56 protein-coding genes and 4 pseudogenes (1 of these 60 cut by a window edge) are annotated in these 55291 nt (G+C 58.9%); 33 read left to right on the top strand and 27 right to left on the bottom strand.

What is annotated here, in order from left to right:
- Positions 1 to 53: 53 nt before the first annotated feature.
- Together queD and KUF73_RS23845 are read right to left on the bottom strand one after the other, a co-directional pair.
- Positions 54 to 410, bottom strand: coding sequence for a 6-carboxytetrahydropterin synthase QueD (gene queD / locus KUF73_RS23840; RefSeq protein WP_046042818.1), 357 nt, complete (start codon positions 408 to 410; stop codon positions 54 to 56).
- Between the two features lie 76 nt (positions 411 to 486).
- The gene (locus KUF73_RS23845) at positions 487 to 1566 is read right to left on the bottom strand and encodes a patatin-like phospholipase family protein (RefSeq protein ID WP_218440526.1); all 1080 of its coding nucleotides are present in this window, start codon (positions 1564 to 1566) and stop codon (positions 487 to 489) included.
- 272 nt (positions 1567 to 1838) lie between these two features.
- Between KUF73_RS23845 and KUF73_RS23850 the strand changes: the two genes are divergently transcribed.
- From KUF73_RS23850 to KUF73_RS23865, 4 genes are read left to right on the top strand one after another with little or no spacing between them, the layout of a single operon-like run.
- Entirely contained in the window at positions 1839 to 2147 is a 309-nt protein-coding gene (locus tag KUF73_RS23850) for a PepSY domain-containing protein (RefSeq protein WP_218440459.1), read from the top strand.
- Complete coding sequence (locus KUF73_RS23855; RefSeq protein ID WP_218440460.1) at positions 2147 to 2467, top strand: PepSY domain-containing protein; 321 nt, start codon at positions 2147 to 2149, stop codon at positions 2465 to 2467. Before KUF73_RS23850 ends, KUF73_RS23855 begins: the two co-directional genes overlap by 1 nt.
- A gap of 3 nt (positions 2468 to 2470) precedes the next feature.
- Positions 2471 to 3139, top strand: coding sequence for a response regulator transcription factor (locus KUF73_RS23860; protein ID WP_218440461.1), 669 nt, complete (start codon positions 2471 to 2473; stop codon positions 3137 to 3139).
- Positions 3136 to 4452: an ATP-binding protein gene (locus KUF73_RS23865; protein ID WP_218440462.1), complete on the top strand. Its 1317-nt coding sequence runs from the start codon at positions 3136 to 3138 to the stop codon at positions 4450 to 4452. Before KUF73_RS23860 ends, KUF73_RS23865 begins: the two co-directional genes overlap by 4 nt.
- Before the next feature lie 92 nt (positions 4453 to 4544).
- Here the strand turns inward: KUF73_RS23865 and KUF73_RS23870 are convergent, their stop codons facing one another.
- From KUF73_RS23870 to KUF73_RS31850, 3 genes and pseudogenes are all read right to left on the bottom strand, one after another.
- Positions 4545 to 6221, bottom strand: coding sequence for an MFS transporter (locus KUF73_RS23870; protein ID WP_218440463.1), 1677 nt, complete (start codon positions 6219 to 6221; stop codon positions 4545 to 4547).
- A gap of 291 nt (positions 6222 to 6512) precedes the next feature.
- On the bottom strand, positions 6513 to 7268 hold the full coding sequence (locus KUF73_RS31845; RefSeq protein ID WP_371135548.1) for a methyl-accepting chemotaxis protein: 756 nt from the start codon (positions 7266 to 7268) through the stop codon (positions 6513 to 6515).
- Positions 7269 to 7370: 102 nt separating this feature from the next.
- Positions 7371 to 8660 (bottom strand): annotated as a pseudogene (locus KUF73_RS31850) (HAMP domain-containing protein); the annotation flags it as partial.
- Between the two features lie 412 nt (positions 8661 to 9072).
- Between KUF73_RS31850 and KUF73_RS23880 the strand changes: the two are divergent.
- The 3 genes and pseudogenes from KUF73_RS23880 to KUF73_RS31860 all read left to right on the top strand — a co-directional run bounded on the left by KUF73_RS23880 (position 9073) and on the right by KUF73_RS31860 (position 12232).
- Complete coding sequence (locus KUF73_RS23880; protein WP_218440465.1) at positions 9073 to 10389, top strand: Na+/H+ antiporter family protein; 1317 nt, start codon at positions 9073 to 9075, stop codon at positions 10387 to 10389.
- A gap of 166 nt (positions 10390 to 10555) precedes the next feature.
- Positions 10556 to 11326: pseudogene (locus KUF73_RS31855) on the top strand (cache domain-containing protein); the annotation flags it as partial.
- Positions 11327 to 11527: 201 nt separating this feature from the next.
- A complete protein-coding gene (locus KUF73_RS31860) occupies positions 11528 to 12232 on the top strand; it encodes a methyl-accepting chemotaxis protein (RefSeq protein ID WP_371135549.1) in 705 nt (234 codons plus the stop codon).
- Positions 12233 to 12337: 105 nt separating this feature from the next.
- On the opposite strand, the gene KUF73_RS23890 is transcribed toward KUF73_RS31860, so the two are convergent.
- Positions 12338 to 13273, bottom strand: a complete 936-nt coding sequence (locus KUF73_RS23890; protein ID WP_218440467.1) for a LysR family transcriptional regulator — start codon at positions 13271 to 13273, stop codon at positions 12338 to 12340.
- Positions 13274 to 13500: 227 nt separating this feature from the next.
- On the opposite strand from KUF73_RS23890, the gene KUF73_RS23895 reads away from it, so the two are divergent.
- From KUF73_RS23895 to KUF73_RS23905, 3 genes are all read left to right on the top strand, one after another.
- Positions 13501 to 13995 (top strand): DMT family transporter, encoded by a 495-nt coding sequence (locus KUF73_RS23895; protein WP_218440468.1) that lies wholly within the window; start codon positions 13501 to 13503, stop codon positions 13993 to 13995.
- Entirely contained in the window at positions 13995 to 14474 is a 480-nt protein-coding gene (locus KUF73_RS23900) for a DMT family transporter (RefSeq protein ID WP_218440469.1), read from the top strand. The genes KUF73_RS23895 and KUF73_RS23900 overlap by 1 nt, the downstream gene beginning before the upstream one ends.
- 229 nt (positions 14475 to 14703) lie before the next feature.
- The gene (locus KUF73_RS23905; RefSeq protein ID WP_218440470.1) at positions 14704 to 14871 is read left to right on the top strand and encodes a metallothionein; all 168 of its coding nucleotides are present in this window, start codon (positions 14704 to 14706) and stop codon (positions 14869 to 14871) included.
- Between the two features lie 23 nt (positions 14872 to 14894).
- Here KUF73_RS23905 and KUF73_RS23910 read toward each other — a convergent pair whose 3' ends face one another.
- Both KUF73_RS23910 and KUF73_RS23915 read right to left on the bottom strand, forming a co-directional pair.
- Complete coding sequence (locus KUF73_RS23910; protein WP_218440471.1) at positions 14895 to 15173, bottom strand: hypothetical protein; 279 nt, start codon at positions 15171 to 15173, stop codon at positions 14895 to 14897.
- A 34-nt stretch (positions 15174 to 15207) separates the two neighbouring features.
- Positions 15208 to 15435, bottom strand: coding sequence for a DUF6555 family protein (locus KUF73_RS23915; protein WP_059405408.1), 228 nt, complete (start codon positions 15433 to 15435; stop codon positions 15208 to 15210).
- A 146-nt stretch (positions 15436 to 15581) separates the two neighbouring features.
- On the opposite strand from KUF73_RS23915, the gene KUF73_RS23920 reads away from it, so the two are divergent.
- The 5 genes from KUF73_RS23920 to mnmH all read left to right on the top strand — a co-directional run bounded on the left by KUF73_RS23920 (position 15582) and on the right by mnmH (position 19997).
- Positions 15582 to 16364, top strand: coding sequence for a helix-turn-helix domain-containing protein (locus KUF73_RS23920; protein ID WP_218440472.1), 783 nt, complete (start codon positions 15582 to 15584; stop codon positions 16362 to 16364).
- 169 nt (positions 16365 to 16533) lie between these two features.
- Complete coding sequence (locus KUF73_RS23925; RefSeq protein WP_081997842.1) at positions 16534 to 16707, top strand: DUF1427 family protein; 174 nt, start codon at positions 16534 to 16536, stop codon at positions 16705 to 16707.
- Positions 16708 to 16738: 31 nt separating this feature from the next.
- Entirely contained in the window at positions 16739 to 17695 is a 957-nt protein-coding gene (locus KUF73_RS23930; RefSeq protein ID WP_218440473.1) for a zinc-binding alcohol dehydrogenase family protein, read from the top strand.
- A gap of 164 nt (positions 17696 to 17859) precedes the next feature.
- Positions 17860 to 18894: a selenide, water dikinase SelD gene (selD, locus tag KUF73_RS23935; RefSeq protein ID WP_218440474.1), complete on the top strand. Its 1035-nt coding sequence runs from the start codon at positions 17860 to 17862 to the stop codon at positions 18892 to 18894.
- Positions 18894 to 19997 (top strand): tRNA 2-selenouridine(34) synthase MnmH, encoded by a 1104-nt coding sequence (gene mnmH, locus KUF73_RS23940; protein WP_218440475.1) that lies wholly within the window; start codon positions 18894 to 18896, stop codon positions 19995 to 19997. Before selD ends, mnmH begins: the two co-directional genes overlap by 1 nt.
- A 120-nt stretch (positions 19998 to 20117) precedes the next feature.
- On the opposite strand, the gene KUF73_RS23945 is transcribed toward mnmH, so the two are convergent.
- The gene (locus KUF73_RS23945) at positions 20118 to 20792 is read right to left on the bottom strand and encodes a histidine phosphatase family protein (RefSeq protein WP_218440476.1); all 675 of its coding nucleotides are present in this window, start codon (positions 20790 to 20792) and stop codon (positions 20118 to 20120) included.
- A 355-nt stretch (positions 20793 to 21147) separates the two neighbouring features.
- Between KUF73_RS23945 and KUF73_RS23950 the strand changes: the two genes are divergently transcribed.
- Both KUF73_RS23950 and hemB read left to right on the top strand, forming a co-directional pair.
- On the top strand, positions 21148 to 21858 hold the full coding sequence (locus KUF73_RS23950) for a glutathione binding-like protein (protein WP_218440477.1): 711 nt from the start codon (positions 21148 to 21150) through the stop codon (positions 21856 to 21858).
- Between the two features lie 186 nt (positions 21859 to 22044).
- Entirely contained in the window at positions 22045 to 23019 is a 975-nt protein-coding gene (hemB, locus tag KUF73_RS23955) for a porphobilinogen synthase (RefSeq protein ID WP_218440478.1), read from the top strand.
- A 111-nt stretch (positions 23020 to 23130) separates the two neighbouring features.
- Here the strand turns inward: hemB and KUF73_RS23960 are convergent, their stop codons facing one another.
- A complete protein-coding gene (locus KUF73_RS23960; protein WP_218440479.1) occupies positions 23131 to 24660 on the bottom strand; it encodes an FAD-dependent oxidoreductase in 1530 nt (509 codons plus the stop codon).
- Positions 24661 to 24950: 290 nt separating this feature from the next.
- On the opposite strand from KUF73_RS23960, the gene KUF73_RS23965 reads away from it, so the two are divergent.
- The gene (locus tag KUF73_RS23965) at positions 24951 to 26042 is read left to right on the top strand and encodes a DUF1615 domain-containing protein (RefSeq protein ID WP_218440480.1); all 1092 of its coding nucleotides are present in this window, start codon (positions 24951 to 24953) and stop codon (positions 26040 to 26042) included.
- A 170-nt stretch (positions 26043 to 26212) separates the two neighbouring features.
- Here KUF73_RS23965 and KUF73_RS23970 read toward each other — a convergent pair whose 3' ends face one another.
- The 7 genes from KUF73_RS23970 to KUF73_RS23995 form a co-directional block, all read right to left on the bottom strand.
- Positions 26213 to 26653, bottom strand: coding sequence for a hypothetical protein (locus KUF73_RS23970; RefSeq protein ID WP_218440481.1), 441 nt, complete (start codon positions 26651 to 26653; stop codon positions 26213 to 26215).
- Positions 26654 to 26826: 173 nt separating this feature from the next.
- Positions 26827 to 27519 carry an RES family NAD+ phosphorylase gene (locus tag KUF73_RS23975; protein WP_218440482.1) on the bottom strand — a complete coding sequence of 231 codons (693 nt, stop codon included), beginning with the start codon at positions 27517 to 27519 and terminating at the stop codon, positions 26827 to 26829.
- On the bottom strand, positions 27513 to 27917 hold the full coding sequence (locus KUF73_RS23980) for an antitoxin Xre-like helix-turn-helix domain-containing protein (RefSeq protein WP_218440483.1): 405 nt from the start codon (positions 27915 to 27917) through the stop codon (positions 27513 to 27515). Before KUF73_RS23980 ends, KUF73_RS23975 begins: the two co-directional genes overlap by 7 nt.
- A gap of 148 nt (positions 27918 to 28065) precedes the next feature.
- Positions 28066 to 29805 (bottom strand): dipeptidase, encoded by a 1740-nt coding sequence (locus KUF73_RS23985; protein ID WP_218440484.1) that lies wholly within the window; start codon positions 29803 to 29805, stop codon positions 28066 to 28068.
- 159 nt (positions 29806 to 29964) lie between these two features.
- Positions 29965 to 30264, bottom strand: coding sequence for a DUF4189 domain-containing protein (locus KUF73_RS31475; protein ID WP_256345680.1), 300 nt, complete (start codon positions 30262 to 30264; stop codon positions 29965 to 29967).
- Positions 30265 to 30328: 64 nt separating this feature from the next.
- A complete protein-coding gene (locus tag KUF73_RS23990; RefSeq protein WP_218440485.1) occupies positions 30329 to 31003 on the bottom strand; it encodes a trans-aconitate 2-methyltransferase in 675 nt (224 codons plus the stop codon).
- 148 nt (positions 31004 to 31151) lie between these two features.
- A complete protein-coding gene (locus KUF73_RS23995) occupies positions 31152 to 32063 on the bottom strand; it encodes a LysR family transcriptional regulator (RefSeq protein ID WP_218440486.1) in 912 nt (303 codons plus the stop codon).
- A gap of 110 nt (positions 32064 to 32173) precedes the next feature.
- Between KUF73_RS23995 and KUF73_RS24000 the strand changes: the two genes are divergently transcribed.
- From KUF73_RS24000 to KUF73_RS24010, 3 genes are all read left to right on the top strand, one after another.
- Positions 32174 to 33298 (top strand): alkene reductase, encoded by a 1125-nt coding sequence (locus tag KUF73_RS24000; RefSeq protein WP_218440487.1) that lies wholly within the window; start codon positions 32174 to 32176, stop codon positions 33296 to 33298.
- On the top strand, positions 33286 to 33831 hold the full coding sequence (locus KUF73_RS24005; protein WP_218440488.1) for an ester cyclase: 546 nt from the start codon (positions 33286 to 33288) through the stop codon (positions 33829 to 33831). Before KUF73_RS24000 ends, KUF73_RS24005 begins: the two co-directional genes overlap by 13 nt.
- A gap of 200 nt (positions 33832 to 34031) precedes the next feature.
- A complete protein-coding gene (locus KUF73_RS24010) occupies positions 34032 to 34592 on the top strand; it encodes a cysteine hydrolase family protein (RefSeq protein ID WP_218440489.1) in 561 nt (186 codons plus the stop codon).
- A 2-nt stretch (positions 34593 to 34594) separates the two neighbouring features.
- Here the strand turns inward: KUF73_RS24010 and KUF73_RS24015 are convergent, their stop codons facing one another.
- The 3 genes from KUF73_RS24015 to KUF73_RS24025 form a co-directional block, all read right to left on the bottom strand.
- On the bottom strand, positions 34595 to 34903 hold the full coding sequence (locus KUF73_RS24015) for a low affinity iron permease family protein (protein WP_371135546.1): 309 nt from the start codon (positions 34901 to 34903) through the stop codon (positions 34595 to 34597).
- A 68-nt stretch (positions 34904 to 34971) separates the two neighbouring features.
- Entirely contained in the window at positions 34972 to 35364 is a 393-nt protein-coding gene (locus KUF73_RS24020; protein ID WP_218440490.1) for a GFA family protein, read from the bottom strand.
- A gap of 595 nt (positions 35365 to 35959) precedes the next feature.
- Positions 35960 to 36517, bottom strand: coding sequence for an ATP-dependent Clp protease proteolytic subunit (locus KUF73_RS24025; protein ID WP_218440491.1), 558 nt, complete (start codon positions 36515 to 36517; stop codon positions 35960 to 35962).
- A gap of 267 nt (positions 36518 to 36784) precedes the next feature.
- Here KUF73_RS24025 and KUF73_RS31865 point away from each other — a divergent pair.
- Together KUF73_RS31865 and KUF73_RS31870 are read left to right on the top strand one after the other, a co-directional pair.
- Positions 36785 to 36946: pseudogene (locus tag KUF73_RS31865) on the top strand (general stress protein); the annotation flags it as partial.
- 66 nt (positions 36947 to 37012) lie between these two features.
- Positions 37013 to 37213, top strand: a pseudogene (locus KUF73_RS31870) (general stress protein); the annotation flags it as partial.
- Between the two features lie 315 nt (positions 37214 to 37528).
- Here the strand turns inward: KUF73_RS31870 and KUF73_RS24035 are convergent.
- Together KUF73_RS24035 and KUF73_RS24040 are read right to left on the bottom strand one after the other, a co-directional pair.
- Positions 37529 to 37690, bottom strand: a complete 162-nt coding sequence (locus KUF73_RS24035) for a DUF2986 domain-containing protein (protein ID WP_218440493.1) — start codon at positions 37688 to 37690, stop codon at positions 37529 to 37531.
- Between the two features lie 148 nt (positions 37691 to 37838).
- On the bottom strand, positions 37839 to 38573 hold the full coding sequence (locus KUF73_RS24040; protein WP_218440494.1) for a FadR/GntR family transcriptional regulator: 735 nt from the start codon (positions 38571 to 38573) through the stop codon (positions 37839 to 37841).
- A gap of 261 nt (positions 38574 to 38834) precedes the next feature.
- Here KUF73_RS24040 and KUF73_RS24045 point away from each other — a divergent pair, with 261 nt between their 5' ends.
- Positions 38835 to 39941 (top strand): mandelate racemase/muconate lactonizing enzyme family protein, encoded by a 1107-nt coding sequence (locus KUF73_RS24045; RefSeq protein WP_256345681.1) that lies wholly within the window; start codon positions 38835 to 38837, stop codon positions 39939 to 39941.
- A 116-nt stretch (positions 39942 to 40057) separates the two neighbouring features.
- On the top strand, positions 40058 to 40999 hold the full coding sequence (locus KUF73_RS24050) for an AEC family transporter (protein WP_218440495.1): 942 nt from the start codon (positions 40058 to 40060) through the stop codon (positions 40997 to 40999).
- Positions 41000 to 41007: 8 nt separating this feature from the next.
- Here the strand turns inward: KUF73_RS24050 and KUF73_RS24055 are convergent, their stop codons facing one another.
- The 3 genes from KUF73_RS24055 to KUF73_RS24065 all read right to left on the bottom strand — a co-directional run bounded on the left by KUF73_RS24055 (position 41008) and on the right by KUF73_RS24065 (position 42875).
- Complete coding sequence (locus KUF73_RS24055) at positions 41008 to 41460, bottom strand: hypothetical protein (RefSeq protein ID WP_218440496.1); 453 nt, start codon at positions 41458 to 41460, stop codon at positions 41008 to 41010.
- Between the two features lie 114 nt (positions 41461 to 41574).
- Positions 41575 to 42075: a GNAT family N-acetyltransferase gene (locus tag KUF73_RS24060; RefSeq protein ID WP_218440497.1), complete on the bottom strand. Its 501-nt coding sequence runs from the start codon at positions 42073 to 42075 to the stop codon at positions 41575 to 41577.
- 239 nt (positions 42076 to 42314) lie between these two features.
- Positions 42315 to 42875: a YSC84-related protein gene (locus tag KUF73_RS24065; RefSeq protein ID WP_218440498.1), complete on the bottom strand. Its 561-nt coding sequence runs from the start codon at positions 42873 to 42875 to the stop codon at positions 42315 to 42317.
- 325 nt (positions 42876 to 43200) lie between these two features.
- Here KUF73_RS24065 and KUF73_RS24070 point away from each other — a divergent pair, with 325 nt between their 5' ends.
- Together KUF73_RS24070 and KUF73_RS24075 are read left to right on the top strand one after the other, a co-directional pair.
- Positions 43201 to 43896, top strand: coding sequence for a tRNA (adenine(22)-N(1))-methyltransferase TrmK (locus KUF73_RS24070; RefSeq protein WP_305516115.1), 696 nt, complete (start codon positions 43201 to 43203; stop codon positions 43894 to 43896).
- 191 nt (positions 43897 to 44087) lie between these two features.
- On the top strand, positions 44088 to 46985 hold the full coding sequence (locus tag KUF73_RS24075) for an EAL domain-containing protein (RefSeq protein WP_218440500.1): 2898 nt from the start codon (positions 44088 to 44090) through the stop codon (positions 46983 to 46985).
- Positions 46986 to 47280: 295 nt separating this feature from the next.
- Here the strand turns inward: KUF73_RS24075 and KUF73_RS24080 are convergent, their stop codons facing one another.
- Complete coding sequence (locus KUF73_RS24080) at positions 47281 to 47682, bottom strand: hypothetical protein (RefSeq protein WP_218436659.1); 402 nt, start codon at positions 47680 to 47682, stop codon at positions 47281 to 47283.
- 288 nt (positions 47683 to 47970) lie between these two features.
- On the opposite strand from KUF73_RS24080, the gene KUF73_RS24085 reads away from it, so the two are divergent.
- From KUF73_RS24085 to KUF73_RS24105, 5 genes are all read left to right on the top strand, one after another.
- Positions 47971 to 48465 carry a cupin domain-containing protein gene (locus KUF73_RS24085; RefSeq protein ID WP_218440501.1) on the top strand — a complete coding sequence of 165 codons (495 nt, stop codon included), beginning with the start codon at positions 47971 to 47973 and terminating at the stop codon, positions 48463 to 48465.
- A 382-nt stretch (positions 48466 to 48847) separates the two neighbouring features.
- Positions 48848 to 50209 (top strand): MATE family efflux transporter, encoded by a 1362-nt coding sequence (locus KUF73_RS24090; RefSeq protein ID WP_218440502.1) that lies wholly within the window; start codon positions 48848 to 48850, stop codon positions 50207 to 50209.
- Between the two features lie 111 nt (positions 50210 to 50320).
- On the top strand, positions 50321 to 50992 hold the full coding sequence (locus tag KUF73_RS24095; RefSeq protein ID WP_218440503.1) for a phosphoribosyltransferase: 672 nt from the start codon (positions 50321 to 50323) through the stop codon (positions 50990 to 50992).
- Positions 50993 to 51238: 246 nt separating this feature from the next.
- Positions 51239 to 51808, top strand: coding sequence for a YceI family protein (locus tag KUF73_RS24100; protein ID WP_218440504.1), 570 nt, complete (start codon positions 51239 to 51241; stop codon positions 51806 to 51808).
- A 36-nt stretch (positions 51809 to 51844) separates the two neighbouring features.
- Positions 51845 to 52897: a DUF2235 domain-containing protein gene (locus KUF73_RS24105; RefSeq protein WP_218440505.1), complete on the top strand. Its 1053-nt coding sequence runs from the start codon at positions 51845 to 51847 to the stop codon at positions 52895 to 52897.
- A 74-nt stretch (positions 52898 to 52971) separates the two neighbouring features.
- Here the strand turns inward: KUF73_RS24105 and KUF73_RS24110 are convergent, their stop codons facing one another.
- Positions 52972 to 54069 carry a Gfo/Idh/MocA family protein gene (locus KUF73_RS24110; RefSeq protein WP_218440506.1) on the bottom strand — a complete coding sequence of 366 codons (1098 nt, stop codon included), beginning with the start codon at positions 54067 to 54069 and terminating at the stop codon, positions 52972 to 52974.
- A 220-nt stretch (positions 54070 to 54289) separates the two neighbouring features.
- On the opposite strand from KUF73_RS24110, the gene KUF73_RS24115 reads away from it, so the two are divergent.
- Positions 54290 to 55291: the 5' portion of an MFS transporter gene (locus KUF73_RS24115; protein ID WP_218440507.1), read on the top strand. The gene runs 219 nt beyond the window's last position; 1002 of the gene's 1221 nt are visible here — the first part of the coding sequence; its start codon is at positions 54290 to 54292; the stop codon falls past the right edge of the window.

The raw sequence follows: 55291 nt of genomic DNA on the forward strand, positions 1-55291 counted from the left end.
GATCAAAAGATCGCAGCCTGCGGCAGCTCCTACATGAGATTTGTGTTGTCGGTTTACTCCCCGCGATAGATGCAACCGCTGGTGCATGTCTCATGAATCCGAATCGCACTAAGCTCCGGCAACAGTGGCTTCAATTCCTGCCAGATAAACTTCGCCAACACTTCACTGGTCGGATTTTCCAACCCGGGAATGTCGTTCAAATAGTTATGGTCCAGACGCTCATACAGTGGCTTGAAGATCGCCTTGATCTCCGAGAAGTCACGAATCCAGCCGGTATGTGGATCAAGGTCGCCGCTCAGGTGAATCGCCACTTTGAACGAGTGACCGTGCAGGCGGCCGCATTTGTGGCCGTCCGGGACGTGGGGCAGGCGGTGGGCGGATTCGAAGGTGAACTCTTTGAAAATTTCCACAGTATTTGTCAGCTCTGTTCAGGTGGCGATCGCCGCGGCGATTTGGGCAGGCGGCGAGTTTAACAGTTTGTCCTGACTAAAGGGTCAGCAAGCGCTCGCCGAGGCGACCGTTGGCGGCCAGTTCGAGGAACTCATCGCCGAGGCGACGGCTTTCATCCATCGCTGCGCGCCAGTATTTCTGCCGGCTCGGTGCATCGCCCATGAAGCGCTTGAAGTCGTTTCTGTCCGGCAGTTTGCCGTAGGGCAGACGCGCCAGATATTCCTTGGACGGCGCCAGCAGCAACACGTTCTGCAAACGCGTCGGGCAGGCACGGCGCCACGGCAGGGTTTTGTCGAACCAGCCGGGAATCACCCGGTCGGTGAAGTGCGGGTAGAGCACGATGTCGTTACCGCTGTAGGGCAGGTCGAGGTGATAGTCCAGCAAACCGCCGTCGCGAAATGTACCCGCACCTGCACCGGGCAAGTCGCGCACGCCTTCCATCACCATCGGGATCGATCCCGAGGCGAGCAAGGCCTGACGCAGATTGCCGGCGTCGAGCGCGACGAAGCGCGACGGAAAGTCGTTCAATTCATTGAGCGGTGGCGCCAGGCGCGGGTCGTGGATGATCAGCCGTTCGAAGTGCCGCGACAGCCGTGCGCGCCCACGCAGGTTGTCGGCGATCACCGACGACAGGCCCAGCCCCAAGCGGCCGCGATGATCGTCCGCGAGCAGGCCGTGGCTTTTGACCACCATGATGTTCAGGCGGTAATGGGCGTTGTCGAGGAGGGCGGCATCGCGGCCGTCGAGCAAGTCATCAAGCATGCGCCGCGAGCTCTGGCTGATCTGCGCCATGGTCACGCCTTTGGCGAAGTTCTGCTCGGTGTAGAGATGGCCGAGGCGGCGGATGCCTTCGGTGGCATCCGGCAGACAGGCGCTGGCAAAGCGCCAGGAGCCCACCGAGGCACCGATCAGCGAGCGCTCACGAGGCGCGGCCGGCAGCCATTCACCGAACAATGCCAGGTCCAGACCCTGAATCCCCAACGCCTTCGGGCCACCGGCGGCACCCGGCAGTGTGCCGACGTCGGCGGCGCTCAGGCCGTTTTCACGGATGCGCGCAAAGGCACGCGGGCCGGCCTTGAGGGTCAGCGAGGGGAACTTGATGTGGATGGCGGTCATACCGGTCTCGAATGTTGGCAAGCGGAAAATTATAAACAGGGTCACCAACGCCGGGTACACCTGCGATGGCATGGCCGCCTGCGCTCTATGTAGGAGCTGCCGAAGGCTGCGATTTTTTGATCCTGCTTTTAAAAACCAAGATCAAAAGATCGCAGCCTTCGGCAGTTCCTACAGGTTTTCGGCGTCAGCAATGATGGCCATTCAGCTTCAATTAAGTTCAGATCGCTAAGGTGCCATTCGTAGGCAACACATAAAAGAATACGGAGACACCCATGAAACCCCTGACTGCCCTGTTCAGCGCATCCATCATCGGCCTGAGCGCCGGCCTCGCGCATGCCCGCGATCTGGGGCCGGATGAAGCCTTGAGGCTGCGTGACGCTGGTACCATTGTGTCCTTCGAGAAGCTCAACGCCAGCGCACTGGCCAGGCACCCGGGTTCTAAAATCAGCGAAACCGAGCTGGAAGAAGAGTACGGCAAGTACATCTACCAGATTGAACTGCGCGACCCGCAGGGCATCGATTGGGACCTGGAATTAGACGCTGTTAGTGGGCAGATTCTCAAGGATCATCAGGATTCGTAATGACACTGCTTTCATTTTCTAATCGGCGCGCCGGCAGCCTGGCGCTACTGTTTCTGGCTTTCTGCTCGGTGGTCATGGCCCGCGATCTCGATCAGGACGAAGCGCTGCGCTTGCGCCAGCAAGGCGTGATCCTGCCGCTCGAACAATTATTGAAGCAAGCGCTGGACCGCTATCCCGGGGCGAAGCTGCTCGAAGCCGAGCTTGAAGAGAAACACGACGTCTATATTTATGAAGTCGAGTTGCTCACCGTTGAAGGCGTGGTCCGAGAGCTCGACCTCGACGCCGCCACTGGCCGTTTACTGAAAGACAAGGAAGATTGATCCATGCGTTTGCTCCTGGTGGAAGACCACGTGCCCCTGGCCGACGAATTGATGGCTGGCCTCAATCGCCAAGGGTATGCCGTGGACTGGCTGGCCGATGGGCGCGATGCGGTGTATCAGGGCAGCACCGAGCCTTACGACCTGATCATCCTCGACCTCGGCCTGCCGGGGTTGCCGGGCCTTGAAGTGTTGGCGCAGTGGCGCGCCGCCGGACTGGACACGCCGGTGCTGGTTCTCACCGCCCGCGACTCCTGGGCTGAACGCATCGAAGGTCTCAAGACCGGTGCCGATGATTACCTGACCAAGCCTTTTCATCCGGAAGAGCTGCACCTGCGGGTCCAGGCATTGCTGCGTCGTTCCCACGGTCAGGCCAACCAACCGACCCTGAAAGCCGCCGGCCTGCATCTGGATGAAGGTCGTCAATGCGTGACCCGCGATGGCGCGGACATTCAGCTGACCGCCGCCGAATTCCGCTTGCTGCGCTATTTCATGCTGCACCCGGAACAGATCCTCTCCAAAAGCCACCTCGCCGAACATCTCTACGACGGCGAGACCGAGCGCGATTCCAATGTGTTGGAAGTGCACGTCAATCACCTGCGCCGCAAACTTGGGCGCAGCGTGATTGAAACCCGTCGCGGCCAAGGGTATCTGTTCGGCGGACAAAACCAGTGAGGTCGATCCAGCGCCGCTTGAGTCTGGGGCTGATCAGCGTGATGGTGATTGTCGGCCTGGTGCTGGCGCAAACCAGTTTGTGGCTGTTCGAAAAGGGTTTGCAGCGCTACCTCGAAGCCGGGTTGCGCAACGACAGCGAGAGCCTGTTGGTGGCATTGGTGCGGGGCCCGCAGGGTTTGCAGCTGGATGAGCGACACCTGTCACCGGCCTATCAACGGCCTTTTTCCGGGCACTATTTCCGCATCGATTTTGCCGACAGCCATTGGCGATCACGTTCGTTGTGGGACCAGGAATTGCCACGCCTCGAAGAGCCCGGCTTGCACAGTAATCTGCAATTGGGGCCGGAAGGGCAGCAATTACTGGTGCTGCGTTCGGACTATCGCCGCTTGGGCCAGTCGATTTCCATCAGCGTGGCGCAGGATTACACACCGGTGCGCGAGAGCTTCCTGCGCATGCAACAGATCGGCCTGGGACTTGGGCTTGCCGGTTTGCTCCTGATTTTGCTGTTGCAACGGATCACCGTGCGTCGTGCGTTGCGGCCACTGGAGAGCGCCCGCGAGCAGATCGCACAGTTGCAGCAGGGCCAACGCTCGCAACTCGATGATCAGGTGCCGGTGGAACTGGAGCCATTGGTGGCGCAGATCAACCATTTGCTGGCCCACACCGAAGACAGCCTCAAGCGTTCGCGCAATGCCCTGGGCAATCTCGGTCACGCCTTGAAAACGCCGCTGGCGGTGTTGTTGAGCCTGGCTTCGAGCGAGCAACTCGACGCACACCCGCAACTGCGCAAGACCCTCAAGGAACAACTGGAACAGGTCCAGCAACGGCTCAACCGTGAACTCAACCGCGCCCGGTTGGCCGGCGATGCACTGCCGGGCGCATTGTTTGACTGCGATGCCGAACTGCCGGGGTTGCTGGCGACCTTGAACATGATCCACGGCGAACATTTGGTGTTGAGCTATCGCGCTGCGGCCGGTCTGCAATTGCCGTGGGATCGCGAGGATTTGCTTGAACTGCTCGGCAACCTGCTGGACAACGCCTGTAAATGGGCGGATGCCGAAGTCCGGCTGAGTGTGGTCGAGACCGCCGAAGGGTTTGAACTGAGTGTGGAGGATGATGGGCCGGGCATTCCCGAAGACCGTCGCGATCAGGTGTTCAGCCGCGGCGCGCGACTGGATGAACAGACTGACGGGCATGGTTTGGGCTTGGGGATTGTGCGGGACATTGTCGAGGCGTGGGGCGGGACTTTAAGGTTACAGGTGAGTGAATGGGACGGCCTGAAAGTGACAATCGAATTGCCCAAACACACCTGATGCAATACCTGTAGGAGCTGCCGCAGGCTGCGATCTTTTGATCTTGAAAAATCAAAGTCAAAAGATCGCAGCCTGCGGCAGCTCCTACAGTTTCAGGTGTGATGAATCTCCCGATCCTTGGTTTCCGGCATGAAGAAAATGCCCAGGACAGCCGTCATCACCGCGATAACAATCGGGTACCACAGCCCGTAGTAGATATCGCCCGTGGCGGCGACCATGGCGAACGCCACCGTCGGCAGGAAGCCGCCGAACCAGCCGTTGCCGATGTGGTAGGGCAGCGACATCGAGGTGTAGCGGATGCGCGCCGGGAACAGCTCCACCAGCCAGGCGGCAATCGGCCCGTAGACCATGGTCACGTAGATCACCAGGATCGTCAGGAACAGCAGGACCATCGGGTAATTGGTTTTCGCCGGATCGGCCTTCTCGGGGTAGCCGGCGTCTTTCAACGCAGTGGCGAGCGTGGCGGTGAAGGCATCGTTGCGAGTCTTGAAGTCGGCGGCCGGCATGGCGGTGCCTTCAAAGCTCTGGACTACTTTCTCGCCGATTCGCACCTGCGCAACAGTGCCCGGCTCGGCCTTCACGTTCTTGTAGGGAATGGCCCTTTTTGCCAACACGGTCTTGGCCAGGTCACAGGAGCTGGTGAATTTGGCCTTGCCCACCGGATCGAACTGGAATGAACACTGGCTGGGGTCAGCAATCACCGTGACCGGATTTTTCTCCTGGGCGATGAAAACATCGGGGTTACCGTACTGGGTTAGCGCATGGAAGATCGGGAAGTAGGTCAACGCCGCCAAAATGCAGCCAGCCATGATGATGCCCTTACGGCCGATGCGGTCGGACAGGCTGCCGAATATGACGAAGAACGGCGTGCCAATCAGCAGGGAACCGGCGATCAGCAGGTTGGCGGTCTGCGGGTCGATCTTCAGCGTCTGCAACAGGAAGAACAGCGCGTAGAACTGCCCGGTGTACCAGACCACCGCTTGGCCGGCGGTACCGCCGAGCAGGGCCATGATCACGATTTTGAGGTTGTCCCAGCGGGCGAAGGATTCGGTCAGTGGCGCCTTGGAGGCCTTGCCTTCAGCCTTCATCTTCAGGAACACCGGCGACTCGCTGAGTTGCAGGCGGATGTACACCGAAACGATCAGCAACAGGATCGACAGCAGGAACGGAATCCGCCAGCCCCAGGCTTCGAAGGCCTCCGTGCCGAGGGCGGTACGACACGCGAGGATCACCAGCAGCGACAAAAACAGACCGAGAGTCGCGGTCGTCTGAATCCATGAGGTGAAGTAGCCGCGCTTGCCTTTGGGCGCATGTTCGGCCACGTAGGTCGCCGCGCCGCCGTACTCACCGCCCAGGGCCAGACCTTGCAGCAGGCGCAGGGTGATCAGGATGACCGGGGCCGCTACGCCAATGGTCGTGTAGTCGGGTAGCAAACCCACCACGGCGGTGGAGACACCCATGATCACGATAGTGATGAGGAAGGTGTGTTTGCGCCCGATCATGTCGCCCAGTCGGCCGAACACAATGGCGCCGAAGGGCCGAACGGCGAAGCCTGCGGCGAACGCGAGCAAGGCGAAAATGAAGGAAGTGGTCTCGTTGACGCCAGCAAAGAAGTGCTTGGCGATGATCGCGGCGAGGGAGCCATAGAGGTAAAAGTCGTACCACTCGAACACGGTGCCCAGGGACGAGGCGAAGATGACCTTGCGCTCCTCCTTGGTGATCCCGTGATGGGGAGCGCTGCCGGTGGACGTGTTGTCGATTGCCGCCATGGGTGTTCTCCGTCTTTTCTCGTGTAGGCCGGAGCACCTCACTTTCATCGTCGCGCCCTGGCCCAGGGCTGTGTCAGCGGATTACGGTTAGCGCGAAAACAGGGATACAGGCTGACGACCTCGTATTTGCACAAGGTTCCTAGAAGCATAATCAGCTTTTTACAGATATCCACTCGGATCAAAATCAAAAGATCGCGGCCTGCGGCATCTCCTACACGGTCAATGAAGGAGCTGCCGCAGGCTGCGATCTTTTGATCTTGCCCTTACCGGTCGAGCTGAATGTCCGAACAGTTAAACCCGGAACTGGTCCATCAAACTTTGCTGCTGATTCGCCAGGCTATTGAGCGACTGACTCACCCGTGCCGATTCATTGGCTTGCCCCGACAGCGACTCGGTGACATCGCGAATGGTCGCCACGTTGTTGTTGATCTCCTCGGCCACCGCGCTTTGTTCTTCAGCGGCGCTGGCGATTTGCAGGTTCATGTCGCTGATCACCGTCACCGCATCGCCGATCTGCCGCAGCGCAGTCACGGCTTGTCCAACCTGATCGACGCTGCCCTGAGCCAGGCGATGGCTGTTGCCCATCGAACCGACCACATCCTGAGTGCCGCTTTGCAGTTGCTCGATCACCACGCGGGTTTCTTCGACCGACTCCTGGGTGCGGCGTGCGAGGTTGCGCACTTCATCGGCGACCACGGCAAAGCCGCGCCCGGCTTCACCGGCACGGGCCGCTTCGATGGCGGCGTTGAGCGCCAGCAGGTTGGTCTGTTCAGCGATGGCGCGGATCACTTCCAGGACCGAGCCGATCTTCTCGCTGTTGGCCGCCAGGCCTTCGACCTGGACCATCGCCGCGCTCATGTCGGCGGCGAGGTTGTCGATGCTGGTGGTGGTGCGATCTATCACGGTCAGGCCCTGACGAGTTGCCGCATCAGCATCGCGCGCAGCCTGTGCCGCTTGCGCGGCACTGCGGGCGACGTCCTGGGCGGTGGCGCTCATTTCGTGGGACGCGGTGGCGACCTGATCCACCTGGCGGTATTGCTGTTCCATGCCGGCGCTGGTTTGCGTGGCGATGGCGGACGACTGGTCGGCGGTGCTGCGCGCATCCTGCACCGAGCGTTTGACCTCGGCGATGATCGGTTGCAGCTTGTCGAGGAAACGGTTGAACCAGCCTGCCAACTGGCCCAGCTCATCCTGTTTGTCGTAGGCCAGGCGGCGGGTCAGGTCGCCTTCGCCGCTGGCGATATCTTCGAGCATGTGCGCCACGCCGAGGATCGGTTTGGTCACGCTGCGGGCCATCAGCCACACCAGCAACAGGCCGATCAACGCCGCCAATACGCCGAGGCCGAGTTCGGTCAGGGTGCCGGCGGTGTTGCTTTCATCCAGTTGCTTTTTCAGGGCCTCGGCAGGGCCGACCAGGACTTTTTCCGGTACGTCGAGCAACACGCCCCAGGATTTGCCGCCAGGAATCGGCTGGAATGGCGACAGCACTTTGAGTTGTTGATTGTTGTGCAGGCTGGTGGTCTTGCTGGCGCCGGCGAGCATGCGCATCAGCTCGGCACCACTGGCCTGGTCCACGGCTTCCAGGCGCTGGCTGAGTTTGCTGGCGTCGCGGCTGTAGCCGGCGAGCAAACCGGCCGGGCTGACAATGCTGACGCCGGTCTGGCCGTCATAGAGCTTTTTACTGGCGCTCTGGCTGACCGCCTGCAAGCTGTTGAGGTTGATGTCCACCGACAGCGAGGCGATGGCTTTGCCGTTGACCATCAGCGGGAAAGCGATGCTGGTCATCAGCACGTTCTGGCCGTCGATCCTATAGAAGTAAGGTTCGATCACGCAGGGCTTCAGGCTGGTGCGCGGGCAGGTGAACCAGGCGTTGGCCGCTTCGCCGCTAGGGCCGGTACTGATGTCGGCGATGTCTTTTTCCGGCAGTGGCATCGAGGTCAGTTTGCCTGGCGTCGGTTGCGACCAGTACAAGGCAAAACGGCCTTTTTCATTACTGCCGACGTCGCTCTGGTCGGCGAACAGTTCGTCCTTGCCGTCCAGCGCATTGGGTTCGAACACCAGCGAAAGGCCGAGCAGTTCCGGGTTGGCTTGCAGCGCCGACTTGACCTGGCGGGTCAGGTCTTCGCGCAGGTCGAAGGCATCGAGAAAGCGCTTCTCGGCCTGGTCACGCAGAAACAGCACCTGACGGGAAAAACCGTGACCATATTGATAGGCGTCCATGAACTGCTGGCGGATGCCCAGCGCCTGGTTTTCACCCTGAGACTCGATCCGGGCCTGCGCGGCTTCGGTCAGCATCTCCATACTCGATGCTTTCACCAGCGCGGAGCTGTGCTCCATGCGATACAGCGAAAGACCCACCAGCAGAGTCACGATGCCCGCCAGGCACAGCCCGGCCAGCAGGGTGATTTTCCATTGAATGGAGAGTTGTCTGAGCGACATGGAGACGTCCTTATTCGATAAATATCTGAGACTTTGCACTGTAGCGGCCGGTATTTGGCTTTCTTGATGCCGCGAGCAGAATATCGAATCCCCCTGTAGGAGCTGCCGAAGGCTGCGATCTTTTGATCTTGATCTTGATCTTCGGCGGTTGCACAGATGGCCAAAAAACAAGATCAAAAGATCGCAGCCTCGTTTCACTCGACAGCTCCTACGGTCCTACGGTCCTACGGTCCTACGGTCCTACGGTCCTACGGTCCTACGGTTCTACGGTCCTACAGGGGTTGGCGTAAGTTTTGACAAGGCGACAGCGGTCCGGCACAGTGCGCGCCCTCTAATAAAACCCATTATTAATCCGCTGGCGGCTCACGCAGACTGCCGGCCGGACTCTTTCCGCTTGTCTTGAGGTAACGAAATGAATGCAGTCATTGCCGCGGTGGGCATCATGCTGGTTCTCAGCCTGTCCCGCGTGCATGTGGTCATCGCACTGATCGTCGGTGCGTTGGTGGGCGGTTTGACCGGCGGCCTGGGGATCGATGCGACCCTCAAAGCCTTCAACAGCGGCCTCGGCGGCGGGGCGACGGTGGCGTTGTCCTACGCGTTGCTCGGTGCTTTCGCCGTGGCCATTGCCAAGTCCGGCCTGGCCCATGCCTTGGCCGATAAGGCGTTGGCGATGGTTGACCGTCAGCACGCCACGGGCGGTGGTCAGGTCAAGTGGCTGCTGATCGGTCTGCTGTGGGTGGTGGCCATCGCTTCGCAGAACATTCTGCCGATACATATCGCGTTTATCCCGTTGCTGGTGCCGCCACTTCTGTATGTGCTGACCAAGTTGCAACTGGACCGTCGACTGATCGCCTGTGTCATGACCTTCGGTTTGATTACGCCCTACATGTTCCTGCCAGTGGGCTTCGGCAACATCTTTCTCAATGAAATCTTGCTGGCCAACGTCGCCCGCAGCGGTGTGGATATCAGCGGCATCAACGTCACCCACGCCATGGGCATCCCGGCGCTGGGCATGGTGGCGGGCCTGTTGATCGCGTTCGTCAGCTACCGCAAAAAACGTGTCTACGATCTGGCGAAGATCGAGCAAGTCGAGCAGGTCGCGGTGCAGTACAACCCGTTGAGCCTGATGGTGGCCGGGGTGGCGATTGCGGCGGCGTTCATTGTTCAACTGCTGCTGGACTCGATGATCATCGGCGCACTGGTGGGTTTCCTGATTTTCTCGGTATCGGGCGTCGTCAAATGGCGCGACACCGATGACCTGTTCACCGAAGGCATGAAGATGATGGCGATGATCGGTTTCATCATGATCGCCGCCTCGGGGTTCGCCGAAGTGATGAAGGCCACCGGTGAAGTGCAGACGCTGGTCGAATCGTCGGCGTCGTGGATCAACCACAGCAAAGGCGTCGGTGCCTTGTTGATGTTGCTGGTGGGGCTGCTGGTGACCATGGGCATCGGCTCGTCGTTTTCCACCGTGCCGATCCTCGCAGCGATTTTCGTACCGCTGTGCGTGCAACTGGGCTTCAGCCCGTTGGCGATTGTGTGCATCGTCGGCACGGCCGGTGCGCTGGGTGACGCCGGTTCGCCTGCCTCGGACTCGACACTCGGCCCGACCTCCGGCCTGAACATCGACGGCCAGCATCACCACATCTGGGATACCGTGGTCCCGACCTTCCTGCACTACAACTTGCCGTTGCTGGCGTTTGGCTGGGTTGCCGCGATGGTCCTTTGATTTAAAAGCAGAAGATCAAAAGATCGCAGCCTGCGGCAGCTCCTACACGGTCAATGTAGAAGCTGCCGCAGGCTGCGATCTTTTTTTTGGCGTTCAACTTTTGACCCAACGTGCCGTTAAAGCCTTTAACCACGCCAACAAAATCAAAAGAGTGAACGTCATGCGCATGAGCCTGAAGGCCAAAGTCCTGTCCCTTGCCGTCCTGCCGGTGTTGCTCTTTGCGCTGGTCATCAGTCTGACCACGTTGTTCATCCTGCAGGGCCAGGCCCGCCACGAAGTCGAGGAAACCCGCGAGCGCCTGCTCAGCGATGCCAAGGCCACCCTGCAAAGCTACGTTGCCGTGGCCATGACCACGATCAAACCCCTGTATGACGCGGCCGCTCCCGGCGATGACGCGGCACGGGTGCAGGCGATCAAATTGCTGTCGAGCATCGCCTACGGCAAGGAAGGCTACTTCTTCGGCTACGACTCCAACACCGTGCGTCTGTTCAAGGCCAACAGCCCGGAAGGCGTGGGCCAGAGCTTCAAGGACAACCGCGATTCGAACGGCGTCTACGTCAACCGTGACCTGGTGAAAGTCGCCAAGGAAGGTACGCATTACCTGCAATACAGCTCGCCGCTGCCGGGTAACAGCCAGGTGCAGGTGCCCAAGCTCGGTTACACCGAATACCTGGCGAAGTGGGACATGGCCGTGGGTACGTCGGTCAACCTCGACGGCATCGAGGCGCAGGTCGCCGTCGTCGAAGCCCAGGTTCAGGAGCGCATGCAAGGCGTGGTGCTGAGCATTGTCGGGGTGGCCGTGGTGGTGCTGTTGCTGATCGCCGCCGTCGGAATGCTGCTGGCCAACACCATTCTGCGTCCGCTGAACCTGATGAAAGCCAACCTCGACGACATCGCGGCGGGCGAGGGCGACCTGACCCGTCGCCTGACCATCACCAGCCAGGATGAACTGGGCGAACTGGCCGGTTCGTTCAACCGCTTCGTCGACAAGATCCACGGTCTGGTGCGCCAAATCACCGAAATGACCTCGCAACTGACCGGGCTGGTGAATCAGGTCTCCGACCAGGCCAACCGTTCGGACCAGGCCATGGAGCGTCAGCGCCACGAGACCGATCAGGTCGCCACGGCGATCAATGAAATGTCTGCCGCCGCTCAGGAAGTGGCCAAGAGCGCGCAAAACGCTGCGGTTGCCGCGCAGCAGACAGACGAAGAAGGCCAGGCCGCCAAGCGCGTGGTGGCCGGCAGCATCGTGAAGATTCATGCATTGGTGGATGACATTCGCAGCAGCGGCGTGTCCCTCGACAGCCTGCAAAAAGACGTGTCGTCGATTGTCAGCGTACTCGGGGTGATTCGTTCGATTGCCGAGCAGACCAACCTGCTGGCGCTCAACGCCGCCATCGAAGCTGCCCGTGCCGGTGAGGCGGGGCGTGGTTTTGCGGTGGTGGCTGACGAAGTACGGGCCCTGGCCAGCCGCACGCAAATCAGCACTCAGGAAATTCAGGGCATGATCGACCGCTTGCAGGCCGGCACGCAGTCGGCGGTGGAAGCCATGCGCCGTTCCAGCGAGGCCGGTGACGGCACGTCCGCTCAGGCCAATGAGGCCGGCGCGTCGCTGGACACCATGGCCCAGTTGATCGCCACCATCAATTCGATGAACGCACAGATCGCCAGCGCCGCCGAAGAGCAGACCGCCGTCGCTGAAGAGATCAACCGCAGCGTGCATCAGATTGCCGTAGCGGTGGACAACGTCGCGGATGAAACCCAACTCGGCGCGCAAACCTCTCGCAGTTTGGCGGACCTTGGTCAGCGTTTGGGCAATCTGGTGGGGCAGTTCCGTATCTGACCCCACGATACCAACTGTAGGAAGCAAAGCTTGCTCGCGAGGGCGATCTTACTGACGCCATCGCCGGCAAGCCGTGCTCCTACAGGATTACTTTGATTGCCAGGTTTAAGGCCTGTCCCAATACGGTACGTCGCCAAAGCACTCGACAAAGAAATCAATCACCGTCCTGACCTTCACCGACAATCTCCGGCTCCCAGGCCAGAGCACGGCAATCTGCTGCGGCTCCAGGCTGTTGGACACCTGATACTCCCCGAGCACCGGCACCAGCGTGCCGTTGTGCACCGCTTCACCAATCAGCCACGACGGAAACATCACCAGTCCCAGCCCCTGCTCAGCGGCTTGGGTCAGGGTGTCGGCGTGGTTGCCGGTGATCGGCCCCTTCACCGAGTAAGGTGTCCACGGCTGCCGACCTTGGCGAAAGAACCAGCGCTGCAGGCCGGTGACGCCTTTGTAGGCCAGGCATTGATGGGCCGCCAGATCGTCGGGACGCTGCGGTGCGCCATGTCGCTCCAGATACGCCGGGCTCGCCGCTACCTGAAAACGGTGCGGCGCGAGAATCCGCGCCTGCATGCTTGAGTCGTGCAGCGGGCCGATGCGAAACAGCAGGTCGGCACCTTCCTGCAATGGATCGACGTAGCTGTCGGTCTGTTGGATATCCAGTTGCAGTTTCGGATAGCGCTCACACAACTGTCCCAACCAGGGCGTCAGGTGACGCTGGCCGAACACCACCGGCGCGTTGATTCGCACCAGGCCGCTGGGTTCGCTTTGCTGTTCCTGCAATGCCTGTTCGGCTTCTTCCAGTTGCACCAGCACCAGCCGCGCATGATGACCGAGCATGCGCCCGGCTTCGGTGGGTGTGACAGCGCGAGTGTGGCGGTAGAGCAATTGCTGGCTCAGCGCCTGTTCCATCAATTGGATCTGCCGGGATATGGAGGAGGGCGCCAGGCCTTCGCGGCGGGCCACTTCGGAAAAGCTGCCATGGTCGAGCACTGCGACAAACAGCCGAAGTGCCTTGAAACCCAGTTCATTGAGGCCGTGCATGACAAAACCTGCTGTGCGAGTTGCGCAAAAGTGTTGTCAGGATGCTCCCATTTATCGCAAAGCAGTGCCACCCGATAATGCTCGCCAATCCAACTGACCACACAACGCACACTGTAGGAGCTGTCGAGTGCAACGAGGCTGCGATCGTTCGATCTTGATCGTTGAGGTCAAAAGATCGCAGCCTCGTTGCACTCGACAGCGCCTACAGGGGGCTCGAGGTGCTACTTATGCAAACTGTGTCAATCAAAGAGGCGAGCGTTGTTGCAACGCCTTCAACCCGGCCAGGCACGCGGCTTTTGCTGCTGCCGCTGGTGATTCTGGCCGGCATGGGCCTTTCCGTGGAGGCCGGGCTTCTCGGGCCGCTGGGTGTGCAGGTCGGGCACCTGTGGGCGACGTTGAGCATCTTTGGTGTCGGCTCGGCGATTTTGTTTTTGCTGCTGCTGTTCAGCGGCCCGCAACGTGGGCCGGCCCTGAACGAATTGCCGCGCTGGCAATTGATCGGCGGCTTTCTGGGGCCGATCTACGTGGTGGTGCTGACACTGGCCACGCCGCACATCGGTATCGCGATGACCATGATCGCGATCCTGTCCGGGCAGGTCGGCAAAAGCGTGCTGATCGACCATTTCGGCTGGTTCGGCGCCACCCGGAAAAAAGTTAACGCCGAACGTTGGCTGGCCTTGCTGCTGATTGTCGCGGCACTTGTTCTGATTGCCCGGGGTTGATGATGAGTCTGATTATTTTGTTGGCGGTGGTCGTGGCGGCCGGTGCGGTGTTGAGTGTGCAAGCGGCTATCAATGGGCGTCTGGGCGAAACGGTGGGCGTGTTGCGCAGCAGTTTGTTGACCTTCGCGGTGGGCGCTGTCAGCACCGGGTTGCTGATTGTGTTTTTTGAGCCGGCCCATGCGGTGAGCTTGCTGGACGTGCCGAAATGGCAGCTCAGTGGGGCGCTGTTTGGCGTCGTCTACATGATGGTGATGGTGGGCGCGGTTCCTCGGGTGGGGACGGCGGTGGCGACGGTGGCAGTGATCGTCGGGCAATTGGGAATGGGGATGTTGATTGATAATTTCGGCTGGTTGGGGAATCCGGCGATCGAGTTGTCGGGGAGCCGGGTTTTGGCGATGGTGCTTTTGGGGATGGCCCTGGTGTTCATGTATCGCAGCAGTTTGCGGCGGGGATCAACATTGGTAGAGGCACCGGTGTAGGTAGCAGAGGGTTGAGGGAAGGCTCAGCTCAAGAGCTGAAGGCGAGCTAAAGCTCGGCCTGATGAGTGGTGAGAAGCAAAGCGGTACGCCGCTCCCCTGCAGGAGCTGCCGAAGGCTGCGATCTTTTGATCTTGCCCCTCAAAAACAACATCAAAAGATCGCAGCCTTTGGCAGCTCCTACACTGGTAGGACGGGTTGCATTTGCGACCATACCAATGGAGTCAGGCCCATGATCAACAGTGAAAGTACCTGCGACTGCCCCAAATGCTCATGCAAGCTGGGCGATCATCCGATCGCGCGTCACGGCAAGCACTATTGCTGTGAGGCGTGCGCCAAGCATCACGAGCACGGTGAAGAATGTTCCAGCAAGGGCTGCAAGTGCGCCCACGCCAAATAATTCGTTCGCGCTAAACGTGGAGCCTAGTCGGGCTCCACTTCCAGTTTCAGGCTGTCATCGTCCAGCCGTTCGGTGTGGCGAACGGTACCCGTCAACCGGCGCCCGTCGACTCTGAGCACGAGGGTCTTGGCCTGCTCCAGGTCTTCCGGCAACGGCGGCGGGATGCGTACCGCGAAGCGGCTCGGGTCATTCAGAACCTGTTCCAGGCCGACCCTGCACTCGGTGCTTTTGGTGATGCGGCCGAACAGCGTATCCAGACCGTAATCCAGATGCGCAGGGCTGCTGACGAGTGTCGATGTCATTACGCTTCCCCCTCCTGAAAAAAGTAGCCAGGCGCTAGTTAGCCGGGCGCCACGTGACGTTTTCCACGCCGAATTTCTCCGCCATCGGCTTGCTGGTCTTTTGCACCTTTTCCCGGCCAAAGCGCGGAATCCGCCCCACACCCGCGTCGCAGCTCGCCCAATGCCAGGCTTCTGCGTTGTCCATTTTATCCAGGCGGATAATGAACGATTTGGGGGCGCCATGAAGGGTGTATTCAATGACGAAGAGTTTTGCATTGTTCATATAGCCCGTATTCCTCCCTGTGGTACATAAACGGATCACGGGCCACACGGAAAATTCAGTTGGATTGTCAGACGGTGGCCGTCGCTGGCGGCAAGTTCGGCGCCTCGTTACCATGGACGCTCCCTCAACCCCAATGATTGCTGCTTATGGCCCTTGCCGCTCCGCCAGACTTGAGTGATACCGATGTGCCCGTGCAACCGCTGGCACGCACCTATCCGCGCGGGCTGTTTATCGAACCCCATGAGCATGTCTGGGGCCAGTTGCTGTATGCGATGAGCGGGGTGATGTGGGTCGAGACGCCTTTTGAGGCGCTGGTGGTGCCGCCGCAACGGGCGGTGTGGCTGCCGCCCGGTGTGCCTCACGGGATTCGCGTGGTCTCGGACCTGCAAATGCGCAACATCTACCTGCGACCGTCGCTGGCGGCCACGCTGGATGACAGCGTGCAGGTAATCGAAGTCGGCGGGTTGTTGCGTGAACTGATCGTCGGATTGGTGGAGCAGGCTGATGGCGGCGCCCCCGAGTATTACGAGGCGTTGGTCGGGCTGGCGCTGCTGGAGCTCAAGCGGGCAAAGCGCTCGCTGCTGAAAATCCCGTTGCCGGACGATTCCGATCGACGCCTGATGAATCTGTGTCAGGCGGTCATGGCCGCGCCATCGCTGGAGATTCCGTTCGAGCAACACGCGGAAAGCGCCGGTGCCAGCGTGCGCACCCTGGCGCGGCTGTTCAAGGACGGTCTGGGCATGGGCTTCGCCGAGTGGCGGCGGCAGGTGCAACTGGCGACGGCGGTGGCCGAATTGATCCAGGGTGTGCCGGTCAGCGCAATTGCCCGGGAACTGGGCTATTCACCCAGCAGTTTCAGCGACATGTTCCGCCGTGAGCTGGGTGTTGCGCCGTCGCAGTTTTCCCTGGCTCAACGCGACCCCTTATAGGCGCACGGCTTGCCGGCGAATAGCGTCCTTGAAATCGCCATCGCCGATAAGCCGTGCGCCTACAGGAGGAAGCCGCCGTTTTTGGCCGAAATTCAGAAGCACTTGGCCGACGCTCGCCAGCAGCGCGCACTAGACTTTGGGCATTCCACAATTGCCCATGGAGTCTGCCATGAACTACCTCATTTCCCTGGCCATCGGCCTGGGCGTCGGCCTGCTCTACGGTGCTCTCGATTTTCGTTCCCCGGCACCACCCGCCATCGCACTGGTAGGCCTGCTCGGCATGCTGGCCGGCGAAAAGCTCTGGCCGATGGGCCGGGAGTTGGTGGCTGGCTGGATCTCCTGAATTCCCCTCTGTTTACTCGATGGAAACCCTCATGAAAGCATTGCAGTTCGACAAAACCGGCGACCTCTCGGCCCTGCGCTACGTCGAGGTTCCAACGCCTGTTCCCGGCGCCGATGAAGTGCTGGTCGAAATCAAAGCCGCCGGCCTCAACCCCAGCGATGTGAAGAATGTGCTGGGACGCTTTCCCTACACCACGTTGCCGCGCATTCCCGGTCGCGATTTCGCCGGTGTCGTGGTCGAAGGCCCGCAGGCGCTGATCGGTCAGCAGGTCTGGGGCACCGGCCGTGAGCTGGGCTTCTTCGCCGACGGCTCCCATGCACAGTTCGTCAAACTGCCGGCCAATGGCGTCGCCCTCAAACCCACTCACTTGAGTTTTGCCCAAGCCGCCAGCCTCGGCGTGCCCTACACCACGGCGTGGGATGCGTTGGAGCGCAGCCTGGTGACTGCCGAAACTCGCCTGCTGGTGATTGGCGGCGGGGCAGTGGGCAGTGCCGCGCTGGCACTGGCCAAGGTTCGCGGCGCCCAAGTATTGGCGGCGGCGCGGCGGCCGGAGCAGGTCAAGGATTTACAGGCCCAGGGTTTTCAGACGCTGCAACTGGATAAACCCGAAGACCTCGGCGCTCAGGTGAACGCCGTGTTCACCGGTGGTGCTGATGTGATTTTCGACACCACAGGCTTTTGGCTGCCAGCGTCCGTGGCAGCACTGGCCACCTTTGGCCGCATCGCGATCATCGCCGCGCCGGTAGACGGCATGGTGCAGTTGCCGGCCCTGGCGCTGTATCGCAAGGGTGGTTCGGTGGTGGGGATAAACTCCCTTCTGTACGGCGTACAGGCGTGTGCGGCCATGCTTGATCAGTTCGGCAAATTCTTCGATCAGGACTTGTTGCCGTTGCCCCAAGGCTTGTTCGAATCGCCGTTGTCCGAAGGGCAGGAGCGTTACGCCGAGGTGAATCAAGGCAGCGGCGACAAAGTCATCCTGTTGCCTTAACACGGTCCAATGATGGAGCTGCCGCAGGCTGCGATTTTTTGACTTTGATTTTTCAAGATCAAAAGATCGCGGCCTGCGGCAGCTCCTACATGGTTTGCATTACCGAGCCACGGGAAAATGGGGGTGGTATAGACTCTTTGGCACCCCCTCAAGAGGTGCCCCCCATGAGCGAGCCGATTCGTCTGACCCAGTACAGCCACGGCGCTGGCTGCGGTTGCAAGATTTCGCCCCAGGTACTGGAAGTGATTCTGGCCGGCAGCGGCGCGCAGAATCTGGACCCGAAACTCTGGGTCGGCAACGCCTCGCGCGATGACGCAGCGGTCTATGCCATTGACGCGGAACGGGGCGTGGTCTCGACCACCGATTTTTTCATGCCGATCGTCGACGATCCGTTCGATTTCGGCCGCATCGCCGCCACCAATGCCATCAGTGATATCTACGCCATGGGCGGCGATCCTTTGATGGCGATTGCGATCCTTGGCTGGCCGGTGAATGTGCTGGCACCGGAAATCGCCCGGGAAGTGATTCGCGGCGGGCGTTCGGTGTGCGATGAGGCTGGCATTCCTCTGGCTGGCGGGCATTCCATCGACGCGCCGGAGCCAATCTTCGGCCTGGCGGTCACCGGGCTGGTGGAAAAGCGCCATATGAAACGCAACGACACCGCCACCGCCGGCTGCCTGCTGTACCTGACCAAACCCCTGGGCATCGGCATCCTCACCACCGCCGAAAAGAAGGGCAAGCTGCGCAACGCCGACATCGGTCTGGCCCGCGACTGGATGTGCACCCTCAACAAGCCCGGCAGTCGTTTCGGCAAACTTGAAGGCGTGACCGCAATGACCGACGTCACCGGTTTTGGCCTGCTCGGGCATCTGGTGGAAATGGCCGATGGCAGTCAACTGACCGCCCGCATCGAATACGACCGCGTTCCGCGCCTGCCGGGTGTCGAGTATTACCTCGAACAGGGCTGCATTCCCGGCGGCACCTTGCGTAACTACGACAGCTACGCCAGCAAACTCGGGCGGCTTCAGGAGCTGCACAAGCGCGTGTTGTGCGATCCGCAGACCAGCGGTGGCCTGCTGATCGCCGTGACACCTGAAGGTAATGACGCATTTCTGGCCGTCGCCGCCGAACTGGGGCTGAACCTTGCGCCCATCGGTGAACTGGTCGAGCGACAGGGCAACGCCGTCGAGGTGTCTTGATGTCTGCCGACTGCACCGATTACCGCGATATCTTCCTCAACGACCGGCCGATGATGGATGCCCGTGCCCCGGTAGAGTTTCACAAGGGTGCGTTCCCCGGTGTGGTCAACCTGCCGCTGATGAACGATCACGAACGACAGCGGATCGGCACTTGCTATAAACAACACGGCCAACAAGCGGCCATTGAACTGGGCCATCAACTGGTGTCCGGTACGATCAAGGCCGAACGCCTGCAGGCCTGGGCAGACTTCGCCCGAGCACATCCCGATGGGCTTTTGTACTGTTTTCGCGGTGGCTTGCGTTCGCAGATCGTCCAGCAGTGGCTGAAGACCGAGGCGGGTATTGACTATCGGCGCGTCAAAGGTGGCTACAAAGCCATGCGCAACTTCCTGTTGGATACCACCGATCAGGCCGTGACCCAGTGCGATTTCGTCTTGTTGGGCGGCATGACCGGCACCGGCAAAACCGAAGTGCTCATGCAACTGGATAACGCGGTGGACCTTGAAGGTCACGCCAATCATCGCGGGTCCAGTTTCGGCAAGCGCGCCACGGGCCAACCTTCCAATATCGACTTTGAAAATCGCCTGGCGGTGGACCTGCTGAAGAAGCGCGCTCGCGGCGTTGAGCAGTTCGTGCTGGAAGACGAAAGCCGTGCGATAGGCAGTTGCGCACTGCCATTGCCGTTGTATCAGGGCATGCAGCAGTTTCCGATGGTCTGGCTTGAAGACAGCCTTGCGGGACGGGTCGAGCGGATCCTGCGCGATTACGTGGTAGACCTGTGTGCCGAGTTTATCGACGTGCACGGCGACGAGGGTTTTGCACTGTTCTCCGAACGTTTGCTGGCGAGCCTGAACAATGTGCAGAAGCGTTTAGGCGGTGAGCGTCATCGGCGGATCCTGATTTTGCTGGAGGATGCGCTGGCCGCGCAGGCGAGTAACGGCGCCGTGGATCTGCATCGGGCCTGGATCGAAGGGTTGCTGACTGAGTATTACGACCCGATGTATGCCTTTCAGCGGGAGAAGAAAGGTGCGCGGATCGAGTTTGCGGGGGAGCGCGGGGCGGTGTTGGCGTATTTGCGCGAGCGGGGTGGTCAGCGAGGGTGATGGTGGTTTTGCCGGCCCCTTCGCGGGCAAGACTCGCTCCTACAGGAAATTGGCGTAACGAAAATTCACTGTAGGAGCGAGGCTTGCCCGCGAAGGGGGCCGATCACACGCTGCAAAAACTCAGGTCGGGCAAGTCTCCCGCCCGTTATCCAAACCTTGCTTGTAGCTATGGCTCACCAAACTGGCCTTGCCGTTGTGCCAGGTCAGGGTCAACACGAACAGCGAATCGTAGTCGCTGGACTCCCAATCCTCGGCGATCTTCTGCGTCTTGCCGACCGCGTCTGCGGCGACCTTATTGATCAGCTCAGGCAAGTAGCCGTGGGACCAGGCCGTGTAAATGACCGAGTTGTGATACTTGTCGTGCAGCAGTTCATCGGCCAGGTCGCTGGTGTCGTTGGCCGAGAAATTGATGTTCACCGGCAAACCGAGCTTGATCGCGCTGGGGCTGATGGTCATCAGCGGGCGGATGTAGCTGTAGGAATTGTCCAGTTCGCCTTCCTCGACATTGCGTGTCGGGTTGGCGGCAAACACGTAGTCAGCCTTGCCGAATTTTTCCGGGAGCAAGGTCGCCAGATCAATGGCACGGTTCAGACCCTGGCAGTTGAGCTGGCCCAGGCCACCGGCAGGTTTTTCCGCATGGCGCAGGAACACGAGGGTCTGCGTGCCATCCACCGGCTGCGCGCGACTTTCGCTGGATTCCAGGGCAAAAAACAACGCACTGGCCGCCAGCAGGGCGGGCAGGAATATATAGGCGCGATGTTTGAAACGGTTGGCAAGTTTCAGAAAATTCATCATGGAATAAAGACTTCTTCAGCGCATAGCGTTAAGGCTGACAAACCTTTACACCACGATTTTCCTGCGTCGGGTGTTTTCCATGTCGTTGAGCCGATCCGTTTTCAAAAGGGCAGTGGTCAGAGTCCTCTGATGCCCTTTTGGTTCGATTCCGGCCGGAAGTGCAGCAATCTACCGGTAACCTTGAGCGGATGGAGCGAAGGTTATCGACAGGATGTTGCGGATTTATGGACACAGTACACAGACGGTGTGAAAGGGGCTGCAATCTCTCTTGATCTTGACCATCAGTGATATTGATAACGCGACTGGGTCTGCTGCATTAATATCTTCCTTCTCAATTTTCTCGTGGATCTTTGCCATGACTGATTTGTCTGCGTTCCCCATCACCCAAAAATGGCCGGCCCAGTACCCGGAGTGGGTTCAGCTGTACTCCTTGCCGACCCCTAACGGCGTCAAGGTCTCGATCATGCTCGAAGAGATCGGCCTGCCGTACGAGCCTCACCGCGTCGGCTTCGACACCAATGATCAGATGTCCCCGGAATTCCTGTCGTTGAGCCCCAACAACAAAATCCCGGCCATCCTGGATCCGCACGGCCCTGGTGGCCAACCGTTGCCGCTGTTCGAGTCCGGGGCAATTCTGATCTACCTCGCGGACAAAAGCGGGCAACTGCTGGCCCAGGATTCGGCAGCACGCTACGAAACCATTCAGTGGTTGATGTTCCAGATGGGCGGTATCGGGCCGATGTTCGGCCAGCTCGGTTTCTTCAACAAATTCGCCGGCAAGGACTACGAAGACAAGCGTCCGCGTGACCGTTACGTCGAAGAAAGCAAACGCCTGCTGGGTGTCCTCGATAAGCGCCTGCAAGGGCGTGACTGGATCATGGGCGAGCGCTACACCATTGCCGATATCGCGACCTTTCCGTGGGTGCGCAACCTGATCGGTTTCTATGAGGCGGGCGATCTGGTGGGCATTCAGAACTTCCCCAACGTCACGCGTGTGCTGGAGAAATTCCTGGCGCGGCCGGCGGTGATTCGTGGGCTGGAAATCCCGAAGCCAGTCTCGAACTGATACACACCTAACTCTGTGGGAGCGGGCTTGCTCGCTCCTGAAGGGGATTTGAGTCGGGTTCAAGATTGTTGCGATCGCGGTAACGCTGTCTTGAGTCATCCGCGTTTGTGCCCTGCACCGCACAGGGCATAAGCTTTGCCCCTCTACGACTTTTGTCTCGTCTCCCCCGATTTTTCAGGAATACCCATGTCCAGTCAGTTCCCCGAAGCACGCCCACGCCGTCTGCGCCGCAATGCGAGCCTGCGCAGTCTGTTCCAGGAAACCGAGTTCAGCCTGAACGACCTGGTGCTGCCGATTTTCGTCGAAGAAGAAATCGACGATTTTGTGCCGATCAAAAGCATGCCCGGTGTAATGCGCATTCCGGAGTCGAAACTGGCGGGCGAGATCGAGCGCTACGCCCGGGCCGGGATCAAGTCGGTGATGACTTTCGGCGTGTCCCATCATCTGGACAGCAGTGGCAGCGACACCTGGCGCGATGACGGCCTGGTGTCACGCATGTCGCGCATCGCCAAGGATGCGGTGCCGGAAATGATCGTCATGTCCGACACCTGCTTCTGTGAATACACCGACCACGGCCATTGCGGCGTGCTGCACAACCACGAAGTCGACAACGACCAGACCCTGATCAACCTCGGCAAACAAGCGGTAGCAGCAGCCTATGCCGGTGCCGATGTGATCGCGCCGTCGGCAGCCATGGACGGGCAAGTCCAGGCGATTCGCCGGGCGCTGGATGAAGCCGGTTTCGGCCAGACGGCGATCATGGCTTATTCGACCAAATTCGCTTCGGCGCTCTACGGCCCGTTCCGCGAGGCCGGTGGCAGTGCGCTCAAGGGCGACCGCAAAAGCTATCAAATGAACCCGATGAACCGCCGCGAAGCCGTGCGCGAATCGCTGCTGGACGAGCAGGAAGGTGCCGACGCCTTGATGGTCAAACCGGCTGGCGCGTACCTGGACATCATCCGTGACATTCGCGAAGTCTCGCGTCTGCCGCTGTCGGCGTATCAGGTGAGTGGCGAGTACGCGATGATCAAATTCGCCGCGCAGGCCGGGGCCATCGATGAAGACCGCGTGGTGCGCGAAAGCCTCGGGGCGATCAAACGCGCGGGGGCTGACTTGATCTTCACCTACTTTGCGATGGACCTGGCGTTGGCCGGGATCTGAAGCAAAAAAAGATCGCAGCCTCGTTTCACTCGACAGCTCCTACAGGGGATCGCATTTCCATGTAGGAGCTGTCGAGTAAAACGAGGCTGCGATCCTTTGATCTTTTGATCCTCAGCCAAAAAACGGCCGAATCCCGTGATCGCGAAAATACCGCTCAATCACCTTCGGGTCCGAGCAGGTCTCGGCTATCGCCACATAAGTATCCGGCCGCAACAGGTAAAACCCGTTACGCCCCAGGCCTGCCGTTTCAAACGCTGGCCGCCAGTCGAACACATGCAGCGGCAAATGATGTTCGACGCACCAGGCAATCATCTCGTCGCTGGTGTCGCCATACACATGCACCTGCCAGGTCGGACACTTCAGCGGTTCGAAATTATCACCCTCGCCATCGTGCGCCCAGGGCAGGCGATCGCCGCCATGAACATGCCCGGCGATGCCTGTGCTCAAGGGCATGCCGCGATAGTTCAGGGTGATCTGAGAAACCGTGCGAAAGAGGAACTCGCGTGACGTTGCAAACGAGGCCATTTTCGGAATCACGAACGGCACAAGGCGTGCGCGCAGCAAGTCGGCCATGGGCCCTTCGGCCGTGACGAAACTGAACACCCGGTCGGTGGTGGACACCAGTTTACGGGCGAAGGCGATACGTTCAGGTTCGTAGGTGTCGAGCAATTTCGCCTCGGCGGCGCCGCTCAACACCGATGCGAGTTTCCAGGCCAGGTTGATGGCGTCACCAATTCCGGTGTTCATGCCCTGACCACCGACGGGGCTGTGGACATGGGCGGCGTCACCCAATAAAAACGCGCGGCCGGTGCGGAAGTGATCCGCCACCCGATGATGCACGCGGTAGGTCGAGAACCAGTTCACCTGTTCGATCTGTACCTTCAGATGTTCGATGGCCTGGCTGCTGACATCTTCGAATTGCAGGGTATCGGCGTGCTCGGCACGTTCATCGCGTACTGTGCCAATCAAACGCGCGCGGCCGGACGCGGCCATCGGGAATACCGCGAGGAAATCCGCCTCATCCAGGTCTACGTGCAGTTCGCCATCGAACGTCGGCCCGCTGGCCTGCACATCGGCAACGTAGAAAATCTGCTGGTAGGTGCCACCGGGAAAACCGGTGTCCAGGGATTTGCGCACAATCGAACGGGCACCATCACAACCGGCCAGATAACAGGCCTGACAGGTTTCCTGCTGACCGTCGGGCAGACGCAAGGTGGCAGTGATGCCGTCGCCGCTTTCTTCGAAAGCCTCAAGTTCGGTGTTGCGCTCCACGGTAATCCCGAAGGTTTCGAGGCGGTCGATCAGCAGGCGCTCGTGTTCGTCCTGGGGGAATATTTTGAGGAAAGCATAGGGCGTCAGGCCCTCGCCGATGCGGCTTAGGGGCAAGCGTGCCACCGCTTCACCCTTTACCCAGAAATTGGCGGCGTCAACGCGATGGCCTTTTTGCACAACAGCGTCGGCAAGGCCCAGCTGGCGATACAACTCCAGCGTCCGCGCCTGCACGGCCAGTGCCCGCGACGTGGTGCCCGGGGTCGATGTCTTGTCGACAATCCGTACGCGGACTCCCAGTTTGCTTAGCCACAGTGCCAGTACCAGCCCGGTCGGGCCGGCACCGATGATCAACACATCGCTACGGTGCATGAGTCTGTTCTCCTTGCTCTGTCGAGCAAGTATGGTCCAGTCGCGCGCGGCGGCCAGATTGACCGCCCAATGGAAAAGCCAGCAGTACTGTTATCGGATACTTGTAGGAGCGAGCTTGCTCGCGATGGCGGACTTGCAGTCGACATAAATGTTAAACCGCTATCGCGAGCAAGCTCGCTTCTACAGGTCCGTGTCTGTCTGGATGAACCGCATTCGGATGCCACAGTCATAGCTTGCACCCTGCCATTGGTCGTATGGTTAGCCCGGCACAACGGATTCCCTGGAGCAACATGCACGCCCATCGATTGATCATGAGCATTGCCGCGCTGTTGGTGCTGGCCGGTTGCGGCAGTCAACGAACGCAGGAAGCCCCGGCGCGCAAGCCTGCCGAGGTCAAGGCCGAAATTGTGCGCCTGATGCCGGCCAAAGCGGTCGACCGCCAAGGCTGGGCCACGGATATTTATGCCGCGTTCGCCGCGCAGAATATCCAGCCCACCACGCAAAACCTGTGCGCGGTGCTGGCAGTCACCGAGCAAGAGTCAACTTTTCAGGTCGACCCGTCCGTGCCGGGGCTGGGCAAGATTGCCCGTGACGAGATTGATCGCCGAGCGGCCAAAGTTCACATTCCCGATTTGTTGATCAGCGCTGCGCTGCAAGTGCGTTCGCCCAATGGCAAAAGCTATAACGAGCGCCTGAATGCCGCGCGAAGCGAAAAGGAACTGAGCGCGATTTTCGACGACTTCATCGGCATGGTGCCCATGGGCCAGAGTCTGTTCGGTGGCTTGAATCCGGTGCATACCGGTGGGCCGATGCAGGTCAGCATCGACTTTGCCGAGCAGCACACGAAAGGCTATCCCTACCCGGTGGACGGCTCGATCCGTCATGAAGTGTTCACCCGACGTGGCGGCATGTACTTCGGCATTGCCCATTTGCTCGGTTACCCGGTGAGCTACCCGCAACCGTTGTATCGTTTCGCCGATTTCAACGCCGGTTGGTATGCGAGTCGCAACGCCGCGTTTCAGAACGCGGTGAGCCGGGCCTCCGGTATTCCGCTGGCGCTGGATGGGGATCTGATCAGTTACGGTTCGATCCTTCCCGGTACGACGGAAGTGGCCGTGCGCAGCCTTGGCAAGCAACTGGACATGCGCAACACGACGATCAGGAGTCAATTGGAGGAGGGCAATAGCCTGGCATTCGAGAACAGCGAGTTGTATCAGCGGGTTTTTGCATTGGCCGACAAAGCTGAAGGCAGGGAGTTGCCACGTGCGGTGCTGCCGGGGATTGTGCTGCAGAGTCCGAAAATCACCCGCACACTAACCACCGCGTGGTTTGCCAAGCGGGTTGATGAACGGTATCAGCGGTGCATGGCGCGGGCTGGCTGAAGATCAAAAGATCGCAGCCTTCGGCAGCTCCTACAGGGGACCACATGTAGGAGCTGCCGCAGGCTGCGATCTCTTGATCTCCAGTCACCCGTAACCAATATTCGCAGGCATGAAAAAACCCGGCTGATCAGGCCGGGTTTTTTGTTGGGTGTTGCGGTAAAGCTGTTTGATCAGGCGACGCTGTTGCCTTGCAGACGGTCCGAGCCATCGGCGGCGACGGTGTTGCCTTGCAGACGATCAGAACCATCAGCAGCGACGGTGTTGCCTTGCAGGCGGTCGGAGCCATCGGCGGCGACGGTGTTGCCTTGCAGGCGGTCCGAGCCATCGGCGGCGACGGTGTTGCCTTGCAGACGGTCGGAGCCATCGGCGGCGACACTGTTGCCTTGCAGRCGATCAGAACCATCAGCAGCGACGCGGTTTTCGATCAGACGGTCGGAACCACCTTCGGCCACACGATTCTGGATCAGGCGATCCGAACCACCTTCAGCGACACGGCTTTCAATCAGACGATCCGAACCGCCTTCAGCGACGACAGGCTGAGCAGAGGWAGCGGCGAAAGCGTTCACTGCGAAGATCGAGAAAGCGATGCTGAGGATGGTTTGGCGTTTCATGATCGTGTGCTCCGGGGTGTTATTGGTTGGTATGGAGCTGATGTTACGCCGTGGATTTTTTATGAGAACTTCATTGACGTGATGGTGAACATCGACGGCATTGATAGGGCACACCGCATACCCTACGCAGCGATGATGGGCTTTTGTCGGGGAGAGAGAAGCGTGACCAGGGATCAGGCTTCGCTGATCTTGCTGACGCTGGTGAGTTTGCCGTTCCAGACCATCTCGTAATGGGCGGCCTGAATGATCGAGGAAACGACTCGTGGGGTCATCAGTGCCCAGCAATGGCTGCCCGGCAAGCGCACCGAGTGGTAACGCAGACCCGGACATCCGGCGTCCTTGAGTGACCGGCCCAAGGTACGGGAATGGCTATAGTCGTCAGGTGCGTACACCGGGTCAGTCATTGGCAGGGCGGTCGCATCCTTCATCCCGGCCTCGACGAAAACGCAGGACAGTCCACGGAAAACGAAGCGCTCGTAGTTCAGGTTCGGAACATTCGACCAGTACAAACTCTGGTGATGTCGCACTTCGGCCAGCGCCGTGTCCATCGAATCCGCGAGATACAACACCCCGAAACGTCCATCGCTGAAGCGCGATCCCGCCGGGTTGACGTGGGTAAACGGTGCGGCCGCGTAAGAACAGCCCGGAATGCCGAACGGAATCTCACCCCGTGGAATCATCTCAAGGTGACCCACTTCATTTTTCAGCCGGGGGTTGGTCAGCGCCTGAATCTGATACAGCAGTTCGAACTCGTCTTCGCTCGCCACATCCTCAAACAAAGCGATGGGAGGGAACTTGGAATTCACCAGTCGAAAAGCCTGTAGCCGCTCACTCGCAAGCACTGCCAGTTCGCTCAGCTTCACCATTGAGCGCCTCGCAGCACATCAATGCGGCGAAAGGTTTCATACAGCGAAATCATATCGCCTTGGGCCATGATCTCCAGCGGGCTGCGCCCATTGAAAAACTCGTTGTGATTGGCCATCGACGCGAAGCCGTAGACGTTCTCTGGATTATCGAAAACCAGGCGCAACGCGGCGTGGATGTTCAGTACAAAACTGATGCGCTGCATCTGATCCGAATCCAGCGCTACCGCCCAATCAGGATCGCGCTGGCGGGCGCGGGTGTAGGTGCTGCGGGAAATGCGCAAAATGCGGCAGGCCTGATCGCTGCTCGCGGCCCATTTTTCCAGGATGCTGACAGCGGCGCGCAGGCCCGTTACGCATTGGTTCCTGGTAAAGGTTTGCGCCTGGAGAGGAACGGCCATGTTGTGCGCCTCACTGCTGGTCTGTGGATTCGAAACTATCGCTAATGAATCTGCAGATCAACATTTGCTCGACCAGTGGTGTCCGCTTAAGCAGCACTTCGATGGTTAAAGAACCGGACCCGTCGCAACGACGGGCCCGCACTTTGGATCAGAGTTTCGGCAGTTGCCCGATACGTCCCATCATCTCGGTGACGATCTGCAGGTCCAGCAGGAACTGCTCGGTGGTTTTGAACTCGTTGTCGTTGTGGCCGGTGTATTTGACGTTTGGCATGGCCAGGCCGAACTGCACGCCGTTGGGCAACTCATGCACCGACGTGGCACCGGCGGAGGTCCCGAACTTGTGCTCCATACCGAGGTTTTCGCTGGCCACGTCGAGCAGCGCCTTGACCCATTCGCCCTCAGGGTTGCGGTACATCGGCTCGGCGATCGAGTAGTCGAAGACCGGTGCAATGTGGGTTGTGTTGCTCCACGCAGTCAGCTTCCCGGCGATTTCGGATTTGAGTGTTTCCGGGGATTTTCCCTTCGGCACTCGCAGGTTGACCGCGAGTTTGAAGGCTTTGTCGTCCATCCCGACGTAGGTCAGGGAAGCGGTCAGCGGGCCCATGAACTCATCGGCAAAACCGACGCCCAATTTGCCACCCAGGTAATCCAGCCCCCAGTTGTCGGCCGCGTAGCGGGCGGCGTCCGTGATGTGGTTGTGCTTGAGGGCGACCTTGCCGTCGAGGCTATTGATGAAGTCCAGCATCCGTGCCACCGGGTTGACGCCGGACTCGGGCTCGGAGGAGTGCGCGGACACGCCGGTGACCGTCAGTTTGACGTCCTTGCCGACGACCTTGGCGGCGACCTCGAAGTTGCCGCCATTGCGCTTGGCATACTCGGCGCCGGCCTTTTGCAGGCTGGCGGCCAGCGCTTCGGGTTTGTCAGTCAGCAGGGTGACAACTGATGTCGATGGAATCTGGTTGGTGGCCAGCCCCCCGGTCATCGAGATGAGTTCCGCGCCTTTGCCCTCGGCCTTGCGCTTGGCAAAATTGGCCATGACGGTGCCGTAGCCTTTCTCGGCAATCACCACCGGGTAACCGCCATCCAGCGCCAGGTTGTAGTTAGGCGTCGGGTTGCGTTCGAAGTAGTAGGGGATGGCGTCGCCCGTGGTTTCTTCGGTGGTGTCCACCAGCAGCTTGAAGTTTCTCGCCAGCGGCAGCTTCTCTTCCTTGATGACCTTCATGGCGTAAAGGGCTACCACGATGCCGTTTTTGTCATCCTCGGTGCCCCGACCGTACATGCGGTCACCCACCAAGGTGACTTTGAACGGGTCGAGCCGGGTGCCGTCCTGCAACACCCAGTTTTCAGGCGTTACGGGGACCACATCGGCGTGGGCGTGAATGCCCACGACTTCATCACCCGTGCCTTCGAGGGAGATTTCATAGACGCGGTTGTCGACGTTGCGAAAGCTCAGGTTGAACGCCTGGGCAAGGCCCTTGATCTTGTCGCCGATCTTGATGAATTCGGGATTCTCGTGTTGGGCAACGCCGTCCACGCGCATGGTCGGGATGGCCACCAGTTCACGCAAGGTTTCGGTGGCTGCAGTGCCGTATTTCACCCGTGCATAGAGGCCCAGCAGGCGGTGGATTTCATTCTGCTGCTCTGCGGAAAGTGTCTTGTTGTCAAGAAAAGCGCTGATTGCCGGGCCGAGGTCGTCGGTTTTGGCGACGTCGCTCTTGCCCAGGCTGCCCAGGAATGTCCTGAAATCCGTTACTGATGTATCACTGAACGTCTTGAGGATGATCGCGCTCTGTTGCGGGGTGATGTTGGCATGAGCCGCAGTGGTGAACGACGAAAGGCTGGCGAGCATCAGGGTGGTCGCGGCCAGGTGTTTGAGTGAAAAGTCCATTGTTGGGGGCATTCCTTTGCAGGCTGTTTGTAAGAAATATCTGATTGTTCAATCAGAAACTTCTCCAAGCTAACAAACGAACGCGTGATACGGGAGCCCCTGATGTGGGATCTGTCGCACAGAAATGCAAAAGCGGCGCAGAAACGAAAAACCGCTCTATCAATGTTTACATTCCGACAACACCACTTGGCAGGTGCTGGGCGTGCCGCCGGATCGGCCGGCATAGCGTATGCAGTTATTCAGGGATTTTTGCCGAGCCATGCTCAAGGTGTCGCCCCACGCCAGACCGCCCTCGCCAACAGTGGGGAGCGCTTTGGCATAGCAGGCTGAGCCCAGGCTGGCGGACGAGTAGCGTACCGAGGCCGCTTTACTTGCGCATCCTGCGACAAGGGCCAGATTGATGGCGAGGAGGGCGGGGAGGAACCATGGCGAGCATTGCCGCGCTGTTTTCCTTGTCATCCCGTTTCCCCTGAATCAAGAGGGTGGAGGCGCATTGATGGTCGTACGTTACTTAGATTAGTCGCTATTGCGCCTGCCCTTGGGCAACCAATAACAACGACTGCGGCACCGGGCTTTGCGGGTGCTGCGGCTCTTGCAGGCCGATCAGTCGAAAACCGGCCATATCCAGCGCATTGAGCCAGCTGGACAAGGTGCGGAAATACCATGGCATGGGTTGCCACTGCCCCTTGAAGCCGGCAAAACTTTCCTGGCGCCAACCATCCTGATAATCGCCTGCGGCTGCGGTCCACGGATGCAGCGTCTGCACCACCAGTGCGCCACCTGGGGCAAGAAGGGCATTCATGGCCGCCAGTAGAGGAATAATGTCCTGGTGCAGCAGGGCGAAGTTGGCGCAGATCAGGTTGTAGTCACGACCGATATCGACGTTCCCCTCCACTAACGCTTCATAACTCGCCAGATGTACCCGCGACGGTCCCGCCGCTCGCGCTGCTTCAACCAGCGAAGTCTCGCCATCCACACCGACCGCATCGATTGAACGGTCAGTCAGCGCACGCAACAACCAGCCCTCGCCACAACCCAGGTCGAGCACACGTTCGGGCTGACGACCGAGCACCGCCAGCAGGATGGCCTGATCGGTGACCTGATGGCGGCTTTCAATGGTGCCGGCACGGATGGCTTCGATCCAGGGTTGGGCGTTATGGTGCCAGCTTTGCAGGAGGGTGGATTCAGGGGTTGGCATACCGGCGACCGCAGTTGTTGGCTGGATAAAAGGATAGGCGGATTGAGCGTTGCGCGTGTGTTTGTCTGTCTGGGGAGAATTAAAAATTTTGCAAAGGCTGCAAAGCGGGCAGTCATTGGGCATCCAGTTGGACGCGCCGCCGGGCTAATCAGAGCGCCATTTTCCGGGAGGCTTGCTCGAACCGCTCCCGCAGAAAATCCAGCAGCGCCCGCACCCGTGGTGCCAGGTAACGACTGCGCGGGTACAGGGCGTGAACGGGGGCCTCTGCCGATTGCCACTCGGGCATCAACACGCTCAAGTAACCGGCCGCAAGGTCGGCGCTCACGTCCCAGATCGACTTCAGTACGATGCCGTGTCCGTCGATGGCCCACTGGCGGGCCAATGCGCCGTCATTGGTTTCACGGGCGGCCTCCAGAGGCACTTTGAACAACACTTCCTCGGCACCTCGGCGCAAACGCCATTCAGTGGACCAACCTGACTGACCCGCGACGATGTGATCGAAGTCACCCAACTGTTGCGGATGCTCGGGTGTGCCCTTGCGCAGCAGGTAGCTTGGCGCGGCACACAGCACGCGGCGATTGGCTGCCAGCGGTCGTGCGATCAGCGAACTGTCCGGGGGCACGCCAAAGCGGATGACCAGGTCGACGTCATCGCTCACCAGATGCGAGAACGAATCGGACAGCAGAAGTGCGGGCACGACCTGTGGATACAGAGTGCTAAACGCGTCGAGCCATGGACTCAGCACATGGCGACCGAAGTCCGAAGTGGCGGAAACGCGAATTTTGCCACGAATTTCATTTTTTTCAGCCGACAGCGCCGCACGGGCATCGTCCAGTGATTGCAGTGCCTGGCGGCAGTGCAGCAAGTAGAGCCGACCTTCATCGGTCAAGCGCAATTGCCGGGTGGTGCGCTCGAACAGCCGCGTCGCCAACGAAGCTTCCAGCTTGAGCAATCGCGCACTGGCGGCCGCTGGCGACAGCCCCAACTTGCGGCCGGCAGCAGAGAGCCCGCCCATTTGCGCGGCTTCGACGAATAGGCGGATATCGCCCAGGTTATCCATGATTGTTCCAGTATTTTTGAAAATCCATCAAAGAGTAGCCCAATTATCAATCGCAAGCCCTGGCAGCAGACTGAGCCCATCAAACGCCCTTGGCTCAGGAGTCCTTCGCTATGAACGCACCTTCGACACTGTTTACCCCCATCGCCTTCGCTGGCCTGAACGCACCCCACCGCGTCGTCATGGCGCCCATGACTCGGGCCCGCAGCAGTCAGCCCGGCGACATTCCAAATGCGCTGAATGCCGAGTACTACGCCCAACGCGCATCCGCCGCGCTGATCGTGACCGAAGCTAGCCAGATTTCCCCCCAGGGCAAAGGCTACTCGTTCACGCCGGGCATCCATAACGAGGCCCAAGTGGAGGGCTGGCAAGGGGTGACCCAAGCGGTGCATGCCCGAGGCGGACGAATCTTCCTGCAACTGTGGCATGTGGGGCGCTTGTCCCATCCGGACTTCCACCAGGGTGACTTGCCGGTGGCCCCGTCTGCCGAACCCTTCGAAGGGCAGATCTGGAAAGTAGACCCGGCCACCGGACTAGGCGCGATGTTCGATTGCCCGACGCCTCGGGCGCTGACCCGGGCAGAAATTGCGCAGATCGTCGACGACTTCCGTCAGGCTGCACGCCGAGCGATCCGCGCCGGCTTCGATGGCGTAGAAATTCACGGCGCCAATGGCTATCTGGTGGACCAGTTCCTGCGCACCACCTCCAATACCCGCACCGACGAGTACGGCGGTTCGCGCAGCAATCGCCTGCGGTTTCTGCGGGAAGTGGTAGACGCCATCAGCGAGGAAATCGGCGCCGAGCGCACCGCCATCCGCCTGGCCCCTTTTCTGACTGCCCGTGGCATGGCTTGCCCGGACATTCTGCCAACGATACTGGAGGCTGCCAGCTACTTGCAGGACAAGGGCATCGGCTATCTGCACCTGGTGGAGGCCGACTGGGATGACGCGCCCGTGTTCACCGAATCCTTTCGCCAGGCCATTCGCGAACGCTTCAGCCGTCCGATCATCGTCGCCGGCAATTACGACCGCGCCCGTGCCGAATGGGTGATCGAACAAGGCTATGCAGACCTTGTGGCCTTCGGCAGGCCCTTCGTCGCCAACCCGGATCTGCCTTTGCGCCTGGCGCAGGACCTGCCTTTGGCGGCACTTGATCACGCCAGCTTGTTCGGTGGCAGCGCCAAAGGCTACAGCGACTATCCCGTTATCACCGCTGGAGAAACATCATGCGCTTGCTGATCCCCGGCCTGCTGGCCATCGCTACCCTGACCGCTGTCGCTTTGAGCCCGAATGCCATGGCAGCCGACCCGGTACTGATCACGCCCCAAGTGGTGATTGCCGACCCAGGCAGCACGCCCGAGCAGATCCAACAGAAAACCCTCGCGGCTCGCCGCTACGCGACATTTTGGTCGTCAGGCGACCCCGCATTGGCACGCGAGGCACTGGCCCCAGACTTTATGGACCGCGCGTTGCCGGCCGGTCGAGAACAGGGCGTTGCCGGGCCGCTGGCTGCGTCAAAGGCCTTTCATGGTGCGGTGCCGGACTTGAGCTGCGAGGTCCAGCAAATGATCGTGAGTGGTGATCGCGTCGTGTCGCACCTGCGTTTCACCGGACACTTCACCGGCACCTTCAATGGGGTGAAAGGGCAGGGGCAGGCGGTGAATTTCATTGCCACCGATATCTATCGGATCGCCAATGGCCGGATCGCCGAGAACTGGCACCTGGAAGATAACCTGACGTTCCTGCAACAGATTGGAGTGGTAGCGCGCTGAGGTGATCAAAGGACGGCGAGGTGCAGTACGGGCACAAACAACACGTGATCATTTCAGTGTGCGAAACAATGGATTGTAGATTTTGGTCGTTCTCGCCCTGGCGAATAAAAAGGAGCATGCGCCCACGCACTGTTTTGATTTCGACACGTGCTCCGAACCGCTTCGCGGACTCTGTTCGACTCGCTTCCAAAGGTAACCGTATGACTGATACAGCACTCATCGTCGTTGATATCCAGAACGACTATTTTTCCGGTGGCAAGTGGGAACTCGAGGGCGTTGATGCGGCGGCAGACAACGCCGCTCGTTTGATCGGCGCGGCACGTGAACGCGGCGATACCGTCATTCACATTCGCCACGAAACCCTGGCGCCCAACGCACCCTTTTTTGTTCCGGGAACCGAAGGTGCACAGCTTCACGAGAAAGCGCGCAACCTGGCGGACGAGTTGGTCATCGTCAAACATTTCATGAACCCCTATCGCGAAACACAACTGCGCGAAGTGCTTGAGCACCAAGGGATCAAACGTGTCGTGGTGGTCGGAAATATGAGTCACATGTGCATCGATGCCGTCACGCGGGCATCTGACGATTTCGGCTATGCCACCACCGTTATCCACGATGCCTGTGCGACCCACGACTTGGCGTTCAATCAAGTCAAGGTTCCCGCGGCGATGGTGCACGCAACCTTCATGGCTGCACTTCAATTTGGTTACGCCAAGGTACTGAGCGCGGATGAATACCTGGCCCAGGTTGGTCACGGTTGAGTTCAGGCAGCATTCGAACCGGGGCGGCTGAGGCGCAACGTCAGTGCGTCGAGCGTGACTGGCACGCCAACGTTGTACGTCCAGAAATGTGCAGCAGCAGTGCGCCCTTCGGTGGTATTGAAAGTGATCTCGCCAGCCTCCCCCAAAGCGCTGTACTGCGCACGTAGTTTTCTCAGATCGTGCGTGCCCATTTTCTCCAGGCACAAGGTGGCGTTCTGAGCCGCTTTGGTCGCTCGAATCAACTCGTCAATTTTCAGATGAAAAATATCGTTGTCACGGTTTTGGGTGTTTTGAAACGGATAGATCCTCACAATTCTATGAATTTTTTTTTTACATTTTCCTTCTGTCGTCGGGAAGACTGCTAATCCAGCAGTTCAATTCAAGGCGAATGCCAAGGCCCGCCGTCCGCAACAGGAACATCGTCCAGATCGTAGGGGTTGACCCCGTCCAGGCAGCCGACATTGAAACCAAACTCTTGCGCATTGGTGCTGCGTCGATGGTGCGTGTAGATGCCGCAGATGCCACAAAAAAAGTGTTCTGCGACGTGCTTGCCGAATTGATACTTCACTAATGCGGACTCGCCTCGAATCACCTTCAGATCAACCGCAGGGACTGCCGCTACGATGGCTCCTTTACGTTTGCAGTACGAGCAATCACAACGGTGTGGCGCAGGAACTCCACCTGGCAAATAGATTTCAAGAACAACGGCGCCGCAATGGCAGCTGGCTCGATGATGGGTGTTGATCGGCATACTTCCGATTTGCTTGAGCATCGACTTCTCCTCGAAACTGCCTGGCGCAAGGCAGGCGCAGGCGAGTGCTGGGTAGAAGTCCGTGTGAAGGTGAAGTTCGTCGAAAATGACATACGGTAACGTGAGCCTTCCTGGATACGACCTGAATGTTCTAAAACCGGCAATGCCGCGAACTTTCATCCGGGTATTTCAGTCGACCCACATCTGTGCACTGAATCAGTGTTTGAGCGCACGCCTTCAAGAAGCCCTCGAAAAGTCGGGTACTCATACAAAAAAGGGTGATCGCGATGAATTGTCTTATTTGCGTAGGTGTTGCTGAACGCATTCAGTGCGCTGGCCCATGGGAGGAAAGGGACTGCCCACACTGCGGACGTTACCGCGTTTCAGACGCACTCTTGTTGACCTTGATGGAGCAAGGCCAGATTTTCGACGTCGACAAAACCAGGCGTTGGCTGAATAACCGGCGCATGAACGGCGCTATTCCTTCCATCGAAATCCATGAAGCGCTTCTGATGCTATGAGTGGATGACGTATCTCAGTGACTAGCGTAGCGATCGGAATGCGCAAGGCATCGCCAGGATGCATCAACACCGCCACAAAGCGTGTGCACCGGTTGTCATCCACCGCTCACTTTCCAGTGTTTGACATCATCGGCGAACACCATTTGCTTCATTTCATGAGCGATTCCATAGGCCAGGGATTCGTGCGCGGCGATAACTTTTTCCTCAGCTGACAGGCAATGGAAAATATCGAGCTTGGTTTCGGCATCGGCGGTTTCAAGCGTGAAGATCTGTACGTAGCGAGCGAGGTCATTATCGAGGCTTGACAAGTATTCGCGCAGTCGCTGGTGATCAACCGATTTTTGACTGAAATACCAATTCATCGGGTGAATCAGAAACCGTGAATGAGGGGAGGTGATGCGACGACCTGCTGCCAAAAACATGATGATGCCCATTGACTCAATATTTCCGGCATTGATTGCGCAGAGCGGAACGGGTAATGACTTCAGAAAGGTATAAAGTGTGAAACCAAAATTGGTACTGCCACCGCTGGTGGATAAATTCAGCAGCAGCGACGTGGCACCTTGATCGATGGCTTCAAGGCAGCAATCTCGAAAACGCTCCGTTGTTCCCTGATCGATCTGGCAATGAAAATGGACGATATGTTCGGTCATTTGGTTGACCTCCTTGGTGTCTACGCCCGGATGTTTTATTCAGTATTTCCAGTCTAGTAAAAGCTCATCGCCTTTCTGAAAAAAACCACATGAAGACGTCCCCGTTTTGACGAGGCACCGTCAGTCGAAATGGTGGCTTTTGAATTGAACCAACGCCCTCGTTCCGCTCGTCGTGAGTTTGGTGTTTCCGTTCAAACTTTCGATTTTGCCCATCCTCCGAATAATACGAGCCTGTGCTCGTATAAACGATGGAAGAGGTGAATTGAGATGGCTAATACCGGAAACAAAAATCCCGGAAACTTCGCAAATGACCGGGACAAGGCCTCTGATGCTGGCAAGAAAGGCGGAGAGGCATCAGGCGGTAATTTTGCAAACGATCCACAACGGGCGTCGGAAGCGGGCCAGAAAGGTGGTCAGGCTTCCGGTGGCCAACAGTCACGCGATGCAGATCGCATGTCTGGAGGTGGACAGGGCACAAATCGTGGAGGCGATTTTGCCGAAGATAAAGGCATGGCTTCTGAGGCTGGTCGTAAAGGTGGCCAGGCCTCGGGTGGACGGCAGTCCAATGATGCTGATCAGTCGACCAGCGGTGGGCAGGGTAGCGGTCGCGATACCAACGTTGCCGATGACCGTGAGAAAGCCTCTGAAGCTGGGCGAAAAGGAGGTGAACACAGTAGCGGTGGAAACAAACACTGATGCCCTGTGACCGACATCAAGCCCCGTATACATCTCGGGGCTTGAGCAGATTATCTCTCACCGCCTGAAATTCGCTTAGGACCCTGATACCTGCAAGCATCTCGATGCCCGGGACAATGGGCTGGACAACGGTTGTGCTCAAGCCGGCAGCTTGAGTGGATGGATCGCCTAGCTTGGTAAGAAGTTCAGGCGACGGGGTGTGCGTCATTGGTGTTGAAAGCGGAACGTTGAGAGTCCGGTCGTGCCTTCCCGGTCAATGCCGTTGGGATGCCTGGTCCAACCGGATGTGTAGATTCCGGTCGTGCTCAAGTCAGATCAGCTCTCAGAGGAGATAATCGGGTCCTGACCGGCTTCAGCCGCCAGCTTCAAGCGGTCAGCTTTACTGATGTATTTCGTCTTGCTTTTCGGCGCCAATTTGGCACTGGCCTTTTTGGCTTTAGCCTTGAATAGTTGCTTTAATTTTTTTTGACGATTCATTTTTTCTACTCAGCTTATAAACGCTTGAATGATATCAGCAGGATCCAGGCATCGGCTTGTCCTGATGGCGGTGAGAACCGCATAAAGTCGAAAAGCACAACCTATGCGCTTGTAGAACAATGAGACAACCGCCATTCAGCAAACATCGTCAGAAGAATTTGATCTCGTAGCCGAATCGTGATGCTGCGCTGACGATATGCTGCCCCATGATCTGCCGCGCTGCCGGCGCATTGCGGTCAATGAAAGCCTGTACCAACTCTTCATGCTCCCCGCGCGCCGCATGCGGAATATTGCTGAACACCGGGCCTCGCCGCGCAAAGGTCATGGTGATCAGGGCCCGCATCGGCTCAAGCACCGTGCGAATCATCGTTTCGAGATAGTCATTGCCCGATGCGGCGGCGACGGCCCGATGAAAGTCGAGGTCGGCGTTCACCGTGTCGAGCGTCGGTTCGCCTTCGTATTGCATGCGCAGGACCGCCGCCTGAATGGTTTTCAGTTTGCCGGGCGTCATATGCGACGCCGTCAGCGCGGCCGCCTGGCTTTCCAGTACGGCGCGCACTTCGAACATGTTGCGGATCGTGTTATCACCGTCCAGATACGGCGCGCTCTCGCTCATCGCTAAAGGCTCAGACGGTTGGCTCGCCGCCGCAACGAATACGCCCACGCCCTGGCGAGACTGGATCAGTCCTTGCGCTCGAAGCGTCGCGATCCCCTCCCGTACGACGTTCCTGCTGACGCCGAAGTTTTGCGAGAGAAACTGTTCGGTTGGCAAGCGGTCTCCGGGCCGCAGTCGTCCAGAGGCAATCTCGTCGCTCAAGGAGCGAGCGATGTGCTCGGCAAGATGAGGTCGGCGCGCCACCGGTTGCACATTCATTTCACTCATGCTCGATCTTCCCTCTCACTTGTCTTCTTAATCTACAGCAGAAGACTTGTTCCGGTCAGTTAAAACTGAATTTCATTATCAGCATTAGAATTTAAAACCAATAAAATCAATGTGTTAATAGAATAATTAACCAAAGTCTGCGTTCAAGTATGTGTTGTTCAGTTGTGGAACAACAGAACGTCATGTACGTTGTCCTCAACCGGACGCCGGCGAATCCGAAATCGCCGCGCCACTTTCGCAACCTGCTTGAGGCGCAGCCTTATGAAAATTGCCAGCATTGAAACCATTCCGCTTCGAATTCCCTTCACCACGGGTGGTAAGTCGGCCGGTGGGGTCTGGGGGCCTAAAGACCTGCAGATGGTCGATTCCCTTGTGGTTAAAGTCACTACTGACGACGGTATCGTCGGCTGGGGCGAAACCTTCGGCTTCACTGCGATCCCTGCGGTAAAAATCGTGATCGATACGATCCTGGCACCCGAACTGATCGGCAGTGATGTCACGCGGCGCGAGAAATTGCAGGGCGATCTGCAGAAGAAATTCCACGTCTTCGGTCGCAGTGGCGCGTTCATTTATGGCCTGTCGGCGATTGATATCGCGCTGTGGGATATCGCTGGCAAAGCAGCGGGTCAACCGGTCTACCAACTGTTGGGCGGCAGTGAAGCCACTTCGCTTGCCGCGTATGCAAGTCTGATCCGCTATGCCGACCCCGAACTCATGCGCATCAATGTGAAGCGCGCGGTCAACAGCGGTTTCCGACACCTCAAGCTGCATGAGGTGGATATCGAAGTCATCCGTGCTGCGTGCGAAGCCGCTGGCCCCGACGTGGAAATTACGCTCGACGTCAACGCGCCGTGGACGGTGCGCGAAGCGCTCGATATGACCGAGAAGCTTCGTCCGTTGAATCTGCGCTGGATCGAAGAACCGGTGTGGCCGCCGGAGAACTATTCGGGCCTCGCAACGGTACGCAAACAAGGCGGTATTCCGGTTGCGGCGGGCGAGAACGCGTCGACGCTGATGGACTTCCAGCATCTGCTTGAAGCCGGCGCGGTCGATTTCATTCAGCCCAGCCCGGCAAAAATGGGCGGCATCACCGAACTGCAAAAAGTCTATGCGCTGGCGAACGCGCACGGCGTCACCGTAATGGTCCACGCCTTTTATGACGGCCCCGGCCTGCTCGCCGCCGTGCATGGCAGTGCGGCCCTTGGGGGTGCGAAGTCACTGGTCGAATGGCGTTACTTCGATCTCGAAGCGCAACTCTATGGCGACGCCATTATTCCCCGAAACGGACGCATCGATGTACCGCAAGGGCCGGGGCTCGGTATCGAGCCGGATCCGGACGTCATCCGGGACTACCGCTTTAAACCATAACCACACAAGCCGCTTGGTCATTGCCGCGTTGATCAAAGCCGACGCGACAGCCGTCGCGTCGGCCTTGATCAGCCATGACGACATTCTTGATAAAAACAAATACGAGGATTGAGGACATGTTAGACAGAATCGTTGGGCCCATTTTGCCGGTCGCCTTTGTGATCGCGCTGGGCTACATCGCGGGCAAGCGCGGTCGGCTTACCCATTCGGACAGCCTGCTGATCAGCCGGCTGGTGCTCGGCTGGATATTCCCGGCGCTGCTGTTTGTCGGAATGGCGAGCACGCCCCGTGAGCAGCTCTTCGACTTCAAGTTCGTCGTGGCCACGTTTATCGGCATCATGGGCATGTACACGATAGCGCTGGTGATCGGCTGGTACACCACTCGCGATCTCAAGGTTGCAACGCTCAAGGGTTTCGTCAACGGTTATCCGGACGCGGCCTTCATGGGCATCCCCATCCTCGCAACGATGTACGGACCGAGCAGCATCTATTCGGTGCTGGTGCTGAACCTCGTCGCGAGCCTGGTGATGATCCCGCTGACGACCATGTTGCTGACCATCGCCGACGGAAAAGGCAGTGGCGCTCAGGCGTTTGTATCGAGCCTGTCTGGAGCGGTACGCCGGCCGCTGATGTGGGCGCCGGCACTGGGCATTCTTATCTCCCTGATGCAGTTCAAGTTGCCTCCCATTGCGGCGGAGTCACTCACTCTTCTCGGCAAGGCAACACCTGGCGTATCGCTGTTGTGCCTGGGTCTGATCATGTCGTCAGAGAAGCTGAAAATGTCGGGTGAGGTGTGGACCAACCTCGGGCTCAAGCTGTTCATTCACCCGGTGTTGATGTTCGCGGCCACTGTTTTGTTGGGGACCCACGGGCTTTACGCGCAACAGATGATCCTGCTTTGCGCGCTGCCATCGGCAACGATCCCGGCAATGTTTGCCAACCAGACCGGCGCCTATCAGAGTGAAGCCGCGACCTCCATTCTGGTCAGCACCGTGCTGTCGGTCGTGACGTTTTCTGCGGCGATCTACCTGATCGATGGAGGACTGGCGGCAGCCTGACGGTGGTGCTATTTCGCCGGATTTTCCTGCTTGATATCCCCGCAAAAAATGTCGACGTTGCCATCTGTCGCTGCCGTTCGTACGAGGATGGAATGCTCACTGGACAGCAAGGCAGGCAATGCAACGGGGGCACTTCTTGAAAAAGACCAGCCACGGATAGGCTGGCGCTCGGTGGTGACCTTGTCGTTCATGGCGTACGCGACGGGGCCGGGTTGCTGGCAGCTGCCTTTATTGATGAAGCTGTAGAGGCGCAAGGGCAGGGATGCTCCGGTTGGAACACCACTGATGAAAAAGCTGAGTCCGGTTTGTTTGCCCCAGTCGGACAACACTACATTGCCGATCTGACCGGCGTTCTGCCGAGTGGGAACCAGGGTTACGGACACGCCAGGGTTGGATGATGTGGTGCAGCCAAAAAGGCTGGCGGTGATCATTAGCGCGGCAAGTGAGTGTCTGGGGTTCATTGCCAAACTCCTGTTGAAGAACTGCAATGGGAGATTAGCGGGTATAGCTCATTAATCGGGTTTCGGCCCTTTGAATACGGCCCGTCGTCAAGGCGTACGAAGGCGGTTACTCAATCAGATCGAAAGGCTAAACCGATATTCATGCTCCATGCCTTCTTGCCGGGATGCGGGTTCGATCAGGAAGCCGCATCGCTTGAGTACTTTTGCCGAGCCGATATTTTCAGGGTAAACATGGGCAACCAATTGTTTAAGGTTCCAGTGCGACTGCGCCTCCTGGATCAGGTGCCTGACCGCCAGCGTTGCCAGTCCCTGCCCGCAGGCGCTTTCAGCGACCCGATAGCCGACTTCTGCCGAGCGTTCGGACAGGTCGATGTCTTTGAGGTTTGCGCGACCGACTATTTTCCCGGCTGAGTCTTCGATGACAAACGGGTGCCAGGCTCCGGCGGCGAAATCAGACAAATAAACTGCAATATGGTCGGTGACGCCCTGCATTGAGTAAAACGCAGAATCGCGTGCATCAATGTGACGTTCGAACCATTCGCGATTGTCCATTTCAAATCTCAGCAACGCCTCGGCATCAGTGCTTTTCAGGGTGCGTATTTTGACGAGGTTCATAAGAGAGAGCGCTTCCTTTCTGGTGGAGCTTCCTGGCCAGGGTTGGCCTGCTAACGATAATGGGCCAGTTGACCGATGGCTACCAAACCTCGTACGACGAAAGACAGGGAGTAAGCAGCACCGAGTCAACACGCTGGGCGGCCCCTATCCCCGCGTTGCACCCACAGCCTGTTTTCAGTCGATAGTTGCTGTGACACCTGTCGCACATCGACCAAAAGAGACCGTGGGTGGCGTGGGAATCAACGCTTGATAAGGGAAATCTTCGTACCTTCAATGCTGATCCCGGCCATCAACCCCTGCTGGTCGAAGATAAACGCGTACGCGTCATCCTTCAGTGTGGAGCTGGACAGGTTCTTCGCAACACCTTCATCAACCACCACAACGGTTGGTCCTACGCCGATCTCCCAACCCTTGGTTTCAGTGATGTATTTCAAAGCCTTGTCGGTCATCAGAAAAACCACATAGCCGTACGACTGGGCACCTGCTTGTAGCCCCCAGGAACCGCTGACAGAGTTGTAATAATTTTCTGCTTTCGTACCCTTCATTAATACGCCTTCGCCATAGCTGCCGCCGAACACAAGACCGGCCTTGATGATTTTCGGGAAGACCAGCACTGCCTTGGCTTTGTGCGAGATGGTTTCAGAAAACGGGTTGGTCTTGTACAGCGTTTGCAACGCCTGTTTAGCGTCGGCATTCAGATCTTCGGCGGTGGCCGCGCCTGCATTGTTCAGTAAACTGGCCGATGCCAAGGCTGCGGTCGCAAGGAAGATCGACAGAAAGAAGCGCATTGATTGAGTCATATCTGTACTCCTGGAAGGGAGCATCGGACGGCAGCAGCAGCCAGCGCCTGCCTCAAACAGGACCGAATCCACTGATGGTTATCCCGCGCACCCTAAAGTGTGTGAACTTCAAGCCTCGCTCTTGAGTAATGCCTTTGATCAGTCGCGATGCCGTCAATGGTTGTGACCACTGTGTACGGGCAGCGTTCGTTGGCAGAGCGCGCAGTCGCTACGGGGCACATCACGAACTTTGTCGCATAAATTTGAAATGCCCGGCGTTGCCCGACAGAATCGCGCCCCGAACCGGCGAAAGATGCCGGTGATTGCTGGTGAAAAGGGGCTGCAGTTGAACGAACAGACATTGTCCATGCGCCTGGAGCGTGTGGCAGCGCATGTGCCCGCCGGTGCGCGGCTGGCCGATATCGGCTCGGACCACGGCTACTTGCCAGTGGCGTTGATGGGTCGTGGCGTCATTTCGGCGGCGGTGGCCGGCGAGGTGGCACTGACGCCATTCCACGCGGCCGAACGCACCGTGCGCGAAAGCGGCCAGGACCTGCGAATCACTGTGCGCCAGGCTAACGGCCTGGCGGCGATCGAGCCTGAAGACCGGATCACGGCAATCAGCATCTGCGGCATGGGCGGCGAGACTATCCGCGACATTCTCGACAGCGGCAAGACACGCCTGAGTGGCCAGGAACGCCTGATCCTGCAGCCCAATGGCGGCGAACAGCCGTTGCGCCAATGGCTGATGGAAAATGGCTACCGCATTCTCTGCGAGGAATTGCTGCGGGAGAACCGCTTCGACTACGAAATCATCGTCGCCGAGCGCGCCGGGTCGGTGCTGTACACCGCCGAGGAACTGTACTTCGGCCCGCTGCAGATGCAGGCCCGCAGCCCGGCGTTCCTGGACAAATGGCAGCGCATGCTGCGCCAGAAGCAAAAGAACCTGGCCAGCTTCGCGCGGGCGCGGCAGGCGATACCTGAGGACAAAATGCAAGACATCGCCCGGCAGGCCCGGTGGATCACTGAGTTGCTGGCGTGAACCCGGCGCATCACCGAAGATGCGGTTGACCTGGGCATTAACGGCGAATAACTCGTTGTCCGTCGCATAGTTCGCACTTACGCGAATAAACTATTGAAAAAATTCGCTATAAGCTTTAAACGAGAAGCTCACTGGCACATTGCTAGCAATCAGTAGGTGAGTATCGCCAGTTTCTGGCTCAGGGAGCGCTGATGAGTTTTCGTCCATTGACCGACTCCTCGCGGCAATCGAACGATTGCGACGTTGTCGCATCACAACCAAAACGGAATTTGGATACTGTCGGCATGGCCTACGTTGGCAACGACGACTCGATCGAACAATTGCTGGATTCAGCGCGCAACTGGACCCACTCCACCTCATGGGTGGTCTATCGGGCCGGTGAACAACTGCATTTGGTCGGGCAGGGCGACCCGCGCGTGCAGTGGCCATCAAGCGTTGCCAATGAAGACTTTGAAGCCTTTTGCCTGACCTGGCGTTTGCACCGCTGGCCGACCGGCAGAGGCGAAAGTGAGTTGGGCTGGCTGCTCGCGCCCATCGACGATGCGGGGGAACCGGCGCTCGCCGAGTTTGCCCGGCGCGTGGGCATTGAGGTGCAGACCAATACCCTTGCCCGTGCGCAGATTACGCAGCGTGTGCTGTATGAAATTACCTACCTGGCCAGCTCGACCCGCGACCGCTCAGTGTTTCTGGTGGGGGTGCACCAACTACTGGCCAGCCTGATCGACGCCGAGAACTTCTATCTCGCGCTGTATGACCCGCACAGCGGCAAGATTGACTACCCGTATTACGTCGACATCATCGACGTTGATGCCGTGGAGTCCCAGCACTACGAATACCTGGACCCTTCGCACTTGTCATTGACCGGCCAGGTACTGACCACGGGTCAGCCGTTGCTGATCGACGCCGCCGGCATCCTCGCCGCTCAGGCCGAAAACCGTTTCTACTGCGTGGGTGATCGTCCCGAATTCTGGATGGGCGCACCGTTGAAAAATGCCTCGGATGACGTGTTTGGCATGCTGGCCATGCAGGTCTACGAGGTTTCCCGGACCTACAGCGCTGAAGACCGCGCGCTGTTTCTGGTGGTCGCCCGCCATGTGGCGATGGCACTGGACCGGATTCTGCACCGGGAAGACCTGGAAGAGACGGTGATACGTCGCACCCTGGAGCTTTCGGCCGTCAACGATGCCTTGAGGCAGGAAGTGGCAGACCGCCAGCGCGCCGAACATCTGCAGAGTGCGCTGTTCCAGATTGCTGAACTGTCGAGCCAGCCTGGCGACATGGCTGAGTTGTTTCAAACCTTGCATGGCATCGTCGGTGATCTGCTGTTCGCGCAGAACTTCTACATCGCACTGTTCGACGACGCGACCGGTGAAGTGACCTTTCCGTATTACGTCGATGAGCGGCAAACAACTTGCCCGGCCGCTCGACGGGGGCGCATGGGCCTGACCGAGTACGTTATCCGTCAGCGTCGGCCTTGCCTGATTGACGCCGGCGAGGCTGAGCGATTGTCTGCCGAGGGTGAAATCGAAATTGCCCATGAGTCAGTTCGATCCTACTCCTGGCTGGGCATTCCATTGTTCGATGGCGATGTGGTGCGTGGCGTGCTGGCGGTGCAAACCTATACCCCGCAAGTGCGCTATACCCTGCGTGATCAGGAACTGCTGACGTTCGTGTCGCGGCACATTGACACCGCGTTGTCGCGACGTACGGCCGCCGAAGCAATCCATGCCGCCAACCTCAAGCTCGAAGCCCGGGTGCAGAACCGCACCCGCGAACTCGATCACGCCAATGCCAAGTTGCAACACGAAAACTCCCACGATGCACTGACAGGGCTGCCGAATCGGACCTACTTGCAACAGCGCCTGAATCTGGCTTGGGCACGGTTCGGCAGCGAAGGCGGGCACCTGGCGGTGATGTTCATCGATCTCGACCGTTTCAAAATGGTCAACGACAGCCTCGGCCACCATTTTGGAGACCTGCTGTTGATGCAGGCTGCCCATCGCTTACGCGGTTGTCTGCGTGACACCGACATGCTGGCGCGCCTTGGAGGCGATGAGTTTTCGGTGCTCGCTCCCGAAGCGCCGCTGGACGTGCTGATCGAAATCGCCGAACGAATCCTGGTGGCGTTTGACTTGCCGTTTGTCATCAACGGCTACGAAGTTTTTTCGTCCTGCAGTATCGGTATTGTCAGCGCCGACAGTCAGTTCCATCACGAGCCAGCCGACTTGCTGCGCGATGCCGATGCGGCGATGTACCGGGTCAAGAGTGCCGGGCGCGACAGTTACGCCGTGTTCAACCAGGAAGTGCGCCGTGAAGTCTCGGACCAGGTAGAGCGTGAAGGCGCCTTGCGCAACGCGCTCAAGCGTACCGACGAACTGCTGCCCTATTTCCAGCCGATTGTCAGCGTCGAAAGCGGCGAACTGTTGGCTCTCGAAGCGCTGATCCGCTGGCATCAGCCGGGTGGCCGGGTGATCGCGCCGGGCGAATTTTTGCCCGATGTCGAAGGTTTACGCCTGATCGGTCGCCTGGACTTGTACATGCTGACCAGCGTTGCAGTGATTCTCGCGCAACCCCAGCACGCCAATTGGCCGCCGGTGCATGTCAATTGCTCCAGCTACAGCATGACGCGTCCGGACTTCGCCAGTGACGTGCTTGCATTGTTGGAGCGGCACGGGGTCTCGCCGTCGCGGATCTGCCTGGAGTTGACCGAAGGTGCATTGGTGGCGGAACCGGCGATTGCCCGACGGACCATGCAGCAATTGGCTGACAACGGCATGTCGGTGGTGCTCGATGATTTCGGTGCAGGGTTTTCGTCCCTGAGCTACGTGCATCAATACCGTTTCAGCGGCTTGAAGATCGACAAGTCGTTCATCCTCGAACTGACCACCAGTACCCGCAGCCGCGCGATCGTCCGAGCGATAGTGCGGATGGCCGAATCGCTGGACCTGAGCGTGGTGGCCGAAGGTGTCGAGGACGAAGCGACGCTGGATTTGCTCCGTGAAATCGGCGCAGGGCAGGCCCAAGGTTATTATTTTGCCAAGCCGATGGGGTTGGAAGCCTTGTTGGCGAGTTCGCTGTTCGGTCGCTAAGGGCGGATGATCAGTGGCGCAATTGCGCTTTTCCCAGGCAAGTAGTACTGAAGTGGCGGGGTGCGGAGCAGCACACGACTGAATAGCAACTGCCCATTGTGGGAGCGAGCCCGCTCGCGATGGACGTTAATGATGACGCGTAGTCCCTGGATAAGCGCGGCGCACTTGAGAACATCGCGAGCAGGCTCGCTCCTACAGGGAATGGGCTGAGATCAGCCAAGTTCGCGCTCTTGAGCACGAAAAAGCCCGGCTGATCAGGCCGGGCTTTTTGGGGGTTTGCGCTGTGGCGATGTATTTAGGCGACGGTGTTGCCTTGCAGGCGGTCGGAGCCATCGGCGGCGACGGTGTTGCCTTGCAGGCGGTCGGAGCCATCGGCGGCGACGGTGTTGCCTTGCAGACGGTCGGAGCCATCAGCGGCGACGGTGTTGCCTTGCAGACGGTCGGAGCCATCAGCGGCGACGGTGTTGCCTTGCAGACGATCAGAACCATCGGCGGCGACGCGGTTTTCGATCAGGCGGTCGGAGCCACCTTCAGCTACACGATTCTGGATCAGGCGATCCGAACCACCTTCAGCTACGCGACTTTCAATCAGACGATCCGAACCGCCTTCAGCGACGACAGGCTGAGCAGAGGTGGCGGCGAAAGCGTTCACTGCGAAGATCGAGAAAGCGATGCTGAGGATGGTTTGGCGTTTCATGATCGTGTGCTCCGGGGTGTTATTGGTTGGTATGGAGCTGATGTTACGCCGTGGATTTTTTATGAGAACTTCATTGACGTGATGGTGAACATCGACGGCATTGATAGGCCGCGCGGAATGCCTCTGGTGAACGTGATGATGTATCGCCGCGTTGGTAATCGGATTGTGCCGGAGCATTGATTACATTGCGGATCAACTGTAATGCGCGGCCGCCTCATTATCGGCAGTGTCGATCCCAAATAGAGTTAGCCTGACGATATTGTCCACTGCATCGCTAAGGTATCTTTCATGATTCAGAACATTCTCAAAACGGCTTCTATGGCGGCACTTCTTGTCGCAAGTGCAGCAGCGCCGTTTGTCCAGGCACAACCATTGCCACTGGATAAAGTCGGCGCCATACATAATGAAGATGTGGAATGGCGCAGCTTTCCGGCTTTTCCGAAAGAAGTGAAACTGGCTGTTATCGCTGGCGATCCCAGCAAGCCGGCTCCCTACGTCGTGAGAGTCAAAGTACCGAATGGCACAAAGTTAATGCCCCACACGCATCCTGAAAGCCGCATATATACCGTCATGTCCGGTGTGTTCTACATCGGGTTCGGTACTGTTTTTGATGAAACCAAACTGGTGGCCTATGGGCCTGGTAGCGTGGTGATACTCCCGGCTAATACGCCTCACTTCCACTGGGCTAAATCAGGAGAGTACATCTCGCAGGTTTACGGAGTGGGGCCGCTGGGGCTTGAGTATATTGATAGTCATGATGATCCTCGGAATGCGTCGAAGTGAGAAAAGGCTAAGCGAACGCTGATCCTTGTAGAAGCGAGCCTGCTCGCGATGACGGTTTAACATTCGCGATCAATGTTGATTGACCCGCCGCTATCGCGAGTAAGCTCGCTCCCACAGGTTTTGCACCCTAAGTGATCGACATCAGGTCACCAAACCTGAATCGCCATCTTGGCGACGGGTTGACTACAAGCCGCATGAAATCCGCGCGACAGGGAACGACTTCCGAGCTTTATGCAGGACCTCTGATAAGAAAGCCTCGGACCTTTCACGTCTCTTTACTGGAAATCTAAACACAGACCTGAGATGTTCATCGCCCGGTCGTTTTTACCCACCAAAGCTATCCTTAACCAGCCCTCCCGCCGTCGAGATGGACCTCCAGCCAATGCAAACCCCCACCAAGCCCCCACGCCCGCTCTGGAAAACCTACCTGCTTTTCCTCGCCCCGATGGTCCTGTCGAATTTCCTGCAATCCATGTCCGGCACGGTCAACAGCATCTACATCGGCCAGATGCTCGGCACTCAGGCCCTGGCGGCAGTGTCGGGCATGTTCCCTATCGTGTTTTTCTTCATCGCCCTGGTGATTGGCCTCGGCGCTGGCGCTGGCGTATTGATCGGTCAGGCCTGGGGTGCACGCGAGACGCATTTGGTGAAAGCCATTGCCGGGGCGACGTTGTTGTTGGGGGTGTTTATCGGGTTGATAGCAGCGGTATTAGGCAGTGTGTTTGCGCGGTCGGCGTTGGTGGGTTTGGGGACGCCGGGGGATGTGTTGGACGATGCGGTGGCGTATGCGCATGTGATGCTGTGGATCATGCCGTCGCTGTTGGTGTTTGTGTTGTTCACGCAGTTGCTGCGCGGGGTGAGTGATACGGTTTCCCCGTTGTTGGCATTGGTGGTGTCGACCGTTATCGGCCTGGTGCTGACGCCGGCGTTGATCCGTGGGTGGCTCGGGTTGCCGACGATGGGGATTCAGAGTGCGGCGTTTGCCGGATTGGCGGGGAACCTTGCGGCGATGGGATGGCTGGCGTGGCGCTTGATTCGCAAGGGGCATCCGTTGGCACCGGACCGCGAGTTTTTTGCGGCGATGAAGCTGGACATGGCGATACTGGGCAAGGTGTTGCGCATCGGTTTGCCCACCGGGTTGCAGATGGTCGTGTTGTCGCTGTCGGAGTTGGTGATTCTGGCGCTGGTGAACCAGCACGGTTCCCAGGCGACGGCGGCGTATGGCGCGGTGACGCAGATCGTCAATTACGTGCAATTTCCGGCACTGTCGATTGCGATTACGGCGTCGATCCTCGGTGCCCAGGCGATTGGGGCAGGGCGCATTGAGCGCATCGGGCCGATCCTGCGCACGGGGCTGATGATCAACGTGTGCCTGACCGGTGGTTTGGTGGTGCTGGGTTATTTGCTGTCGCCCTGGTTGCTGGGTCTGTTCCTGACTGAGGACGCGACGCGGACCATGGCCGAGCATCTGTTGCACATCATGCTCTGGAGTCTTCTGGTGTTCGGCTTCCAGGCCATTATCGGCGGCATCATGCGTGCCAGCGGCACGGTGATGGTGCCGGTGGCGATTTCGGTTGTGTGCGTGGTGGGCGTGCAGTTACCGGCCGCGTATCTGCTGGATGCGCGGTTTGGGTTGCAAGGGGTGTGGATGGCGTTTCCGCTGGCGTATCTGGGGATGCTGGCCTTGCAGACGCTGTATTACAAAGTGGTTTGGCAGCATCAGAAGATTGAGCGGTTGGTTTAGGGGGAAGGTCAAAAGATCGTCCGCACGCGGCCCGAGCCTGCGGCAACTCCAACATGGAGTATCGTTGGTTTGGGGGCACCGGCAGGCGTGATCGTCTGAGGAGGTTTTCAAATGACCCAGCCAACCATCCTGCAAGACCGCGCCGCTGCCGGGCGGCGACTTGTGGAACCCTTACTGCTATACGCCCACCGTGCCGATGTCATCGTTCTCGCCTTGCCCCGTGGCGGGGTGCCGGTGGCGTACGAAGTGGCCACGGCGCTGGATGTTCGCCTCGACCTGATGCTGGTGCGCAAGCTCGGCGTGCCGTCGCACCAGGAGTTCGCCATGGGCGCGATTGCCAGCGGCGGCATACAAGTACTCAATCAAGACGCGTTGCGAGCACATCCGATTGACAAGGCTGCGTTCGATGCCGTGGTTGCCCGGGAAACTCGTGAGTTACTGCGCCGTGAGCAGGTTTATCGGGGGAGCCGTGCGCCGTTGCAGCTCAAGGATCAGGTGGTGATCCTGATCGACGACGGACTGGCGACGGGCGCCTCGATGTTGGCGGCGATCCATGCCACGCGGGTGCACGCACCGTCGCGCATCGTCGTCGCCGTGCCGGTGGCGCCGATTGAAACAGCCGAGGCGTTGCGCAGCGAAGTCGATGAGCTGGTCTGCCCGTTGATTCCCGATTGGATGATGTCGATCGGTTATTGGTACGTGGATTTTTCCCAGACGTCGGATGAAGAGGTCATTCGGCTGTTGCAGCGGGCGTGGCGCAAAGAGGAGGGCATTGTCAGATAGATTTTCTCTGAAGAATCAACGTCAAAAGATCGCAGCCTGCGGCAGCTCCTACAGAAAACGCGTTCAATGTAGGAGCTGTTGCAGGCTGCGATCTTTTGATCTTAAGCGTTACCCGCCCCGTGACAGCTGGTCGCAAGAACGCGCAGCAAGTGGAATAAACGGCCGTTCTTTGCTTTAGTCCACCTACTGTCGGCTTAAGTGCGCTCGCCCCCTCAACCCATGAGGGAACCCGGCCCGGAGTGTTCCATGAACCCTCGATTCCCGCGTTTCATCGTATTGGCCAGCGCGCTGGTGTGCAGTGTTTTGCCAAGCGCCTATGCGGTCGAATACACCGACGTAAACCCCACGGCCAGCACCATCAGCTTTACCTACGGCCAGATGGGATCGAGGATGTATGGCACGTTCAGCAAGTTCGAGGGCCATCTCGACTTCGACACCGCCAGCCCCGAAGCCGCCCACGCCAAATTGACCATCAACCTCGACAGCATCGACGCCGGCAGCAGTGACGCCAACAGCGAACTGCAAAAGCCTGCATGGTTCGATACAACGACTTATCCGCAGGCGACATTCGAGTCGACCGAGGTAAAAAACCTCGGCAACAACCGCTACTTGATTACCGGTCGTTTGACGCTCAGGGGCTTGACGAGGGTCGTGACGGTGCCGGTGCTGTTAAAGGCGGAAAATACCATTGGCATATTCGATGGCGAGTTAACGCTCAAGCGCGACGACTTCAAAATAGGTGAAGGCGAATGGGCCGACACGGTTGTGTCCAACGAGATCAATATTCGCTTTCGAATGGTTGCGCCGCAGCGGTAGGGGTTGTGCATTTGTGGACATTCAAGGGAGAAGACCATGCCGAAAAAAATCATCATCGCATTCGACGGGACCTGGAATCTGCCCGATCAGGCACCGGAGGTCGACGGCGACTCCAATACCAATGTCGTCAAATTACATGATGCAATCCTGCCGACTCACAAGGACGGCACTGTTCAGCACGCGGTGTATGTGGCGGGTGTGGGGACCGATTGGTACGACAAGCTCGAAGGCGGGGCATTTGGGGTGGGATTGTCGAAGAAAATCAAGGAAGGCTACTTGGGCTTGGCCAAAAGCTACGAAGACGGTGATCAGGTCTACATCATCGGGTTCAGCCGCGGTGCCTATTCTGCACGGAGCCTGGTAGGGCTGATTCGAAACGTCGGGTTGCTGACGAAAAAACACCTCAATCGTATCGATGAGGCCTACAGCCTGTACCGTACCCGCGATTCCAGTGCCGATACGGAAAACGCACAATTCTTCCGGCAAAGTTATTCCCGGGAAATTGATATTCACTTTCTGGGTGTCTGGGATACGGTCGGCGCTTTAGGTATTCCGTTTAAATCCGCTGAGTGGTTCAACCATAAATACTATGAGTTTCACGACACAGAGCTCAGTGGGATTGTGCGCAATGCCTTCCATGCCGTCGCCATTGATGAAAACCGAGTCAACTACGAATGCACGCTTTGGGACCCGATTGCCAAGCCCAATCAAGTGATGGAACAGGTCTGGTTCTGCGGGGCACATGCCAATGTCGGCGGTGGCTATGTCGGCAATACGCTGTCGGACATCCCGCTGCGCTGGATGGCACAAAAAGCGCTGGACTGCGGCCTGGAACTGGACCCGATGAAAATCCCCCAGCAGCCGAAAAAACTTCCGGAGATCACCGACTCCTACAGTGATTTCCTCGGCGGCACCTACCGACTGTTGAATGCGCGGTATTTCCGGCCGGTCGGCACCACCACGTTCGGTCAGGAATGCATTGATGAGAGCGTGCAGCAACGAGTGACGGCGGTAGGGAACTATCGACCCAAAAATCAGGTGGGTGTCTTTTTGATTGGCGATTACCGGCCGGCGAACAAAATCAGCTAATCATCGCGTTCCGTGGCCAGACGCAAGCCCGCTTCCTGTACGAAGCGGGCTTGCGTCTGGCGAGCGCAGAACCGTCAGAGTGTGTGGGCCATGTCGGTTGTGCGCTTGGCCGCATCCAGCAACCGATGCATGCGCAAGGCATCCTCAAACGTCGCCGCGCCACGGGTCCCGTCCGCCACGTCTTGCGCATACACGTGATACAACTCCGCCAGTTCCAGCACCGCCGACGGCAATGAAGAGGCCGGCAGACGCTGGTAGGTTTCAGGCAGCGGCAGTGATTGCAGGGTCAGGTTGTCGCCGTGGGCACCTTCGATCACGTAGTCATCGCCGACATCACCGAACGCCGAGCGGTTAGTGATTTTCAGGTCGCCCTGGTCGCCGGTGATGTCGATCTGCACGCCCGAGCCGTTGCGCTTGCCGCCTTCGATGTGGATCGAGACCACCGCGCCGTCTTCGAGCAGCCCGCTCAGCACCAGCTGGTCCGGCGCGCTGCTGTCCAGCACTTCGCCGGTTTCCTTGAGGGTGATTTTGGGGAACTGATTGACCATCAAACCCGACACACTGACCGGCCAACCGGTGGCGGTGAAAAGCATGTCGAGGAAGTGCCCGGCGTAGATTGCGATGACGCTGGAGAAGTTTTCCTCGGGTGCGGTCCAGCGCAGAGCGTTGGGGCGCAGGGCCTGGAAGTAATTCATGCTCACGTGCATGCGCACCGAGCGCAGCTTGCCGACATAGCCTTGTTGCAGCAGGTCTTGCAGGTAACGATTGTGCGGTGCGTGACGGCGTTGCAGGCCGACGATGTGGCGCACGCCGGCGTCGTTGGCCAGTTTTACCAACGCTTCGGAGCTGGCGGTGGTGGTGGTCAACGGCCATTCGCAGTAGACGTCTTTGCCGGCGGCGATGGCGGCGCGCACGGTTTTTTCGTGCTGGGGCGCGGTGTTGAGCACCACCACCAGATCGACATCCGGGTTGTTCACCAATGCCTCGACCGAGTCGGCGACTTGCGGGATGGCGTATTGGCTGGCAGCCGCTTCAGCACGCTCACGGTGTTCGCTGTACACCGTTTGCACGCGGTATTGCGGCAGCAGGGCGAGCACACGAAGGTGGCCGTGGCGGGCCCAGTTGCCGACGCCGATGATGCCGACGCGAATGGGATTGTGTGGAGTAGTCATGGGTGTGTCCTCGTAGGTTTTTCTGACGAGGCAAAGTCTAGGGAGTGCGGGTCTACGGAAAAATGGGGCAGAGGGCCGAACACTGTGGACTGAGACGGCGTTAATTCAGTAGATGTTTGATTGCGGAGCTATAGCTCCACAGTGATCGGATCTGCACCCCATTTTTCCGCATCGATCAGATACCTAGCATGGCTCCACTCATTACTGTGGAGCTTTTCCCATGAACGATATGCATGCATTACCGGCCAACCCTGCGCTCGCGCAGGAGCAGCCATCCTCCTGGCGTGACTGGCTTTCGGTGTTCTCGGTGGCGCTCGGTGCCTTCGCGTTTGTCACCACCGAATACCTGCCGGTGGGCATCCTGCCGCCGATTGCCAACAGCCTGGGCATCACCGATGGCGTGGCGGGGTTGATGGTCACCGTGCCAGGGATTGTCGCTGCCTTCGCTGCGCCGGCGATCATGCTGGGCGCCGGGCGAATGAACCGTCGTCTTTTGCTGCTGCTGTTGACCGTGATACTGGTGCTTTCCAACCTGGTGTCGGCCGTTGCGCCGACGCTGCTGGTCATGTTGCTGGGACGGGCGTTGTTGGGTGTGGCGCTGGGTGGCTTTTGGGCGGTGGCGATTGCAGTGGCGGGGCGATTGGTCAGTGAATCAAAAGCCGCGAAGGCCACGGCGCTGATCTTTGCCGGCATCACGTTGGCTACTGTGTTCGGCGTGCCGTTCGGGACGTTTCTCGGCAGCCTGTTTTCCTGGCGGATATCGTTCGCAGTCACTGCGGGATTGGCCTTGCTGGCGTTGATCGCCCAAGGGCTGACCTTGCCCTCGCTGCCGTCGCGCGAAGGGTTGCAGGTGCATGCACTGCTGGGTTTTCTGGCGCGCAAAAACGCCCGGCGCAGCATGTTGCTGTTGGCGCTGGTAGTGGCAGCGCACTTCTCGGCTTACACCTATATCGCACCGTTTCTGGGCCGTGAGGCGGGTTTCTCGGTGAGTGCGATCACTTCGATTTTGTTGGGTTTTGGCCTGGTCGGCATGCTGGCCAACTTCGCCATGGCCAGCGGTGTCGCCCGGCATCTGCGGGCATCGCTGGGCGCGGTGGTGTTGTTGATGGTTATCGCACAGCTGGCCTTGCCGCAGTTACACGGTTTGGGCGTGGTGTTGGCGGTGTTGATTTGGGGCATCGCTTACGGCGCGATACCGCTGGGCGTAAGCACCTGGATGCAG

Origin of the sequence: Pseudomonas sp. PD9R (assembly GCF_019200975.1) — a bacterium.
Taxonomy (GTDB): Bacteria; Pseudomonadota; Gammaproteobacteria; order Pseudomonadales; family Pseudomonadaceae; genus Aquipseudomonas.

Bases quoted from the DNA above. Each gene is read 5' to 3' on its own strand.
- KUF73_RS23845 (WP_218440526.1), bottom strand. From the start codon at position 1,566: ATGACCGCCATCCACATCAAGTTCCCCTCGCTGACCCTCAAGGCCGGC.
- KUF73_RS23850 (WP_218440459.1), top strand. From the start codon at position 1,839: ATGAAACCCCTGACTGCCCTGTTCAGCGCATCCATCATCGGCCTGAGC.
- KUF73_RS23855 (WP_218440460.1), top strand. From the start codon at position 2,147: ATGACACTGCTTTCATTTTCTAATCGGCGCGCCGGCAGCCTGGCGCTA.
- KUF73_RS23860 (WP_218440461.1), top strand. From the start codon at position 2,471: ATGCGTTTGCTCCTGGTGGAAGACCACGTGCCCCTGGCCGACGAATTG.
- KUF73_RS23870 (WP_218440463.1), bottom strand. From the start codon at position 6,221: ATGGCGGCAATCGACAACACGTCCACCGGCAGCGCTCCCCATCACGGG.
- KUF73_RS31845 (WP_371135548.1), bottom strand. From the start codon at position 7,268: ATGGAACAGCAATACCGCCAGGTGGATCAGGTCGCCACCGCGTCCCAC.
- KUF73_RS23880 (WP_218440465.1), top strand. From the start codon at position 9,073: ATGAATGCAGTCATTGCCGCGGTGGGCATCATGCTGGTTCTCAGCCTG.
- KUF73_RS31860 (WP_371135549.1), top strand. From the start codon at position 11,528: ATGTCTGCCGCCGCTCAGGAAGTGGCCAAGAGCGCGCAAAACGCTGCG.
- KUF73_RS23890 (WP_218440467.1), bottom strand. From the start codon at position 13,273: ATGCACGGCCTCAATGAACTGGGTTTCAAGGCACTTCGGCTGTTTGTC.
- KUF73_RS23895 (WP_218440468.1), top strand. From the start codon at position 13,501: ATGCAAACTGTGTCAATCAAAGAGGCGAGCGTTGTTGCAACGCCTTCA.
- KUF73_RS23900 (WP_218440469.1), top strand. From the start codon at position 13,995: ATGATGAGTCTGATTATTTTGTTGGCGGTGGTCGTGGCGGCCGGTGCG.
- KUF73_RS23905 (WP_218440470.1), top strand. From the start codon at position 14,704: ATGATCAACAGTGAAAGTACCTGCGACTGCCCCAAATGCTCATGCAAG.
- KUF73_RS23910 (WP_218440471.1), bottom strand. From the start codon at position 15,173: ATGACATCGACACTCGTCAGCAGCCCTGCGCATCTGGATTACGGTCTG.
- KUF73_RS23915 (WP_059405408.1), bottom strand. From the start codon at position 15,435: ATGAACAATGCAAAACTCTTCGTCATTGAATACACCCTTCATGGCGCC.
- KUF73_RS23920 (WP_218440472.1), top strand. From the start codon at position 15,582: ATGGCCCTTGCCGCTCCGCCAGACTTGAGTGATACCGATGTGCCCGTG.
- KUF73_RS23925 (WP_081997842.1), top strand. From the start codon at position 16,534: ATGAACTACCTCATTTCCCTGGCCATCGGCCTGGGCGTCGGCCTGCTC.
- KUF73_RS23930 (WP_218440473.1), top strand. From the start codon at position 16,739: ATGAAAGCATTGCAGTTCGACAAAACCGGCGACCTCTCGGCCCTGCGC.
- selD (WP_218440474.1), top strand. From the start codon at position 17,860: ATGAGCGAGCCGATTCGTCTGACCCAGTACAGCCACGGCGCTGGCTGC.
- mnmH (WP_218440475.1), top strand. From the start codon at position 18,894: ATGTCTGCCGACTGCACCGATTACCGCGATATCTTCCTCAACGACCGG.
- KUF73_RS23945 (WP_218440476.1), bottom strand. From the start codon at position 20,792: ATGATGAATTTTCTGAAACTTGCCAACCGTTTCAAACATCGCGCCTAT.
- KUF73_RS23950 (WP_218440477.1), top strand. From the start codon at position 21,148: ATGACTGATTTGTCTGCGTTCCCCATCACCCAAAAATGGCCGGCCCAG.
- hemB (WP_218440478.1), top strand. From the start codon at position 22,045: ATGTCCAGTCAGTTCCCCGAAGCACGCCCACGCCGTCTGCGCCGCAAT.
- KUF73_RS23960 (WP_218440479.1), bottom strand. From the start codon at position 24,660: ATGCACCGTAGCGATGTGTTGATCATCGGTGCCGGCCCGACCGGGCTG.
- KUF73_RS23965 (WP_218440480.1), top strand. From the start codon at position 24,951: ATGCACGCCCATCGATTGATCATGAGCATTGCCGCGCTGTTGGTGCTG.
- KUF73_RS23975 (WP_218440482.1), bottom strand. From the start codon at position 27,519: ATGGTGAAGCTGAGCGAACTGGCAGTGCTTGCGAGTGAGCGGCTACAG.
- KUF73_RS23980 (WP_218440483.1), bottom strand. From the start codon at position 27,917: ATGGCCGTTCCTCTCCAGGCGCAAACCTTTACCAGGAACCAATGCGTA.
- KUF73_RS23985 (WP_218440484.1), bottom strand. From the start codon at position 29,805: ATGGACTTTTCACTCAAACACCTGGCCGCGACCACCCTGATGCTCGCC.
- KUF73_RS31475 (WP_256345680.1), bottom strand. From the start codon at position 30,264: ATGACAAGGAAAACAGCGCGGCAATGCTCGCCATGGTTCCTCCCCGCC.
- KUF73_RS23990 (WP_218440485.1), bottom strand. From the start codon at position 31,003: ATGCCAACCCCTGAATCCACCCTCCTGCAAAGCTGGCACCATAACGCC.
- KUF73_RS23995 (WP_218440486.1), bottom strand. From the start codon at position 32,063: ATGGATAACCTGGGCGATATCCGCCTATTCGTCGAAGCCGCGCAAATG.
- KUF73_RS24000 (WP_218440487.1), top strand. From the start codon at position 32,174: ATGAACGCACCTTCGACACTGTTTACCCCCATCGCCTTCGCTGGCCTG.
- KUF73_RS24005 (WP_218440488.1), top strand. From the start codon at position 33,286: ATGCGCTTGCTGATCCCCGGCCTGCTGGCCATCGCTACCCTGACCGCT.
- KUF73_RS24010 (WP_218440489.1), top strand. From the start codon at position 34,032: ATGACTGATACAGCACTCATCGTCGTTGATATCCAGAACGACTATTTT.
- KUF73_RS24020 (WP_218440490.1), bottom strand. From the start codon at position 35,364: ATGCTCAAGCAAATCGGAAGTATGCCGATCAACACCCATCATCGAGCC.
- KUF73_RS24025 (WP_218440491.1), bottom strand. From the start codon at position 36,517: ATGACCGAACATATCGTCCATTTTCATTGCCAGATCGATCAGGGAACA.
- KUF73_RS24035 (WP_218440493.1), bottom strand. From the start codon at position 37,690: ATGAATCGTCAAAAAAAATTAAAGCAACTATTCAAGGCTAAAGCCAAA.
- KUF73_RS24040 (WP_218440494.1), bottom strand. From the start codon at position 38,573: ATGAGTGAAATGAATGTGCAACCGGTGGCGCGCCGACCTCATCTTGCC.
- KUF73_RS24045 (WP_256345681.1), top strand. From the start codon at position 38,835: ATGAAAATTGCCAGCATTGAAACCATTCCGCTTCGAATTCCCTTCACC.
- KUF73_RS24050 (WP_218440495.1), top strand. From the start codon at position 40,058: ATGTTAGACAGAATCGTTGGGCCCATTTTGCCGGTCGCCTTTGTGATC.
- KUF73_RS24055 (WP_218440496.1), bottom strand. From the start codon at position 41,460: ATGAACCCCAGACACTCACTTGCCGCGCTAATGATCACCGCCAGCCTT.
- KUF73_RS24060 (WP_218440497.1), bottom strand. From the start codon at position 42,075: ATGAACCTCGTCAAAATACGCACCCTGAAAAGCACTGATGCCGAGGCG.
- KUF73_RS24065 (WP_218440498.1), bottom strand. From the start codon at position 42,875: ATGACTCAATCAATGCGCTTCTTTCTGTCGATCTTCCTTGCGACCGCA.
- KUF73_RS24075 (WP_218440500.1), top strand. From the start codon at position 44,088: ATGAGTTTTCGTCCATTGACCGACTCCTCGCGGCAATCGAACGATTGC.
- KUF73_RS24080 (WP_218436659.1), bottom strand. From the start codon at position 47,682: ATGAAACGCCAAACCATCCTCAGCATCGCTTTCTCGATCTTCGCAGTG.
- KUF73_RS24085 (WP_218440501.1), top strand. From the start codon at position 47,971: ATGATTCAGAACATTCTCAAAACGGCTTCTATGGCGGCACTTCTTGTC.
- KUF73_RS24090 (WP_218440502.1), top strand. From the start codon at position 48,848: ATGCAAACCCCCACCAAGCCCCCACGCCCGCTCTGGAAAACCTACCTG.
- KUF73_RS24095 (WP_218440503.1), top strand. From the start codon at position 50,321: ATGACCCAGCCAACCATCCTGCAAGACCGCGCCGCTGCCGGGCGGCGA.
- KUF73_RS24100 (WP_218440504.1), top strand. From the start codon at position 51,239: ATGAACCCTCGATTCCCGCGTTTCATCGTATTGGCCAGCGCGCTGGTG.
- KUF73_RS24105 (WP_218440505.1), top strand. From the start codon at position 51,845: ATGCCGAAAAAAATCATCATCGCATTCGACGGGACCTGGAATCTGCCC.
- KUF73_RS24110 (WP_218440506.1), bottom strand. From the start codon at position 54,069: ATGACTACTCCACACAATCCCATTCGCGTCGGCATCATCGGCGTCGGC.